Source organism: Pelorhabdus sp. sgz311002 (genome assembly GCF_056134285.1).
On the sequence record NZ_JBWBCL010000013.1, the window covers coordinates 56,293 to 98,963 of the forward strand.

A 42,671-nucleotide genomic window follows, 5' to 3' on the forward strand; every position below is an offset into this window, starting at 1 on the left:
GGTTTTATGTCAATTGTCGTTGTTGGTGCCGATTATTTGGGGAGTATCGAAAAGCGGTTGCAGTCGCTCGGAGTTACGGAAATTGTTCATATTTCGGGCAGAAAAGCTGTAACGAAGAATAAGGTGAGTCTACCGAAGTCGACTGCCTTTGTTCTGGTTATGACCGATTACGTAAATCACCGGACTGCTGAGACTGTAAAAAATATGGCTAAGTCGCAAGATATTCCGCTTGTTTTTTCGAAGCGTTCTTGGAGTGCCGTAGAAGAAAAATTGACTGCTGGCAAGCTGTTGTCAGCCGTAAAATAATGGGGTTTCTTTTAGGGGGAGTAGTTTTTAGATGGTTAAAAAATTCGCATTAATGATGGTTGTTGGAATGCAATTAGTGGGAGTAGGGACAGCTTTGGCAGCTGAAGTGAATTTTAGTGGCGATGCTTCATTGAAATATGAAAAAGATACGATGGATGGCGAGGCGGATCACTCGGGGGTAATGAGTACTGTCAAAGTCAAAATGGAAGCCGATCTTGGCAATGGTTGGAGTTTGTTTGGTCGAATTGGCGCGCAGCATGCGACTGATCCTGTTTTGGCCGATTTTAACCCAGATGCTTATAGATCTGGTAAAAAGACCGTTGTTGGTTTTGATCAGTTTGGCATAAGTTATAAGCAAGATGATTTGACTTATCGGTTTGGCCGCCAAGATGCTACCGTCGGGACAACAGCGCTTCTTTACAGTCGTTCTGATTCCAATATTGGGAAACATCAATTTGTTGACGGACTGAGTGTAACTGGGAAAACTGGCGTGGTAGATCTTTCTGTTCTTGCGGCCAGAGAAGATAATGTTACTTCAGAAAAAAATAAAATTTATGCCGTTAGAGCTGGCTTTTCGCCGGAAGAAGATTTTTCATATGGTTTGACGCTGGGCCGTTATCACTATGATGGCGGTGATACGACAAATCACTGGGCTGTTGATACGACCTATAAAGCCGGAAAACACAGTTGGACAATGGAATATACAAAGTCGAATCGTAGTGAACAAAATAAGGCATACGCAGCGAATTGGAACTATGATTTTGATGGACAGCTTGGCGCCTATGTGACAGCATTTCGCGTAGAAGCAAATGGTGACATGGGTGGACAAAGCGATTTTGATAATAATAATAAGGGAATATACTATGGCCTGACCTATAAGTTCTCTGATGTTGATGGCGTGGAAGTTGTTTATAAAGATCAGAAGACACTTGATGCCGGTGTAAATAATACAAAACTGGAAGCGACATATACGCATAGCTTCTAATTTATTTTGTCTCTATAGTGATAATGATAATCACAATCATGATTCGTATGATTTAAAATATTATATAACTTATGTAACCGAAATTGCAGATGTGTAAGGAGTGGCAGGGAGAATTCTTGTGAATTTTCCCTGCTATTTCCATTTACAAATTGAAATAATTTCATTATTTTAAAATAAGTGGTTGACAAGTTATAAAATGGAATCTATACTTGTTCATGTCAAATGATATTGATTATCGTTATCGGCTTAAGATGGTTTTATACATTGATGGAGGCGCATGGTTACGATGAAGCGAGCAGCTTGGTTTAAAATTGTGCTGGCAGCTAGTTCAACGGCAGCAATTTTCTTTGCTTTTTTGCCTTTAGGAAGGGTCCTTTTTTACAGCAATGCGAAAGCCGCGGCAGTTCAGCCACCTCATCAAAATTGGCGCGACGGTCTTTATGAGGGGTCAGCTGTCACGGAACGAGGCGAGGCCCGTTCCGTAGAAGTAATGGTTGAGTCTGGTAAAATCCACCATGTAAGATCTTTGGATCAAGGAATTGTGTCGCCTGTAGATGCGAAAGTGATGAGGGAAGTGGCTCGCTCTATGGTTGCCGCTAATTCCAGTGATATTGACGGTGTAAGCGGCGCTACCATGAGTAGTAAGACAATTATAGCGGCGGCTCAAAATGCCCTGTCCAAAGCGGAAGTTAAAGGGGAATAACGTCATGGAAGCGATACGGTTTAATCAAGCTGCTTTTATTCTTGATACGAGCCAGCCAAAGATTGCTGCTATCCCGCGCGTGGAAGCGCCGAACTTTTATGAAGACGCTGCAGTCTTTATGGACACCATTATAAGTCTTGTTTTATATGGCGGGCGAGCCAAAGAAGCTAGTGAAGCTGTTTTTGCTGTGTTTAAACGAATCGAGAAGCTATGCAGCCGCTTTGATCCGACGAGTGAAGTGTCTGAAGTCAACCAAGCCGCTGGTTATGAACCTGTACCAATTAGCAAAGAGTTGTTTCAGCTTTTGACAATGGGAAAAGATTTGTCGGCGCTGTTTGAGGGGAATTTTGATATTACGATTGGTCCTGTTAGTTCTTTGTGGCAAGTAGGGTATAAAAAGGGACAGCGTCCGGCGGCAGCGCAACTCCAGGAGGCTAGGGCGTTGGTAGATTATCGCAAGTTGCATCTTGCTAGTGGCGCTGCTTTCTTGTCAGAAATGGGAATGATGCTTGATTTGGGTGGTTTGGCCAAGGAATATGCCTTGTATGAAGCCTGCCGTATACTGTCTGACTTTGGCGTAACTGCTGGATTGATTAATGCCGGCGGTGATATTTGTACTAGCGGCGTTAAACCAGACCAAAGCCAATGGCGGGTGGGGATTGAACATCCGCGACGGCCTGGCGAGCTGATTGCTGAGGTTACTCTAGATCAATGGGACACCGTAGAAACTTCGGGCGATTATCGGCGGTTTTTTGTAGAAGCAGGCAGTCGCTACAGTCACATTTTTGATCCTACTACAGGGTTGCAGCCCGGTGGATTGGCAAGCGTGTCGCTTATTTATCGACAAGCCGATCAAAAGCTGAAACTACCGAGTTGCGCTTTTTTAGCGCTGGGAATCGAGAAAAGTCTGGTTTTCTTAGAAAACTTCCCTGGTGTCGAGGCTTTTTTTATTACACAAGAAGGCAAGACCGTAGCTACGGATGGTTTGATTCCTCATATGGATTTTTAAAGTAGGCAAGAAGGAGGATCTTATTGTGGATTTTTTACAGGAAAGTATTGCTTTATTTCATAAGGGCGGTCCCGTTATGTATGCACTGCTGTTAAGTTCCTTTTTTGTTGTTGCAGTTGGTATCGAGCGGTTTTACTATTATCGGCAGGCTTCGATCCCTTTTTCGACCTTTAAAGAAAAATTAGAACCCTTATTACAACGCAAAATGATTAGTGAAGCGCAAACTTTTTGCCAGAACGGTTCCAACGTTGTTGCGGTCGTTGCCGGAGCTGGGATTGAAGCGTTTCAACAAGGGAGAAATGCAGAAAAAGCTATGGAGAGTGCCGCTACTTTTATGGCGGCCAAACTTCGCGAACGGCTCAATTATGTAAGTACTGTTGTTACCTTAGCACCGCTGATGGGGCTTTTGGGGACTGTTGTTGGTATGATAAATTCTTTTAGTGTTTTTAATGTGGCCCAGGGTGAACCGGGAGCGATCACTGGTGGCGTTGGCGAGGCTTTAGTTGCTACAGCCAGTGGTCTTTGTATTGCCATTTTAGCTTTGATGATTTACACGTATTTTTCTCAGAGATTAGATAGCTTAGTTACTGATATAGAACAAACAGTAGCCCTTGTTATGAGTCGTTTGCCTCATGGTAGAACAGAGCGGGGGGAATTTCATGAAATTGCGTAGTTTGCGCCTAGAAGGGCAGCCGCAGCTAATGATTATTCCGATGATTGATATCATCTTTTTTCTCTTGGTGTTTTTTATGATGAGCACTTTGTATATGGTTCAGCAGCATACGATCTCGATTAATCTGCCACAGGCGGCGGCAGCCCGTATGGATCGTTCGGAAAGTACGGCAATTACTGTTTTGGCGGATGGGTCTGTTTTGTTTGAACAAGAACCTCTAAGTCTTACACTGCTGCAAAATCGCACAAAGGCGGCACTTGCTGCGACACCTGAAACGATTTTTGTATTGCGAGCCGATAAAAAAGCGGAGTATGAAAAAGTTGTGGCTGTTTTAGATGAACTGAAGGGCGCTGGAGCTCGACGGATTTCAATTGCCACAGAGCAAAAGGCGGGTATTCGGTAATGGTAAGAAGGATTCGCTGGCCTAAAGCTTGGTGTTTATCCCTAACGTTTCATGTTCTTATTTTAGGCAGTTTTTTATGCTTAGAGGCTTTTTTATTTGCTGCTCCGCCGCCGCTTCACGAAGAAACTCCCTTGGAAATAATCGATATGGGAGCAGAGCAAGAAGAAACCGCAGCTACAGTCCCTCAGACGGTGGCTGCGCCGCAGGAAACACCTCCAGAGATACCGCCAGAACCAGCAGATCAGCAAGAAGAACAGGTTGTCGATACTCTTGTCAGTGAATTAGGTAAAGAATCGATCAAGGAAAAGGCGCTGCCTGTAATTGCCGCTAATGCTGCAGGCGTGGCGGCGCCCGGAAAAAGCAAAGCGATGGGAACGCCACCAGAAGTAATTACCCGCGTCTATCCAGATCCTAAATCAGGCAAGGGGTTTAAAGGGCAAGTTGTTTTGCGCGTACAGATTCTTGAGACAGGATTGCCGGGAAATATTATTGTGTCTCGTTCTTCGAGCCGCAAGGAAATTGATGGGGCGGCTATTGCTGCCGCCAAGCTTTGGCGGTTTAAACCAGCCAAAGATCATGAAGGGAATCCTATGGTTTGTACAACCATTTTGATTATTTCTTTTGATAAGTCGCAACAAGTTCCTAATAAGCCAGAAGCATAAATTTTTTTCGTTAGATATTGAGAATGATTATTGTTATTAGTTGCGTCGTACAATATCTTTGCAACTTGTTTCTTGGCAATAGAATTTTATTTTTAAGCACTATCAAAATCATAAGAAAGATGAAAGATGAGAGAGGAGGTGAAGGAGATGCAAAAAAAATTTATGGCTGTTTTTATTTGCCTGATGTTGTTAGTTTTACAAGGCATGGGATTTGCGGCGCCTAAATGGAATGATGTGGTTACCCGTATCGAAAAGTCCATGAATCAATCCTTAGCCGTGTATGAAGCGGGCGATGTAGCAGGGGCCAAAAAGCTCGTCAATGACACATACTACGGGATCTATGAGAAAGATGGCATGGAAATGGCTGTTCGCTCTACCGTTTCGAGCAAGCGAGCTGGTCTTACGGAGTATAAATTTAGCACTGTTAAAAAATTAATGACCAATCAAGCTCCTTCCAGCGAAATTAAAAAAGAAATCACTGAAATGATTTCGATGATGCGCGAAGATGTAAAGAAGATGTCTGGCAGTAATAAAGAGCAAAGTTCCTGGGAAAGTTTTTGGCCAGCTTTTTTAATTCTGGTTCGCGAAGGCGTTGAAGCGATTTTAGTGATTGGTGCAATTTTAGCTTATCTTATTAAATCCGGTAATGGTGATAAAACACAGATTGTTTACTCTTATTCGGGAGCTGCGATCGTCGCTAGTTTTCTGACAGCAATTGCTTTCCACTCTTTAGTAGGGGCTAGCGGCGCTAATCAGGAGATTTTAGAAGGCGCAACCATGCTTGTTGCTGTAGCTGTGCTGCTTTCCGTAAGCTATTGGATGGGATCAAAGTCTGACCAGAAACAGTGGAAAGAATATATTGAAGGCAAAGTGCAAAAATCACTTACAAGTAGAAGCGCCTTTGCCCTTGGTGCGGCCTCTTTTTTAGCTGTATACCGTGAGGGCGCCGAAGTCGTTTTGTTTTATCAGGCTTTATTTAATGAAGCCGGGGATGATATGCAGATGATTTGGTTTGGGTTTGGCGCTGGCTGCTTGGCCTTAGCTGTAATTTTTGCTTTGGTTCGTTATGGTACTTTGAAAATTCCGCTTAAGCCGTTTTTTCAAGGAACCAGTATTTTTATGAGTCTGTTAGCAGTTAGTTTTGCCGGAGGCGGTATGAAAGAGCTGCAAGAAGGCGGCGTTGTTGGTGTAACGCCGATTGATGGGTTCCCCATGATTGATTTATTGGGAATATATCCTACGTGGGAAACTTTGCTGCCACAAGCCATTCTCTTACTGTTACTTGCAGCCGGTTTTATTTACCAAAAAAAGAAAATGCAGGAGGTCGTATCATGAGAAAACGGTTTTTATCAATGACTTTTTTAGCTTTATTTGCTATGGCGATGTCAGCTGCGCAATGCTTTGCTGCTGGCTTCCAGGAGTATCCGATTGGTGAAGAGCAGGAAGTACCGGAAGCAAAATTGAAAGTGGCTGTTGTTTACTTCCAGCCAGTGCCAATGGAGCCAGCTGGAATGGGTCTTACACCGGATAAATCTGATATCCATTTAGAAACAGATATTGCGGCAATTGAAGGGAATGAAACCGGTTTTGGCGTTGGCGAATGGATTCCTTATTTAACGGTGCATTATACATTGAAAAAACAGGGAACAGACCAGGTTATCGAAGGTAATTTAATGCCTATGAATGCCAGCGATGGTCCTCACTACGGCGCCAATGTAAAAATGCTTGGCGCTGGCACTTATGATGTAACGTTTACAATCGATAGCCCTGAACGTCAAAACTATATGCTCCATGTTGATAAAGAAACAGGCGTTCCTGGACATTTCTGGGACAAACCAATTACGCTTCATTGGGTCTTTGACTACGTTCCGAGAAGCTGGTAAGAAATACGGTCCGGGGCCCTGTGCCTCGGGCCTTTTCACCACTTTTACCTGTTATGAAAGGAGAATGGCATGTTACAGGCTCTTTTACAAAGCCTAATTCCCGTTTTAGAAAATGTCGTTATGGCTGCAATTCCCTTAGCATTGCTTTTAGCGCTCTCTGGACAAGAGAAAAGTCCCGTTATGAAAAAATGGCTTTGGCGGGGTGTCCTTTGGGGAATGATTGGCGCTTTATTTATTGCTACAGTCAAATTGGGTTCTCGGGCTGTCAAGCGTGAGGTTTATGAAGGGCTAGTACTTTTGGGCGGATTTTCGGCAGAGACTTTACTTTTGCTCTTATTGGGCTTTCGCTATCAAGGCAAGTATCTTCGTTTCAGTGAAAAGTTTTTGCCTTTAGTTACTTTCGCCAGTGCTCTTTTTCTTTGTTTATATCATGGCTTGGAATTTTTGCTTTTTCCGCTGAATCTTGTTGTTATAGCCGATACGCTTACTATGACTGCTATTATTTACAAGCTAAGCGGCTTTTTCCTCGCTTTTATTTTGGCCTGGATTGCTGGGGTGGCAGTGTTTAAGGCCGCGGCGGCTTTACGCACTAAGGCGCTTTTAACGGTATTCTCGATTCAATTTATTACGCTTTTGGCAGAACAGGGCGTTTTGTTGGTCCAAGTTATGATGTTGCGTCGGTTCATTCCGATTAGTCGGGAGCTTATGGCAATTATGGCTCCCCTAATTAACCATAAAGTCTGGTTTCTCTATTTATTACTGGCAATGACCGTAATTTTGCCATTTACGCTGCTCCTCCAGAAACGACCTGATAAACCGCAAGGGTCTAATCCAGCGCAATATCGTAAAATTTTAATCACGGCTCGTCATAAAAAGCGTTGGGCTGGGGCCGTGGCTATTTGTTTAGGACTCTTTTTCCTTCTTTCCACAGCAGGCATGTCTTATGCGGAAAAACAATCGGAGCTTGTTCCAGCCATTGCGGTTAAGGCTTCAGGTAGTGACGTGCAGATTGCTTTGGAGATGGTCGAAGATGGTCATTTGCACCGCTTTTCTTATCAGGCGAAAAATGGGGCTACTGTACGATTTATTGTCATTAAAAAAAGTGGTTCTGCTTATGGCATTGGTTTTGATGCTTGTGAAATCTGCGGTCCTACCGGTTATTTTGAACGAGACGGACAAGTTGTTTGCAAATTGTGTGACGTAGTAATGAATAAAGCGACAATTGGCTTTAAAGGCGGTTGTAATCCGATTCCACTGGAGTATAAAGTAGCTGACGGGAAGATTGTTGTTCCCCAAGCCGCGTTGGAAAAGGAAAAAGATCGCTTTAAATAAGGAGGATCATTATGTTTTGGCGGATGCTGCAAGGGGCTCTGTTTCGTCAGAGCCGCAAGATGGCCATGGTAGCTGTTACGATTGCACTGGGCGCTTCGCTGACCACCGCTATGCTCAGCGTAATGTTCGATGTAGGCGATAAGGTGAATAAAGAATTGAAGGCCTACGGCGCCAATATTACAGTGACGCCTCGCTCGGCTTCACTGTTGCAAGATCTTTACGGTGTTGATGCTAGCGTTAGCAGCGGAAAATATTTACAAGAAAGCGATCTTGGGAAATTAAAAACAATTTTTTGGGCAAATAATATTGTGTCTTTTGCACCGCTCCTCGAGACTAAGGCCCAGGTTGGACCGAATCAGGGTGAAGTAACGCTCATTGGTACTTGGTTTCAGCATAATTTGCTGTTGCCTACTGGTGAAACTGCAACGGCTGGCATTCAAGAACTGAAATCCTGGTGGGCGGTAGCTGGTCAATGGCCGAGCGATGGGGATCAACAGGGAGTCTTAATTGGTGCAACTCTAGCGAAGAAACTAGGCCTTAAAGTAGGCGACTCTTTTTCAGTCGCTGTAAACGGACAAGAGCAACCGCTTATCGTACGCGGTGTTTTGAATAGCGGCGGTCCAGAAGATGAGCAGATCTATGCTTCGCTTTCACTGGTGCAACAAGCGCTTCATGTGCCTGGTCGAATCGGCAAAATTGAAGTGAGCGCTATTACGACGCCGGAAAATGATTTGGCGCGCAAAGCGGCCCATGATCCGAAAAGCTTGTCCCTAAAAGAGTGGGAGACTTGGTATTGTACCGCCTATGTGAGCTCTATATCGTATCAAATTGAAGAAGCGATAGCGGGAGCGAGAGCAAAAACGGTAAGGCAAGTAGCCGAGTCGGAAGGGACGATTTTAGAGAAAACACAGTTACTTATGGTTCTTATTACTTTGCTTAGTCTAGCTGGATCGGCTCTCGGGATTTCCAATTTGCTTACGGCAAGCATGATGGAGCGGAGCCGTGAGATTGGGTTATTAAAAGCGATTGGCGCTACTGATTCAGCTGTACTTTTGCGGACTTTGGCGGAAGTCACTGTGACGGGGTTGATCGGCGGCTTTGGCGGTTATATTCTAGGGCTTGGTTTTGCCCAGATTATTGGGCGAAGTGTTTTTGGCACGGCTATTTCCGTTGATCCGATCGTGATTCCTTGGGTGATCGGCCTGGTTTTACTCGTAACTCTACTGGGCAGTTTGCCGGCTATTCGCATGCTTTTGTCGCTGCGGCCGGCTGCTGTGCTTCATGGCAGGTGAAAACATGACAAGACGCAAGATGTTTGGAATTATGATTTGGAGCGCTTTGCTACGGCGGCGCTCGCGTATGCTCATTGCTCTTTTGGCTGTGGCGATTGGCGCAACGGTCGTTTCGGGCCTTGTAACGATTTACTATGATGTACCGCGGCAAATGGGGCGAGAATTTCGTTCTTATGGCGCCAATCTTCTGTTGATTCCATCAGGCGATCAGCAGTTTATTGGCAGTGATATGGTTCAGACGGTAAGTTCTCTGCTTCCTGCGGATAAAGTAGTGGGAATAGCTCCTTATTTATATGAACGGATTAAGGTGAATGAGCAGCCCCTGATGGCTGCTGGTACGGATCTAAATTCCGTTAAGGCTGTAAGCCCTTATTGGCAGATCCGCGGCGAATGGCCGAAAGAACAGCAACAAGAAGTGCTGCTTGGTGCGGAAGTAGCGGAACTTCTCAAGGCGGAACCGGGGCAAAGCATCACTTTGGGGACAGGGGAGACAGAAAAGTCCGTCAAAGTAGCGGGCATTGTCCGTACCGGCGGCTCCGAGGAAGCCTTCGTTTTCTTACCGCTCGATCTTTTGCAGTCAATGCTACATAAAGAAGGTCAGATTAGTTTGGCTCAGGTTAGTGTTGCGGCAACAGAGCCAGAATTGAATCACTTTATCAAAGAAGCTACTGAGAAAACGCCGGAAGTAGCGCCACAGCTGGTGAAACGCGTGACTCAGTCGGAAGAGACAGTACTTGGCAAGCTGCAATCGCTAGTGTATCTTGTGACAATTGTGGTGCTTCTCTTAACTTTGATTTGCGTAGCAACGACAATGATGGCTGTCGTAACGGAACGGCGCAAAGAGATCGGGCTAAAGAAAGCATTAGGCGCTGACAACAGGACAATTGCTCTTGAATTTTTGGGCGAAGGCCTGGCGCTTGGCGCTCTGGGCGGTTTGCTTGGTACAGGGATGGGCTTTTTCTTTGCCCAGGCGGTCAGTGTGAATGTGTTTGGCCGCGTTATCTCATTTCAGCCGCTCATAGCTCTTTTAGCGCTGGCCTTATCCATTTTAGTTACAGGCGCTGCTTGTTTTATTCCTGTAAAAATGGCGACTGAAGTCGAACCAGCCATCGTATTGCGCGGTGAGTAGAAAGGAAGAAGAACGATGAGTTTATTAGAATTAAACGACGTTTCCATGATTTACGATACAGTGGCAGCGCTGCAACATATTCATCTTACAGTGGAACAAGGCGAATGGGTGGCGTTAATGGGACCGTCTGGCTCTGGCAAGACAACCCTGATGAATATTATTGGCTGTATGGATAAAGCCTCTGGCGGGTCAGTTAAATTAGATGGTCATGATTTTTCAACAGTTAGCAGTAAGGAACTTACCATGCTGCGCCGGGAAAAAATTGGTCTTGTCTTTCAACAGTTTCATCTTGTTCCCTATTTGACTGCTTTGGAAAATGTGATGGTTGCGCAATATTATCACAGTATGCCTGATGAAACAGAAGCCCTTGATGCGTTGCAGCGAGTGGGACTGCGTGAGCGGGCGCGCCATCTGCCCAGTCAGCTTTCCGGCGGTGAGCAGCAGCGTGTTTGCATCGCTCGAGCGCTCATTAATTATCCCACCCTTATTTTGGCTGATGAGCCGACGGGCAATCTTGATGAAGCCAATGAAAAGATTGTTATGGAACTGTTTCGAGAGCTCCATAGAGAAGGTCATACGATTATCATGGTAACTCATGCGCCGGAAGTAGCTGAACAGGCTGAGCGCTGCATTGTGTTGGAGCATGGCAAGATTGCTCGTACGATTCAAAACCAAGCGAAAAGTGCGAATGAAAAAAATGCTGCAAAGGCAAAAGGAGTTGAACGGAATGAATAAATGGGGCGCAGTTGTGCTTGCCGGAACTCTTTCAGCCAGCTTGTTAGCTGGTTGTGGCGATCAGCAGGCTAAGGATTCTCATGAAAATCATGCAGGTCATGAAAATCAGGGTAAACAGGCTGTAGCCGCTTATAAAGACGGTACTTACAAAGGGGTAAGCAGTCCTGACGAGCGTGGCGCTGTTGGTCAAATTACTATTACAGTGCAGCAAGGCCGGATTAGTAAGGCTGATTATGAAGGCGTTCAAAAAGACGGAAAAATCAAAGACGCTGATTATGGGAAAACAAACGGGAAAATTGAAAACCCGGAGTTTTACAAGAAAGCCCAGCAGGCTTTACAAGGTGCGCGGTCATACGGATCAAAGCTTGTAGCTGTACAGGATGTAGCTAAAGTCGACGCTGTTTCTGGCGCCACAGTTTCTTATAAACAATTTGCCGAAGCGGCGACAAAAGCGTTAGAACAGGCTCACTAAGCTTTAAAAATACATTATGTGAAAATCTGCGTCGACTTCTGTCGGCGCTTTTTTATTGACAAAGTTAACAAAATAGGCTAACCTTATCAGGTAATGATAATCATTATCAATGTCGTAGTGGGCATATATTTAAAATTATCATTACTGGTTTATTTTAGGAAGGAGGAGCGGAATGAAAGTTGTTTCGAAGGTACGACTTCTTTTTTTATTCATTTCGCTGGGCCCTTTAGTTCTTTTACTAGCCGTAACGCAAGGGCGACTTTTACAGTATCCTTTGTTTGATACAGCTGTGGCTTTAGCTGTATCTACGGCAATTTTAGTGAGCTTTTTAACTCCGGATGCGGCGGCACGGTTCTTAGTTTTAAAATCTTTGCATGAAATTCATCTCTTTTGCGAACGCGTTAAACAGGGAGATTATCTTGCTTTTTCTTTGCCAAATCAGGGGGCTTGCAAAGATGATGAAAATGAAATTCAGCTATTAATGCGGGATTTAAACTGGATGCTTCATCAGATTGAATTACGGGAGACTAAGTTAAAAGTAACGATTGGGCAGCTATCAGAAGCAAAAAGTAATTTACTAGCACAAAAAGAAGCTCTAGCAGTAACGAATCGTCGGTTAGCCGAGCTGGCTATGTCTGATTCTCTCACCGGTCTTGCCAATCGGCGGCACTTTTTTGATCATTTGGAAAGTGCCTTGTATCAAAAGAGTTGTTGCATTGATGCCGTAGCGTTATTAATTCTAGATATTGATCACTTTAAAAAAGTAAATGATGCTTTTGGTCATCAGGCTGGGGATGCTGTGTTGGTGGATTTTTCTCAACTGTTGTTGACTGGCGTTCGGCAGGGGGATCTACCAGCACGAATCGGTGGCGAAGAGTTCGCTGTTTTATTAGTTGGCACAGGACTTAGGGAGGCTCTAGGTTTAGCCGGGCGGATTCATAAAATGGTACAAAATCATTCTTTTACTGACGGCAGTGGGCGAACTATTGCTGTTACTTGTTCGATCGGGGTTTGTTGCTTTCCCCAAATGGATTTGTCTGATATACCGAAGTTATATAGTATGGCTGACCAGGCGCTTTATGCTGCCAAGGGTGCCGGACGCAATCAGATTTTTTATATAGACTTAACGCCAGAGCCCCATACAGTTCGGTTCGCTTAACGTTGACAAATTTGGCAGAGGCCATTATACTGAAAGAGGATTTGCGATAATGATTATCAATATCGGAGATAGAGAAAAAAAGTTTTATTTTCCTTCTTCTATCTTGCAGGCCGACATTCACGAAGTTGTTGATGCTTTTACTACGGCTATTGATGCGAAGCATCCCTATACAAGGGGACATTCTGATCGTGTAGCCGATTTAGCGTTGGCGATTGCCCGCCGGGCTGGTTTTTCGGAAAACTTTCAACACTTTGTTCATATTGCCGGACATCTGCATGATTTAGGGAAAATAGGTGTTCCTGATGCCATATTACTAAAGCCGGGAGCATTAACGAAAGAAGAATTTGATCAGATTAAGGCTCATGCAACGATTGGTTATGACATTCTATGCAAGGTAAAGAGCTGGGAGGCTATTGCCGACGCTGTGAGACACCATCATGAACGCTGGGATGGCGGTGGCTATCCCGATGGATTGGCGGGCAAAGCGATTCCTTTAGTTTCACGGATCATTACAGTAGCCGATAGTTACGATGCGATGACGAGTTCACGGGCTTATCGCAGTAGCTTGAATCGCAAAGAGGCTTTAGCGGAAATTTGCCGCCATAGCGGTGCTCAGTTTGATCCTTATATTGTAAAAGTTTTTTTGCAGCTTCCTGCCGCTGTTGTGCCAGAGAAGCAAGTTGAAGAATAGAGAAAAGTGAGGCGAGACTATGTTTTTGCATGAAGTAGAGTCAGGGTCACAGGCGAAAGTCAAGAAAATTATTGGAACGGGACCATTGCAACGCCGTATTTTAGATATGGGAATTACACCGGGGACCCTTGTAAAAGTACAAAAGTTAGCCCCTTTAGGTGATCCTTTAGAAGTAAAGGCAAAAGGTTTTAATTTGTCACTGCGAAAAGCTGAAGCAAGCATGATTGAAGTAGAAGCGGTTTCCTAAAAAAACTAGGGAGGATTTTATTATGCCTTTATCTTGTGTTGGGCCAGGTTGTCCTGTTCAAGTATCTGTTGTTAGTGGTGAAACAAAACTAAAAAATCAATTGCTTGGTTTTGGGATTTTACCAGGAGCTCCACTCGAAGTATTGCAGAAAAATTCATCTTCTCTAGTAGTCAAGGTGCGGGAAACCCGCCTGATGCTGCCGTTTCAGTTTGCTCACCATATTCATGTTCATTGAAGTTTATTTTTTATAGCAAAGCTGGTTTCACTAGATGAACCTAGTTAGAATCAATTCAATGAAATAGAAAGTATATCTCAAAAAAAATTCAGTTACTATAAACCAAAAGTTAGGATAGGCTAACTCATTAAAAGGAGAGAATCATGGAACGTAAACAGGTGACAATTGCTCTTGCTGGTAATCCGAATTCAGGCAAGACTACTTTATTTAACCAAATTACTGGCGCCAGACAGCATGTGGGGAATTACTCGGGAGTTACTGTCGAAAAAAAAGAAGGCTACCGCAATTTTGGCGGCTGTGAGCTGTCAATTATTGATTTACCAGGGACCTACAGCTTGACAACGTATTCGCCAGAAGAACTAGTCGCACGCAATTTTATTGTACAGGAAAAACCTGATTTAGTAGTCAATGTACTTGACGCTTCAAACTTAGAAAGAAATTTATATTTGGCGCTGCAACTGCTGGAATTAGGCCGTCCTATGATATTTGCGTTGAATATGATGGATGTAGCGAAGTCACGCGGCATTACAATTGATGGGGCCGCCTTAGCCGAGAAGTTCGGTAATATTCCTGTTGTAGCTACCGTGGGCAGCCATGGTAAGGGTGTGGAAGAACTTTTACAAGCTATGGTTACGCCGCAACAGGCGCTTGCTTTTTCTATTTCTTATGGTGAAGGAATCGAAGCGGCGCTGTCAAAGTTGCAGTCGCAAACCGCGGCTTATGAGACGGAACTTAAATTTCCCGCACGCTGGCTGGCGTTAAAACTCTTAGAAAATGACAAGGATATACAAGCAAAGATTACTACCCTCGCTGGCGGAAAAGAACTTGTAGCGCAAAGTCAACAATTGCGGCAGGAGCTTATCGCTGAATTGGGTGAAGATCCGGAAATGGCCATTGCTGCGAAACGCTATGAATTTATTTCACAAGTTTATGCCGCAGTGACTACGGTCAATAATCCTCATCAGGAAACGACATCTGATAAAATTGATAAGATTCTTACGAATCGACTCTTTGGGATTCCCATTTTTCTCGGTCTTATGTGGGTTGTTTTTAATCTTGTGTTTACGCTTGGCGCAATTCCGCAAGATGCTTTGACGGACGCAATCGGTAATTTTGGTAAATTTGTTGGCCAGTCTTTGCCTGATGGTAATTTAAAATCTTTATTAGTTGATGGGATTATTGGCGGCGTTGGTGCAGTAATTTCGTTTATTCCGCTGATCCTTATTTTGTTTTTTGCGATCTCTTTACTAGAAGATACAGGCTATATGGCGCGGGCTGCTTTTGTTATGGATAAGATTATGAATTTAGTAGGGCTCCATGGCAAATCCTTTATTCCGCTGCTGCTTGGCTTTGGCTGTGCAGTGCCGGCGATTATGGGGACCAGAACTCTGGAAAATCCTCGCGATCGTCTTGTGACAATTCTCGTCACCCCGCTCATGAGTTGCAGTGCTCGTTTGCCGATTTATAGTGTTTTAATTGCTGCTTTCTTTTCTAATGAGGTAGCTGGTAACGTACTTTTCTCAATTTACTTACTTGGTATTGTCTTGGCTTTGATCATGGCGAGAATTTTTCGTTCCGTTTTATTTCAAGGCGCCACAGAACCCTTTATCATGGAATTACCGCCTTATCACATGCCCACCTTCAAAGGTGTTTTGATCCATATGTGGGAGCGTAGCGTCCTTTATTTGAAGAAAGCCGGTACGATTATTTTAGCAGCATCTATTTTGATGTGGTTTTTAACGAATTTCCCTGATGATGTAACTTACTCTAAAGATTATGAAGCCCTGTCTGCTCAGGCTGAAGCGGCGTTTACGCAACAGGTGGAAGAAGAAATTCAGCAGCCTCTGGCTATTGCTAATTTGGAAGAGAACGAAGCTCTCAACGAACTTATTGAAAAAATTACGGCGATTCATGATGATTTTGATGAGAAAACAGCCGATTTAGACGAAGATTCTGCTGAGTATGCGGCAGTTGCGACTGAGCGAGATGCGCAGCTTGCTGAATTAGAAACGGCGAATCCAGACTTGTTTACTTATGCTTCTCACTACGTAGAACTGAAAGATGATCTCAAAGCAGAGCAAGACAAGCTAGAAGAAGAAAAGGCTTCGGAAAAAATCAGTCAAAGTTATGCTGGTATGATCGGTCATTTCTTAGAACCGATTACAGCGCCTATCGGTTTTGACTGGAAGATTAATATTGCCCTTGTATCCGGTTTTTCGGCGAAAGAGGTTGTTGTAAGTACGTTAGGGACAATTTATAGCGTTGGCGGCGATGCTGAAAAGACCGTGCCGCTACAGGAAGCTCTTAGCAAAGACCCGGCCTTTAGTCCGCTTGTGGCTTATACACTTATGGTATTTTCCCTCGTTTACTCGCCGTGCCTGGCAGCGATTGCTACAATTAAGCGGGAAACGAACTCGTGGAAGTGGGCGATTTTTGGCTCCGCCTACTCTACAGTGTTAGCTTGGTTTGTAGCCTTTATCGTCTATCAGACAGGCCTATTTTTTGGCATCGGTTTATAAGAGTTCAGTGAATAATTAGTCGAATCGTTGTGCAAAGGAAAGTGCCGTCAGATGAGAATCTGGCGGTTTTTTCTTTGCTTATTGACAGCAAGTGATGTGATGCCATATGATATACATATGAACATATATTCATGTGTTGGAGAGTGAAACAATGAGAAGTATATTAGAAGATCATAGTATCGAACAAGAGTCGTTAGAAGCGACTCCCGTCTTGCAAAATAGTAGCAGTGGTGACTTATGTGAAACGCTGTGTTTTCACCCCGAAACAATTTGCTTGGCTAGGGCGGAATTGTTAGCTGAGGGCAAAGTGCAGCAGCTTGCTGAAATCTTTAAGATTCTTGGCGATCCGACGCGGATTCGGATTGTCCATCTCTTATCAAAGCAGGAACTCTGTGTGTGTGATATTGCAGCAACGCTGCAACTAGGACAGTCAGCTGTATCGCATCAACTGCGTATCCTGCGAGGCGCTCGCGTCGTAAAATATCGTAAGGCTGGTAAAGAGGCTTGGTACAGCCTCGATGATGGTCATGTTATGGCGCTCTTATGTCAGGGGCTCGATCATATCAACCATTTGTGATAAGGGGGAAGGTTATGGAAAAGGCGTTTGTAATTGAAGGACTTGATTGCGCGGATTGCGCGGCCCATCTTGGCGAGTTAGTTGGAAAAATACCTGGTGTTGCTTTGGCAAAAGTAAATTTTACGGCAAGTAAGCTGCAAGTGATTTATGATGAAAATAGAGTCACTGTGGCGGCGATTGATAAAGTGGTTCGTACGATGGGCTATCAAATGATTGATAGCCAGGCCGCGAAGCCCAACGAAAAAACTATAACAAGCTGGTTTAAAAATCGCAAATTTTTTATCGTTGCTGCTTCTGGCATAGCCCTTTTGCTGGCAAACCTCTTGGAATGGGTAGGTCAGATTTCTTTGGCTGAGGCCTTTTATCTTGGGACTATGGTAATTGGCGGCTATCCTGTGGCAAAAAGCGGTTTTTATAGTCTAAAGCAGCGTAGTCTTGATACGAATTTTCTCATGCTGCTGGCGGCGATTGGTGCGGGAGCGATCGGTCAGTGGAGTGAAGGCGCTACGGTGGTCTTTTTATTCTCGCTAGGGAATTTACTGCAAGCCTATACGTTGTATAAGACCCGTTCTTCTGTGAACGCGCTTTTAGATTTGACGCCAGCGGAAGCGCTGGTACAGCGCGATGGTCAGGAAATTCGTCTTCCCGTCGAAGTGATTGAGATTGGTGATCATGTGCTAGTCAAGCCAGGGGAACGAATTGCCTTAGATGGCCGCATTGTAAGCGGCGCCACATCGGTGAATCAATCGCCGATTACTGGCGAGTCTTTGCCTGTCGATAAAACCATTGGTGACACTGTATATGCTGGTACGATCAATGGTGAGGGCGCTTTTACCATGACAGTGACCCAGTTGGCTTCCGAGTCGACTGTAGCCAAGATTCAGCAACGCGTTGAAGCGGCTCAGGCGCAAAAAGCGCCGATTCAGCAGCTTGTGGATCGCTTTGCCGCTTACTATACGCCAGTCGTTATAGCCGGGGCTGTCCTGATGATGACAGTGCCGCCGTTCCTGTTTAGCGAGCCGTTTCAACCTTGGTTTTATCGGGCGTTGGTGCTGCTCGTCATTTCCTGTCCCTGCGCTCTCGTAATTTCTACGCCTGTGTCGATCGTCGCTGCCTTAGGAAATGCCTCGCGGCATGGTATTTTAGTGAAAGGCGGTAATTATTTAGAGGCCGCTGGCATGGTGAAATCGATTGCTTTTGATAAAACGGGCACACTTACAACTGGAAAACTTACAGTTACTGATATACTTCCCAGTGAGAATACGAAAACAGCGGAATTATTACAGGTTGCTGCCGCTTTAGAGCGGTGGTCAGAGCACCCCATTGCGAAGGCGATTATGGTAGAAGCCAAGCGGCTCGATACTTTAGAAACGGCACTAGAAGCGAAGGATTTTCAAGCTTTGCCTGGGCGAGGGGCTAGGGCCGAACTGGCTGACGGTACCCTTTTATACGGTGGCAATCGTCGTCTCTTTATGGAACGGAACTTGCCGCTGACCTTAGCAAGCGAAGCGGCTACTGACTTAGAAGAAATGGGGAAAACAGTTGTTTATTTTGGTTCAGACAAAGAGTTCTATGGCGTAATTGCTTTAGCAGATCAAGTGCGAGAGCAAAGCAAAGCCACCGTTGCTTCGCTGCAGTCGTTAGGGATTGATTCCATCACGATGCTTACGGGCGATAATAGGTTAGTCGCAAAAACAGTAGCTGATTCACTAGGACTTCAGCAGTATTATAGTGAGTTACTACCCGAAGATAAAGTTACGGCGTTAAACAGTATTATCGCGCAGCAAGGGCAAACTCTGATGGTCGGCGATGGGATCAATGATGCGCCTGCTTTAGCCACGGCGCAAATCGGCGTAGCTATGGGCGCTGCTGGATCTGATGCTGCGATTGAAGTCGCTGATATTGCCTTACTCTCTGATGATCTTAGTAAACTTCCTTATTTAATCAGACTCAGCCGCCAGACTATGGCGATTATTAAACAAAACATTGTCTTTTCGATTGGCCTTAAAGGACTATTCGTAGTGGGAACTTTTTTCGGCATCGTCAATTTATGGCTGGCTATCTTCGCTGATATGGGCGCTTCACTCTTAGTTACACTGAATGGGATGCGACTTTTGCGAGAGCAAAAATCAAGACTTCCTTAAATGTAAATATAAAATATAAAGAGCATTTACGCTTGGCCTAAGGCTTAGCCGTAAATGCTCTTTGTTTTCATAACAATGCGTTAATTGGGACTCTTATTATCAGGTCCGATAATGTTTCATATCGGCACTAAAGTTGCGAATGACTGCTTTAAACTCAGTGATCTTTTCAAGCATGTCGCGTAGCTTTTCATCGTAGATATGCACAGCAGAACTCATTTCCTGACTGGCTGCCGAGTTTTCCTCGGAAATCGCGGCGAGCGATTCGATTTTATCAGATACACGGTTCAGTCCTTCCATTTCTGCTTCCAGTTTATCAATCATATCGACAATGTTGTTAGCAACTAAATGAATATTTTCCACATGGCTGTTGTTCACATTGACAACATTGCCAAGCTGTTTGCTTTCTGTGTCGAGAATATCGAATTCCTTTTCGATGGAGAGGACGACTTCGCCGATCGTGCCTGTTAATATTTTTAGATCGCTAGAGATTTGTTCCGAGTGTTCGTGGGATTGTTCGGCTAATTTTCGCACTTCTTCGGCGACGACAGCAAAGCCGCGGCCCTGTTCACCAGCCCGGGCTGCTTCAATGGCGGCATTGAGAGCCAAGAGATTCGTTTGTCCGGCAATTGCCGCAACCATATTTGTGATTGCTGAGATATTGGTAGCCTGAGCCTGGAGATCTTCGGCGGCATTTTTTACTTTGGCAAAATGGACTAAGCTCGCGCCGATTTTCTCGCTGGAAGCTTGCACATCAGTGAACCCTTTATTGATTTCGGCAACGGCTGTTTCTAAACGTTGCTTATTTAAGGTTTGCTGAGTCATGACATCTTTCAGCGTATCAAGATTGCCTGTCAAGATTTCTACAGCGCTTTCTGTTTCTTGGGCTTGGCTGGAAGCCGCAGCAGCTACATCTTGCACTACATTCGTAATGCCTTGGGAGGTATCGCTCATGCGGTCGGCAAGACCGTTAAAATCATCGGCAAATTTGCCCATTTCATCAGTAATGCCTTTAAAGCCCACAAAGTCACCTTTTAGCAGTTGTTTATAGCGGCGAATCATGGCAAAAATAGTTTCCAATTCATCAGAGGACTTGATTTTTTCTTCGGGAATATAGTTGCGTTCCTGCAAGTTTTGTAAGTCTTGTTTTATGGCCGATAACGGCGCCAGCAGTAACTGGGAAGCGCCGAAGGCGGAAAAGCCGCTGACGAGAGCAAGCCACAGCGGAGCGTTTAGACCAGCCAGTGATAAAAGACCGCAAAGAACGAGAGTTACAAAACCTGTAGCAAGGCCAGCTTTGGCCGCAAGCGATTTGAAGATACCAAAGGCGAGAAGCTGGTTAAAGAAATAGCTTTTAGTATAGGAAATCGGTTTATCAAAAGTCAGTTTTAGCTTTAAAGAATCACTGGTCTGTTCCACTTTTTCAATTTGAATTTTTTCTTTAAAATGCTCGGCTGATCCGGCTAACAGGCCGCGGAAATAACCGAACATAGCTCGCTTCGAACGATAACTAATAATGGCTTCACGCTCTGAGATAGGATTAATTAATAGTTCCGGTGGATGGGCGCCGGCAATCCGTTTTACAATGACGACATGAATGTCGTAAATAGAACGAAGGAAAGAGTATAGATTTTCTTTTTGGAAGAAGGCGGGGTAGAAGCGAAAGAACGTTTTGATATTATCTTTGCCAATTTCAAGCCAAATATCATCAGCACTTTTTCCCGCATGCTGCGCAATAAAATTTACGAATTTTCCCGGTTTATCATCAGGAATATCTTCAGTCATGAGAAAAATTTTATCGCGCGGCCAGCCGACGGATTCCATGGCTTGACCCGTCAGATCGTTGCCCCATAGTTTCTTTGCTGTATCCATCCAAGTACTTACTACTGTCGCTTTCATGTATATTGTTCACTCCGATCTGCATTGAAAAGATTTCTCTTTGGCATACTATTCGCCGGAAGCTTTTGTTTTCCTGTTAAATTTCGCCTTTTTTCGCCGGAAAGATACCAAAAGGCTAAAAAGTATCGTAAAATAGAAGTCTGAAGTTTTCAGAGGATAATTTTTAGACGAGGTGAATAATTTGCGCCTGAGAAAGCAAGCTTGGATTGTCGAAGCAATTCAGGAATATAGTGACTTAATTGTAAATTTGAATGAATCTGTGAGTGCCGACGATTGGAATCAGATTTTCGGCAAATCTGGTGAGATTTATGTGGAAGTGGGCACAGGGAAAGGCCGTTTTATTACGGAAATGGCGGCGCTTCATCCTGATAAGCTCTATGTGGGCGTCGAAGCTCAGCACGATATTATTTATTTTGCCGCGCGCAAGGCGAGAGAAAAAGGGTTAAAGAATGTGCGGTTTTTATTAATGGATGGAAAATTACTTACGGAACTCTTTGCACCGGGATCCATAGCCGGACTTTTTATTAATTTTTGCGATCCCTGGCCGAAAAAACGCCACAGCAAACGACGGTTGACTCATCGCAGTTTTTTTCCTGTTTACAGCGGCCTGTTGCAACTGGGCGCGCCGCTCTGTTTTAAGACCGACAACCGCGATCTCTTTGCTTTTTCTTTAAATGAGTTTGCCGACTGCAATTTAAAATTAAAGCATATTTCTCTCGATCTCCATAAGGAAGAGTGGGATGAAAATGTAGAAACAGAGTATGAAGCAAAATTTAGTGCCTTGGGACAGCCAATTTATCGCTGTGAGGTCTATTTTTCCTGAACATTCTGTGCTATTTTTGCATAAACCTATAGTAGTTGAAAGTACTGCAATAGGGGAGTGTTAGTATGCCGCGTCCGCCTTTTGCCAAAACGGCAGTGCCGCTGTCGCCGCCTACAGGCGATCAGGTACGGTTTTGGCTGCACATTTTAGAAGAACATGCTTTGTTTATTCGTGCCGGTCTGGCGGGAGTGCAGTCCGCCTTGGCTGAAAAAGCGCAGGCTTTTTATCAGGAACTTCGCGCTCTGCGCCGTCGTGCTGATGAATTGCGGCGTCCGGTTGAAGTGGTCGATCAGGCATTACCTGTAATGATGAATTTTTATCAGTTTCAGCGGCAGCTTCTCAACCGGATGATTACCTGCGAACTCTTAAGCCATTTGTATCCCTTGCAAATCGATCACTTGCTGCGGGAAAATGCTTATGCTGTAGGTCTATTTGAAAAGATCAGAGACAATCGGCCGCTCCTACAGGCGACAAAAGCGCAAGAAAATCTTTTCTGGGTTCGCATTATGGAGGATCATACGCAGTTTATGGGAGCTTTGGTGGATCCGTCAGAGCGCAATGTGATTGATACGGCGCGAAGTTTTACGAAGGAGTTTGATGAAATTTATTTGCAGGGCCGCGATTTTGTGTCCATGCTGGATCGGCGGCACCAAGATATTCCGGCTTTTTTGCGTTATCTAGCTGATACGCGACGGGCGACGCTGCGACTCAGGGATTTTAAAAAATTGGCAGAAGAACTTATTGCGCAGTGTCGACTACTGGGAATTTTGCCACGAGAATTGGCGGATCATTTGCGACGGGAAGCGGAGCATTATTTGAGTGTTCTGGCCATGTTAGAGAAAGCTTGTTTGTCTTCACAGCAAATGGTTGAGCCGGAGCTTTATCCGTTTACGCCTGAAATGACTTTGTCGCCAGAGCTGCTTGGATTGCAGGCGGAAAGCGATGCAGAAGCTGTTGCTGAGAATGAGGAACCTATGCCCTGTTATAGCGGACTTGATACAGCGAATCGACCGAAATGGGCTCATCAGTACCAACAAAATAGCGGTGAATGGGAAGAAGTTGTGCCGCGAGAAGAACCAGAGCCAGCGGCAAGCGAACGGGATGAAGCGACAGAAGCAGCTCCCGTGCTTATCACAGAACTATCGCAAGAGTTACACAAAGAGTTAGCGGAAGATACCATTGAACCCTTAGGGGAAGACCTTGAAGAAGACTCGAAGAAAAACGAAGCAAAGCCAAAGATGAAATGGTCACATCAATGGCCGCGCCCCTTAGTGAAGAAAATAAAACAGTAAAAAAGTCCTGGGCTAAAAGCAGCTCAGGACTTTTTCCTCTAGCGGTTTAGAGCAGGAAGATTTTCTGAAGAAGTAGAAGTGAAGAGGTAGAAGTGAAAGTGTAGTAAAAACCAAGAGGAGTTTATGATTGTGAGAAGTATACCGCAGTTTTGGCGAAATCCCGTGGAGGCGCTGCTTGTTGTTACCATGTTACTTGTTTTGTTTGGTATGGTGAATGTTTTTAGCGCCAGTTTTGTAGCGGCTGGGCAGCAATTTCATGATAGTTATTTTTATGTAAAGCGTCATTTGATGGTTTTAGGGATTGGTTTAATTAGTCTTATTTTTTGTGCTAAAATTGACTATCGGCGGTGGCGCGGTCGTCCCCTTAATTATCTAATGCTAGGAACGCTACTCGTACTGATTCTTGTGCCGATTATGGGGCTGGACGCAAATGGGGCGAAACGTTGGATTCGTCTAGCGGGCATTAATTTTCAGCCTTCCGAGGTGGCGAAACTGACAGCGGTGCTCTTATCAGCCGCCTATTTAGGGCCGCGCATTGATCGTCATCGCCATATTACCTTGTTTTCTCAGCCCATTTATGTTTCTTTGCTAATGGGGGTTATGGTATTAAAGCAGCCCGACATGGGGACAGCTGTGGTCATAGCGGGAATCAGTCTGTTTTTGTATGTTATAGCCGGAATTCCTCGCCAGCAGATACTAGGCTTATTTGTGTCTTTTTGCGTTGCTTGTGTCTATCTTGTGTTTGCCGCAGCCTATCGAGCCGAGCGAATTGCGGCGTGGCTTGATCCTTGGGCCTATCAGCAAGGGATTGGCTATCAGACGGTACAGTCGTTACTAGCCATTGGGTCAGGCGGCTTTTTTGGTACTGGTTTTGGGATGGGTTCAAGTAAATTTTACTATCTGCCAGAAGCTCACACCGATTTTGCTTTTGCGATTCTCGCTCAGGAAATGGGCTTTGTTGGCGCCGTCTGTGTTATTTTTTTACTTCTGGTTATTGGGATTTATGGGGTGCGGATTGCCCTCAAAGCGCCTGATGGCTTTGGTACGATACTCGGACTTGGTTTAACATCGCTCATTGTTGGGCAGGCTGTTGCTAATATTGCTATGGTCTGCGGTGTCATTCCTGTCACTGGGGTGCCGCTGCCCTTTATCAGCTATGGCGGCACATCCTTGTTAGTGAATATGACGGCTATCGGTATGCTCATGAGCATTGGCCGCTATGGCGGCGCGGAACGACCCAGTTTATCGGAAGTTGTCCCCTTAGAGCGACCGCGGCTTAAGTTAGTACGACGTCGCATTGAAGAATAAAAACGGCAGGGAAATACCTGTATTTCGTGGAATAAAAATAGGTAAGTAAAGTTTTATGAAATCATGGGAAGTGTGAATTGATGCGTATCCAGACGGCCTCGCTTAAAGGGCGGATTGCCCTGACTGTAACTGTTTTCTTAGTTGTGATTGCAGGCTTAATTGGCCGGATTGCCTGGATTCAGTTTGTTGATGGTAAACAATACAGTGAAAAAATGAAAAATCAACTTCAGGAGAATTTAAAGCTGCAGTCGCCGCGAGGCACAATTTTTGACCGCAATGGCAAAGAGCTTGCTGTCAGCAGTCTGAATAAATCCTTATATGCCAATCCTAGTGAATTTAACGGTGATCCTGATACGGTCGCAGCGGAGCTGGCGCCAATCGTCAATGAGAAACCCGAAGAGATCGTTGATGTTTTAAAGTCCGGTAAATTCTTTGTGTATATACATCGAACATTAGAGCCAGAGCAATATAAGCAGGTAAAAGCGTATATTGAGCAGCATAAGCTGAAAGGGCTTTATTTTGTTGATGAAAGTAAGCGCTATTATCCCAATGATCGCTTGGCTGCGCAGGTGCTCGGTTTTGTTGGCACTGATGACGTTGGGCTTGATGGGCTTGAAATGAGCCTTGACAGTACGATCAAAGGAAAAAATATGCAACAGCTTGTCGATACGGACAACTACGGTATCCCTATTTTCAACTCCGTTTTCACCTTTACACCAGCGAAACAAGTAAAGAACGTATCCCTAACGATTGATAGTAATATTCAGTTTATTGTGGAGCAATGTCTTGACCGTGGGATTGCTATGACTAACGCTAGAGCGGCTACTGTTCTCGTTATGAATCCCAAAACGGGCGAGATTTTAGCTATGGCCAGTCGACCAACCTTTGATCCGAATCATTTTGATAAGGCTACGGCTGCGGCTTGGCGAAATCGTGCGTTATCTATTGTCTATGAACCGGGATCTACCTTTAAATCGGTGGTAGCTGCCGCCGCGCTGCAAGAAGGGCTCGTATATCCTGATGAACGGTTTACCGATCAAGGTTATGTAGAGGTGTCAGGACGGAAAATACAAAATGCCGATGAAGAACGATTAAATAATACGTCCTTTACCGATATTATTAAAAAATCCTTAAATACAGGCTTTGTCAAAGTGGGTATGCGTATTGGCGCTACGCGACTCATGGACTATACCCGTAATTTTGGTTTTGGCAAGCCCACAGGAATTGAGTTGCCAGGCGAAGAACAGGGCATTTTATTTAATCCGGCCGACATGAGACCGTCAGATCTGGCTACCATGTCGATTGGGCAAAGTATTGCTGTCACGCCGCTGCAACTGATTACTGCAGTATCGGCTATTGCCAATGACGGTTTGTTGTTAAAACCTCATATTATTAAAGCGATTTATAACCCTGATGGTTCGACTGTGGCAACAAAATTGCCTGATCCGGCGCGTCAGGTCATTACGCCGGAAACAGCCCATACGTTGGTATCGCTTTTGGAAAAGGTAGTGTCTGAAGGCGGCGGGGTGAAAGCCCAGGTAAAAGGATATCACTTTGCCGGTAAGACGGGTACGGCTCAGCGATTAAATGAAAAAAATGGCGGCTATGAAGAAGGCCATTACATTTCTTCTTTTGTTGGCTTTGGCCCAGTAGAAGACCCCGCTCTATCGGTTCTCGTTGTACTTGATGACACGGGGGGCGACTCTTATTATGGCGGGCAAATTGCTGCACCTGTCTTTAGCGACATTATGACGCAGCTTATGCGTTATTTGGAAATCAGACCAATTGGCGGCAATGTACTGCCCCAAGTGCCGCCGACTCAAACAGCGGCAGCGCCGAAAGATTCACAAGGTTCCTTGCCGCCAGTACCGCCAGGTAAGATTCTGGTGCCTTCGGTAGCCGGTAAGACCATTCGTGAAGCCGGTCAGATTTTGGCAAATAGCGGCCTTTGCTTTATTCCTGTTGGCTCTGGCACTGCCGTCAATCAAAACATAGCACCGAATCGGGTTGTTGAGCCTGGGGTGGAAGTTGTCGTTATCTTTGAATAAGTAAAGGACGGCCTCAGCCGTCCTTGCGATCAGACCCTTTTGTTAGCTTTAGCTGTTAGGATCCATCTTTGCGGTAAGCGAACCTGTATTTGCCTCTGACGAGCCGCCCATGCTGGCTTCGTACTGTGCAATCATTCTTCTGACCATATGGCCGCCGACGCGGCCGCAGTCAGCGGAGGTCATGGTAGCCCAGCCCTGGTTTTTAACATTATCGGCAATCCCAAGTTCTGTGGCCACTTCCATTTTCATACGGTCCAGAGCATTTTCGGCCGACGGTGTAACCGGTTTATTGCTTCTTGCCATTGTAGTTCACCTCCTTTTGTGTTACTACTTCTATTATCGGGATTTGGCGCTTGAATTATGCTTGGTGTGGCTTGTCAAATAGTTGCACAAATGTCAGTAAAATCAGAGAGGGATATTATGCATGAAATGGCCATCGCCGAAGGAATTTTAGATCTTGTAAAAGACATGCAGGCGAAATACGAGTTTCGGATTGTTCGTGAAGTCCATTTGCTTGTTGGCGAAATGGCTGGTGTGGAGGCTGATTCTCTTTTTTTCTGTTTTGAAGCCGTAACAGCAGGGACTTTTTGCAGTGGCGCCAAATTATTTATTCAAAAGACGCCTTTGATTGGTTCTTGCTGTGAGTGCGGCAAAGAATTTCCTATAGAGAACTATAAGTTCCTTTGTCCAAGTTGCGAGTCAAGAGCTGTAACGATTCTGTCAGGGAGAGAGCTTAAGGTAGATCATTTGGAGGTGGATTGACATGGAAGTCAAGGTTATGGAAAACATTCTCGATAAAAATGACCGTATAGCTAGGTCGTTGCAGCAGATTTTTGCGGAAAAAGGTGTTTTTGCGCTAAATTTACTAGGATCTCCTGGTGCTGGCAAAACAACGCTTCTCGAAAAAACGTTAGCTTCGCTTAAAGATAAGTTACGTGTAGCTGTTATTGAAGGCGATTTATTTACGGCGAAGGATGCCGATCGCATTGGCGCTTTGGGTATACCAGTCATCCAAATTAATACAGGCGGCGGCTGTCATCTCGATGCAGCTATGGTCGAAAAAGCGCTTGCCAAACTGCCCTTAGATGACATTGATTTATTAATTATTGAAAATGTAGGAAATCTTGTCTGTCCTGCGGAATTCTTTATTGGTGAAGATGCGAAAGCAACATTGTTGAGTGTTACCGAAGGGGAAGATAAGCCGCTGAAATATCCGTTGATTTTTAAGGAAGCCTCTGTGGTTTTGATTAATAAAACAGATTTACTGCCCTACCTCCCCTTTGATCTTGCGGCAGCGAAAGAAGATATTACCACCTTAAATCCGACCGTTTGTCTGTTAGAGATTTCTTGTCAGAGCGGCGATGGTCTTGCCGCTTGGGGACAGTGGCTTTTGGATCAAGTACAGAAAAAACGGACGGCGAGGTCTTGTTAAATGGAGCGACTGCGGGAACTGGAAGTCGAGATTGAGCGTTTGCGGCGAGAACTTCATGTTCTGGTTCAATCTGAGCGAAGCCTCGCGTTAAGCTGTGAAGAAGTTACGCAGATGAGCCATTTGCTTGATCAGATTATTGTAGAATACGAAAAGCGAAAGACCAGGCAAAGAGCACAGTTTTGCCAGAAAGATGGAGGGATATTATGAGTGGAGATCAAGATTGGGAAAGCTTTAAACAAAAACTATTTGCAAAATCAAGTATTAATTTAAATGACTATAAGCCGGCGCAGATGCAGCGCCGGATTGGTAACCTCATGACTCGAAACGGTGTAACCAGTTATATGGCCTTTTTTGAACTCATTAACCGTGATGAGAAAATGTACAAGGATTTTATCGACTTTTTGACGATTAACGTTACGGAATTCTTCCGGACCCCTGAAAAGTTTGTTGAGTTAGAATCGACGGTTTTCCCGGAAATGCTTCGTTCTACGCCGAAGTTGAGTATTTGGAGTGCTGGCTGTTCTACTGGCGCTGAGCCTTATTCGATTGCCATGATTTTAGATGAACTTACGCCAAATACGCGTCATCGCATTGTGGCAACAGATCTTGACGTGGAAATGTTGGCCAAAGCGAAGCAAGGCCAATATGTTAATAATGAACTGAAAAACGTTTCGCCAGCCCGGATGAAAAAGTATTTCAAGCCTGTTGAAGGCGGCGCCGTTGTCAATGACGATATTAAAAACCGTATCGAATTTAAAAAGCATAATCTGCTGCTTGATCGCTTTGATACTGGCTTTGACTTGATTCTTTGCCGCAATGTAGTTATCTACTTTACAGAAGAAGCCAAAGATGGTTTATACCGCCGTTTCTTTGAGGCGCTTAAATCAAAGGGCGTTCTATTTGTTGGCGGTACGGAAGCTATTTTGAATTTCCGCGATATTGGTTTTCAGCACTATTTACCGTTCTTTTATCGGAAACCTTGAGTTACACTCCGAAATAATGACGAAGCTAGCTACGCTTATGCGAGCTACGCTAGGGTTACAAGCCGCAGTTTGACAGCAGGCGATACGTTTTAAGTAGCTGTGTCAAAAAGGCTTGTTCCAGGGAATCCTCCCGCACATCTTTTGCCGCGATGAGGTCCACGCTTTTCACGGCTTGCTGATCTTGAAAGAATACGATTTCACCAAGTTTTTGCCCCCGGTATACGGGGGCTTTTACTATTTCCGGCAAATGGTATTCGACTGTGGCATTCTTTTTATTTTTAGCGGCAATGACGAGGGCGGCGTCTTCGGCAGCCAGTGCATCAACGGCAGAGTCCAGTCCTTTTTCTATTAAAACAGGCGCAATAACATCACCGGAAGCGGCCACATCTATTAGGGAAAATTGTGAGAACCCATAATTTAATAAAGCCGCCGCATCATGCCAGCGGGCGCTGTCGTGGAGTACTACGGCAATCAGTTGCTGGTTGTCTTTCGTAGCGCTGGCAACAAGACATGGGCCTGCCCGTCCTGTTGTTCCTGTTTTTACGCCATCGGCTTCTGGCAGCATCCACAGCAGTTTATTCGTATTGCGTAGATTGCGGTCTGCTTCTTGACCGCGGCGGTCCGTCCAATCAATCTGCGTTTCTTTTAAACGTACAATGGCGGCAAAGGTCTGATTCATTAAAGCATACTGGGTGATGCGTGCTAAATCATAAGCCGATACGTAATGATCAGCGTGAGAGAGTCCGTGGGGATTCATAAAATGACTGCTGGCGGCGCCGAGTTCTAGCGCCCGTTGATTCATCAATGCCGCAAAGGCCTCCGTAGAGCCTGCTAAGTGTTGGGCAATTGCGACAGCCGCGTCATTGCCTGAGCGAAGTAAGAGGCCTGTAAGAAGTTCCCTCATGGTAATTTTTTGTCCGGCATAAAGCTGCATAGTAGAGCCTGGCGTAGCCGCTGCTGCGGGGCTTACTGTTACAACTTCGTCAAGGCGCCCGCTTTCGATCGCGAGTAGAGCTGTTAGAATTTTGGTCGTGCTAGCCGGAGCTTGGCGTTTCGTACTATTTTTTTCGTATAAGACCTGACCGGTTCGGCCGTCTAGTAAAATCGCGGCCTCTGCTTTGATGAGCGGTGCTCCTTGGCAGGAAGCTGCTGGGTAGAGCAAAAGCCATGAAAGGAATACTAACAGACAAAAATATAAAACCTTTTTATACATAGGATACCTCCTGCTTGCATAAAGTTTGGTGGGGGTGGAAAGGGTGAAAAGGTGTATTTGGAAAACGCGCCGCACTGCTTTTTGGAGTGCCCTTGTTTTTGCTGTGATTGTATCGTTAGGCGCGGCGACTGACAAGCTGCAGGAAGAACAAAAAATGGTTCGCAGTGTTGCTACAACTCATCAAGTCGTTGCGCTGACTTTTGATGATGGTCCGAATCGCAAGGTAACGCCAGAAATTTTAAAAATCCTGCGGGAAAAAGGAGTTCATGCCACGTTGTTTTTGTTAGGGGTTAATGCCAAGGAACAGCCAGAGTTAGTGAAACAAGCCATTGCCGATGGCCATGAGCTAGGAAATCACGCATTTACTCATACCCTTTTAAGCAAACTTTCGGCTGATGCGATTGGGGAAGAACTTGACCAAACTGCTGCTGTAGTTAGACAGGAAACGGCCGTCGAGCCTGTATTATTCCGCCCGCCAGGCGGAGTAGCCAATAAAGCGGTGCTGGCTGCGGCTAAAGCAAGAGGCTATACGACGGTCACCTGGTCGGTTGACCCCGAAGATTGGCGTTGTCCGCCAGCAGAAAATATAGTGGAACGAGTCGTTTCGAAGGTAAAGCCTGGTTCTATTGTTCTCTTGCATGACGGACAATATCCGCTTTCGACGCCGGAGGCTTTGCCAACGCTTATTGATACGCTGCGTAGGGAAGGTTATCAGTTTGTCACAGTTAGTGATCTTTTACAATATGAAGAAGTTAGTCCTTGAGGAAAAGACGAAAGAATTTTTTTGCAATAAGATCTTGACAAAAAAGCTGTTTTTTTTATATACTCATAACAACAATTGAAATGAAAATTTCGATGAACAGGAAGAGTACACAAGACCAGAAGAGTTCAGCGAGCCAATGGTAGTGAGAGTTTGGCGTCCGATCAGTCTGTCGAATGGGCCTGTGAGAAGCAGTCCGAGTCACCTTGTTGGTGAGGTAGGCGCTGCCGGAAACTTCTACCGTTACCTAGAAGCCAGTATCGGATTTGATTGTCCCGTACTTGGTAGAGCCGGATGACTATATGTCATCAATCAGGGTGGCACCGCGAGTTAACCTCTCGTCCCTATTGTTAGGAGACGTGGGGTTTTTTATTTATCATTTTTAGGGAGGATGAACGAAAATGAATGAAAAAGAGCTGAAAAAGGAACCGATATTTACGAATTTTGATCAAAGCGAAGGAAATCGTTTCCGGTGGATTGCTGTGACGGCGCTTCTCTTAGCCATTGGCGCTATTTTACATTTCGTTGTTCCTAGTGTGGCGGGAATTTCGCCGAATTTTATGATCGCTATGTATGCTATTGCCATTAACTTGACAAGGCCGACGCTGTTACAATCTGGCGGCATTGGTTTAGTGGCAGGTTTGATTAATATACCCACTTCCAAATCGGCGTTTCCTTTTGCCAATATCCCGAGTGAACTTGCTGGCGCGCTTTGCTGTGCCATACTGGTTCATCTCTTTACAACAGCCGGAACAAAACGGTTTGCTTTTTTACCGGGCGTATCAGCCGGGCTCAGTACGATCGCCAGCGGTGCGATCTTTACCTTAATTTTAAAGTTCGTGTTAGCGCTTCCTTGGGCCGTATATTTATATGGCATGCTACCTGTCGTTATCGCTGTTGCCGCGATTAATCTTGTGATTACGCAGCTCCTCTATTATCCGGCTGAAAAGCTCTTTCATCGTCAGGAGGAATCCCTTTGATCCGTTTTGAACATTTTTCCTACGGCTATGGACCGAAGAATTTGGCGCTGCAAGATATTGCGGTTGAGCTTGCCAGCGGCACATTGACAGTGGTGACAGGCTTGAGCGGCTGTGGCAAAAGCACGTTTTGCCGCAGTCTTTGCGGCCTAGTTCCTCACTTTTTCGGAGGGCGGGCGGCTGGCGACATTTATTTAAATGAAACTTCTATCGTGAAAAGTACGCTACAAGAAATTTCGCCGCAGGTGGCGATTGTCTTGGAAGACTATGAAAGCCAGCTCTTTAGCCTAACTGTTTGGGAAGAAATGACTTTTCATAATACACTGCCTGTAGCTGCCGCCAAGGAAAAAGTAGAAACCTATTTAGCGGCTGTGGGGCTTGCTGGTTTCGCCGATCGAGAAATTGCCGCTCTGTCAGGCGGACAGAAACAGCGACTGGCGATTGCGGCAGCGCTGATCCGGGAACCGCAGTTTTTTGTATTTGATGAACCAGCGGCGGCCTTGGATCCCGAAGGGAAAAAACAGCTTTATAAACTGCTCCGTCGTTTAGCTGACGACGGGATGACGGTTGTGGCGGCAGAACAGGATCCACGCGATTTATTGCTACTGGCCGATCAGCTCTTAGTCTTGGAAGCAGGCAAACTTCGCTTTGCCGGAACGCCGCGCTCTTTGGCGCCGACTTTAGAAACCGATAGCCTTTATCAGCGGTTTTTGCCTGATTTGTGGCAGCTCAGAAGCCGAATTGGCGATGCGTCGCTGCCTTACTGGCAGACAGAGGAAGAAGCTAGTAAGGATCTACTTTGCTATTTGCAAGCTGTAAAGGGGGAAAAACGGTGCTGACTGTAGCCGATCTACTCTTTCATTATAAAAGCATAGATTTTCAACTAGGGCCGCTGAACTTTTCGCTGGAGGCTGGTCAGTTCACCGTTCTTGCCGGTAAAAACGGCAGCGGCAAAACGACGACGACTCGACTGATTATGTCACTGGAAAAGCCTGATGGCGGCGAAATCTTATTTCAGGGAGAAAATATTACTTTCGCGAAAACGGCTGACAAGGCGCGCCATATTGGTTATGTATTTCAAAATCCTGATCTGATTTTCTATCAGAATACGGCTTGGGATGAAGTAAGCTATGGGCCGCGGCAGCTTAAGTTTTCACCTGATAAAGTCAAAGCAGTGACAGAGGCTGCTTTTGCCGCCCTGGAACTTACCGGCAAAGAGCAGCAAAATCCCAAACTGATGACAAAGGGTGAGAAACAGCGCCTAGCCATCGCCTGCGCCGTTGCCCTGCAGCCTGATTTGTTGATTTTAGATGAACCGACTTGCGGTCAAGATATGATATTTCGTACTCACTTGATGGAACTTCTTAAAAACTTTTGCCGTCAGGGGAAAGCGGTTCTTGTCATTACCCATGATCGGATGGTTTTGGAAAAGTATGCCGATCGCGTCATTGTGATTCAAGGCGGCGGTCTTGTTTTTGACGGTGAGCCACTAGAGCTGTTCCGCCATAATCAAGCTTTAGAATGGGGAATGACACTGCCGGTAGCTGCTGTGTTATCACAGCAACTGCAAGAGTTTGGCGTAGTAAGAACGGCTAGCTTAGAAGAACTAGCCCAAAGTATACGAGCGATAAGGGGGAATCCATGATGGAACCACGCATCATTACAAAATTTTGTCTGACTTTGGCGATGACAGTTTGGGCGATTGTGTTAACCGATCCTCTTTATTTAGGCGGACTGGTTTTGGCCGAGCTTGTACTGCTTGCTGCTGTTGGGCTATTCGGTGATGGCAAGAAAGTATTGGGTTCTTTATTCCTCTTTGCGTTATTTCTCGGCGCATTGCAGCTTCTGTGCGGCGCTTCTTATGCATTAGCTTTGTTGTCGGGACTGCGTATGCTGGCGATGACCTTTATCTTTGTTTATTTATTAAAGACAACAACAAGCAGTGAATTTCATCAACTCTTTACAGAAACCTTTCGGTTGGCGCCAGAATATGCTTTTATGCTCACTTCGGTTTTTCGGTTTATTCCCGATTTTGTCAAGGAAAGCAAACAGGTACGGGAGGCTCAGTCCTGTCGGGGTTATCAGGAAAAGAGTTCCGTTCTGGCTCGTCTAGCTGCTTATGGCGCTTTAATTGGGCCACTCGTACTGCGCGCAATCAGTCGATCGGAAAATATGGCTATGGCGCTAGCACTACGCGGCTTTGCCGCGAAAAAAACGGAAAAGGGACCCGTGCTTCATCGTATTGATTACGGCTTTTTTTCAGGGATTGTTCTGGCTTCTGCACTGATCTTTTATGTTCATTAAAATAGATAAGGCTGCTATATTATAAAAATGAAGTTTTAGCAAACCAGCTGTTTGGATATTTTTCTAAGCGGCTGGTTTTGTTTTCTTACCCGCTTGGAGTTGTTTTTGGCCCATTAGTAAAAAAAAAGTAGCAAAAAGACATGGGTACATGTATACTTGAATAAAAAGTGTAAAGTTTTACCTTGTTATATGAGGTCAAATGTTGCAGAAGAGGGTGAGGCGCCGCAGAGTTTAGAGAGAGACTATTTGATGGATTTTTTTATTTTGGTGAGGGGGCATAAATTATGGATCTTTCTTCAGCACATATTATTGGAATTGTGATCGCTTTTGTACTTATAGCCGGAGCCGGTCTTTATGCTGGTAGTAAAGTAAAATCAACGGCTGACTTTTCTACAGGCGGCCGCAAAGCAGGCTGGTCGCTTGTAACTGGGACGTTATTAGGTACGTTTGTCGGCGGCGCATCGACAATTGGGACAGCGCAGCTGGCCTTTCAGTATGGCTTTTCCGCTTGGTGGTATACGATCGGCGGCGGCATTGGCTTGGTTATTTTGGGACTTGGCTTAACTAAGAAGTTTTATGCCAGTTCTGCTGAAACGATTCCACAGTATCTTGTTAAAACATATGGTGATAAGATTGGCCCGATTTCTAGTATTTTTACGTCTGTAGGCATCTTTTTTAACTTGGTGGCTCAAGTTTTATCTTTTGTAGCATTAATGGGTGCGATGTTTCATATGAATCCCGTCATATCATCAAGTATCGGTGTAGTCATTGCCTTGGCCTATGTACTTTTTGGCGGGATATGGGGAACTGGCTATGCTGGTTTGGCGAAACTGTTTCTCGTATATGCTTCTATGATTATGTGCGGGATTGCCGCCTACTTTTTTATGGGCGGCGTTAGTGGCTATGCGAATGCGTTTCCAGCATATCCTTGGTTTTCCTTCTTCGGTCGTGGCATCGAAAAAGATACGGCTGCTGTCTTTTCGGTCATTGTCGGGATTTTATCGACTCAGACCTATATGCAGGCTGTAGTATCAGCGAAGAATTTGCGAGAATCACAAAAGGGCGCAATTATGGCTGCTATTTTGGCGCCGCCTATCGGCATTGGTGGTATTTTAGTCGGCTTATTTATGAAAGCAAACTTCCCGAATACACCTTCGGCTGAAGTATTTCCTGCTTTTATTATGCATTATCTGCCACCTTTGGCTGCCGGTATTATCTTAGGTACGTTACTTATTACGGTTGTCGGTACTTGGGCTGGTTTGACCTTAGGTGTTACGACGATGTTTACCCGCGACATCTACCAAAAGTTCTTCCGGATCAATGCCAGCGGCAAAGAAACGTTGCTGGTACAGCGTCTTTTGATTGTAGTTGTTTGTGTAATTACGGCTGTAATTGCCAACGGTAATGCGGGATCGCTCATTTTAGGCTGGACCTACTTATCGCAAGGCCTGCGCGGTTGCGCTGCTTTGTTTCCGCTACTTGGCGCGATGCTGTTGCCGCGATTTGTTTCTCCTACGGCCGGTGTTGTTGCTGCAATACTAGGGCCTTTGGCTAATATTATTTGGTTTATGATGTATCCAAAGGGAATTGATCCGCTTTATCCAGGCTTAATTGTAAGCTTTATCGCTCTTGTCGGCTTAAGCTTAGTAACGAAGAAACAGACGAACGAAGAATAATAAAAAAAGGCAGGGCACTGTGATATCTATCACAGTGCCCTGCCTTTTTTATTTGTATACTTAAGGCAGTGAAAGATAAGAAACCGCTATAGGAGGAATGAATTTATGTTTTGTTATCAATGTGAACAGACGGCCCAGGGGAAAGGCTGTGAATCCTTCGGTGTCTGTGGTAAGAACCCTGAAACAGCTGGTCTGCAGGATGTGCTCCTTTACGGTGCTCAGGCAATTGCCGTGTACGCTCATGCCGCTAGAAAATTAGGCGTTGTTGATCATGAAATAGATCTTTTTGTTGTTCATGCTTTATTTACGACTGTAACGAATGTGAATTTTGATCCGCTTCGTTTGCAAGGACTGCTGCAAGAAGCCTATCGTTTAAAAGAGAAGGCAAAGGCTCTTTATGAAGATGCTTGTGCCAAAGCGGGTGTAAATCAAGACAAATTGGCTGCTGCAGCTAATTTTACTTATGACAGTACTTTAGCCGGCGATACCGTTGCTTATATTGCGGATCGCACGAAGAATTTTGGCGCCGATGTTTCTGGCCTCATGGAAATGATTTTTTCCGGTCTCAAAGGAGTGGCGGCTTATGCCGATCATGCTCAGGTATTAGGACAGGAAGATGAAACTGTATATGGATTCTTCCACGAAGCCTTAAGCTTTTTAGCGAAAGATGCCTTTACTGTTGACGAGCTTGTGGCTATGGCCTTTAAAGTCGGCGAAGTGAATTTAACAGTAATGGCTCTGTTAGATGCTGCTAATACCGGCGCATATGGCGATCCAGTACCGACAGCTGTACGGGTAACTCCAGTAAAAGGCAAAGCGATTCTTGTATCAGGTCATGATCTCAAAGATCTGGAAGAATTGTTGAAACAGACGGAAGGTACGGGAATTAACATTTATACTCATGGCGAAATGTTGCCAGCTCATGGTTATCCCGGATTGAAAAAATATGCTCATCTTGTTGGAAATTATGGCGGAGCATGGCAGGATCAGCAAAAGGAATTTGACGCATTCCCTGGCGCAATTCTGATGACAACCAACTGCATTCAAAAACCGGCTGATAGCTATAAGAGCCGCATCTTTACCTGTGGTCTCGTGGCTTGGCCTGATGTTGTCCATATTTCTGACCGCAATTTTGCGCCAGTTATTGCCGCTGCACAGGCTGCAGAAGGCTTTGCTGTTGATCAGGATGAAAAAACAATTCTCGTTGGGTTTGGTCATAACAGTGTGCTTGGCGCCGCTGACAAAGTGATTGAGCTTGTTCAGCAAGGCAAAATTCGTCACTTCTTCCTCGTAGGCGGTTGTGATGGCGCCAAGAGCGGACGTAACTACTATACGGATCTTGCTACGGCAATTCCTGATGACTGCTTGATTTTAACCTTAGCCTGTGGTAAATATCGCTTTAATAAACTGGATTTTGGTACGATCGAAGGCTTGCCGCGTCTCTTAGACATTGGTCAGTGCAATGATGCTTATTCCGCAATTCGCATTGCAGTTGCCTTGGCGGAAGCGTTTAAAACGGATGTGAACAGCTTGCCGCTTTCCTTGATCCTGTCTTGGTATGAACAGAAAGCTGTAGCAATTTTACTGACACTGCTTCACTTAGGCATCAAGAATATTCGTCTTGGCCCAAGCCTCCCAGCTTTTGTAACACCGGCTGTGTTGCAAGTGCTGCAAGACAACTTCAACTTGATGGCGATTACGACGCCAGAAGAAGATTTAAAAGCCATTCTTGGTTAAAATGTTTGGTTAAAATAATAAAAGCGTCTAGAGTCCTTTGTTTTTAAGGATTCTAGACGCTTTTTGTTTTAAATAATGTTTTGCTAAAAAGGATTCAACAGGAACTGAACATATCTTACAAAATAAGCTTAGTTTAGAGCTTTTAGGATATGGTATCAGGGAAGGTACTAAACTTATCTGTCAAACTGACAGAGTAAATGTTGAAACATAGACTATTAAATAGTATAATATACTAAAATTTGCTAATATAAATGACAGAGATTTAGTGATACGCGATCATGTTTTATCGTTTTAGCGGGAAACTCTTTTTAGATACCTTCAACGTATAGTTTATAAGCCGTGGGACTGGCAAATAAAATTGGGTGGTCTGTGGTGTAGACTTTTACCTTGCAGTGTATTTTTGGTTCTTATCGCGACCATTTTGATCCGGTCCTTGGGAGCAAAGTTAAACAGTGTGGTATAGCTGAAGCTGTTTGGTGAGACGCTTGCAACTTAGATTGTTGCGGGCGTTTTTTTGTTTACATATATACAATTTGAAAAGGATTAGAGGAGGGTGAGGGTTCGACTAAGAACCCAGGGAGACATGAAACTAAAAACAAAGATTACTGCTTTTTTTCTATTTGTTGCGCTTGTGGCGACACTCGGTTTTGCCTATACGATTTGGAACGTAGCGGCAACGGCCGATAGCATTGTATTATTGAAGGAGCGCGATATTCCTCGTCAAATGAAGAATCAGGAAGTGGCGCAAAACGCGATAAAGATGGTGGCGCAGTTACGAGGTTATGCATTAACTAATAATCAAGGCGTATTAGAAGACTATCGGCGATTAGCCAAAGAGAACGATGTCTTAGAAGATGAATTAATTGCGATGTCTTCTACTCCGGAAGGCAAAAAAATGGCGGCAGAGATCAAAACCCTTGATAATCAATACTCTGCGGCTGCTGATAAAGCTCTTGTCTTGATACAACAAGGCAAGAAAGAAGAGCTGACTCAGCTTATGGCAACAGATTTGGCGCCGCGTGCGGCCGCGCTATTTGCCAAGATAAAGGAGTCGCAAGACTATCGGAGTAAGCAGATTGTAAGCGTAATGGAAAAAGATGTGAGTGAGGCGGAACATACAAAATATGTCGCTTTGATCTGTGCGGCATTTACTCTTGTTTTAGCCATACTCGTAGGTCTTTATGCTGCTCATAATATCGTGCAGCCTATTTTAGCTGTAGTTGCTTTTAGCAAGGAGTTAGCAGCAGGGGATTTTCGCGATAAGCCTCGTAAAGTAACGCGGCGCGACGAGCTTGGCGAGATGGCCAATGCGTTGGCTGATATGCGTACGCAAGTCCGTCAACTTTTACAAAAAATTAGTCAATCGGCACAGCAGGTAGCTGCTTCTTCCGAAGAATTGACGGCAAGTTCAAATCAGTCAGCCCAAGCAGCAACACAAGTGGCAGTAGCCATTACGAATGTAGCTGATGGGGCAGCGAAACAGCTGACGGCGGCTCATGAGACAACTTCTGTCGTACAAAATATGTCGGCAGGTATGGAGCAGATTTCTGGCAATGTCAATCAAGCTTCCGGTGCGGCAGCCGATGTTGCTGTTAAGGCGCAGCGAGGGAATGAGCAGGCCTTAAAGACGGTTGATCAAATTAAGCGAATTGAAGCGACTGTAGGTATGTCAGAGCAGTTAGTTACCGAACTCGGCGAGCGGTCTAAAGACATTGGGCAAATCGTTGACACAATTTCTACTTTAGCGGGGCAGACGAATCTTTTAGCGCTTAATGCGGCGATTGAAGCGGCTAGAGCCGGTGAACAAGGCAAAGGCTTTGCTGTTGTAGCAGAAGAAGTTAGAAAGCTAGCAGAACAATCGCAAGAAGCTTCTAAAAAGATTAGTAGCTTGATTCAGGAAATACAAAGTGATACAGACAAGGCTGTTATTGCCATGCAGCAAGGGAGTAGCGAAGTACGCGCGGGCGCCGTTGCCGTGAATGAATCAGGCGAGGCCTTTGCCGATATCGCCGCGCTTGTGGCGAATGTCTCAAAGCAGGTTCAAGAGATTTCGTCTTCTATGGAATATCTGGCTGGTGGAAGTAGGAAAATAGTTGTTTCTGTAGAACAAATTGATATATTGAGTAAACATTCATCAAGTGAAACTCAGAATGTTTCGGCAGCCACAGAAGAGCAGTCTGCTTCCATGGAGGAGATCGCCTCAGCGAGCCAGGTCTTAGCGGATCTAGCCCAAGAGCTGCAAACCGCTGTTGTGTATTTTAAATTATAAAATCTAATCGGTAGTCTCATGGTATTAGCCGTTTATTAGCTGAAAGGGGTAGCTTTGTCTTGGCAGATGCTTATGTAGCACGGCAGCCAATATTTGATGTCAAATTAAATGTTGTTGGCTATGAATTGTTATTTCGGCATAAATTTGTTGATCAGTACGATGGCTTGGATGGGGATTGTTCGACAAATAGTGTGATTGTAAATTCTTTTTTACTGATGGGCATTGAACGATTAACAAAAGGGAAAAAGGCTTTTATTAATTTTACTGCTAATTCGATAAAAAATAATACTCCCGGGATGTTGCCGAAAGAATTAATTGCCGTAGAGATTCTAGAAGATGTCTTTCCTGACGAAGCAATCATTAAGGTCTGTAGACAACTAAAAAAAGATGGCTATTTATTAGTATTAGATGATTTTGTTCTTTTAGACAAGTTCGCACCGCTGATTCCGTTGATTGATATTATTAAAGTGGATTTTTGTAATACGACTGAACAGGAAAGAGTTGCCATTGTTCAGCGATTAAAGAATTATCCCGTCAAGTTTTTGGCAGAGAAGGTTGAATCACAAGAGGCGTTTTACTGGGCGTTACAGCAGGGTTACTCTTACTTTCAAGGCTATTTTTTTGGTAAACCTGTGATTGCATCTCATAAGGAAATTCCTGAATATAAAGGGAACTATCTGCGAATTCTGCAAGAACTGAATCAGCCTGAATTGAATTTAAATCAAATTGGGAAAATTATACAAAAGGATCTTTCGTTATCTTATAAATTATTAAAATTTATTAATTCGCCTATTTTTGGTTTTGGGCTACGAATTTGTTCTTTACAGCAAGCCTTGGTGCTTTTGGGTGAACAAGAGCTGAAAAAATGGATATCACTGATTGCTTTAAAAAATATTGCGACTGATAAGCCGAATGAACTCATCGTACAATCACTGATTAGAGCGGAATTCTGTAAGCGATTAGCCTTGCGTAAACTACCCAAAGCCTTTGCAGAACATACCTTTCTCATGGGAATGTTTTCTTACCTTGATGTACTGCTGGAACGGCCTTTGCCGGAAATATTGAATGAGCTTCATTTAGCGGAAGAACTCAAACAGGCTTTACTAGAGACTCCTAATCATAATAATGAATTTTCATTATTGTATAATTTAGTGATAAGCTATGAAAAAGGGGATTGGGAGACCTGCTTTTATTGTATTGGAAAAATGGGTATGGCTGAACATGATGTAATAGAGGCGTATAAAGCGGCTGTTATTTGGGCCGATAATATAGTTACTGGTGCCTGAAAATAATGAAAGCAGTAAATGATTAAGAAATTGGAGGGCTTTATGGACAATCAAAAAGGGATTTTATTAGAATCGGGTACAAATGAGTTTGAAATTATTGAGTTTTCTATTGGTAATCGTTCCTATGGTATCAATGTAGCAAAAGTAAGAGAAATTATTAATATCGTCCCTGTTACGGAGTTGCCTCAGGTCCATTCCCTTGTTGATGGCATTTTTACTTTGCGCGGTAAAATTATGCCTTTATTAAATTTGGCGAGATCCTTACATGGGGATGACCAAGCTGCTAATCCGAAAATCATTGTTGCTGAAATGAATGGGTACTTTGTAGGGTTTAAAGTAGATGATGTGTCTAGAATTCATCGCATTTCATGGAGTCAAATGGAACCTGCTCCCACTGTATCTGACTCGGCGCAGATTATTGGTGTTGTAAAGCTAGAAAGCCGTTTAGTTCTTCTATTGGATTTTGAAAAAATATTATCAGAAGTAAATCCTGAAATCGTTAGAAAACTAACTGCTGTGCCTGTTTCAACGGAAGAATTAATCAATTTGCGCAAGAAAAAGACGGTGTTGATTGCCGAAGATTCACATATGCTAAGAGAATTATTACTGCAAACCTTAACTACTGCCGGTTATAATACGATTTCCGCGGAAAATGGTCAGGTCGCGTGGGAAAAGATGAAGAATTTAGTAACCAGCGACGAATCAATTACGCAGCAGATCCAAATGCTTATTACCGATATAGAAATGCCCCAAATGGATGGCCATCACTTAATGAAAAAAGTAAAGGAGGATAAAGCTTTGCAGGAACTGCCAATCATTGTATTTTCTTCATTAATCAATGATGCTATGCGCAAAAAAGGTGAGGCTTTAGGCGCCTGTGCTCAAATCACGAAACCAGAAATTGAACAGTTAATTGGCGTAGTAGATAAGATTATGTTTGAATAGGAAAAGCTTTGTGCCGAGGAAATGATACAAGCCAGGGCGATGTTAAACGTAGCGAAGTTAGTCTAGAAAAGAGAATTGTTACTACAAGTTCTCTTTTCTAGGGCTTTCGTTTAAATTTTCTCCGTCTATTGCCAGAGCTTATCGTTGGTGGCTTTTTACAATCGGTTATGATTGACAAGAGATTCTTATTTTGTTATACTGTTTAATGTGTTTGAAAGTTGGAGAGGTGTCCGAGTGGTTTAAGGAGCTGGTCTTGAAAACCAGTGATCCTGCAAGGGACCGTGGGTTCGAATCCCACCCTCTCCGCCATATATGGAGTGGTACTCAAGTGGCTGAAGAGGACGGTTTGCTAAATCGTTAGAGGTCGTGAGGCCTGCCAGGGTTCAAATCCCTGCCACTCCGCCATATAGAAACAAGTACTGCCTACTGCTTAGTAGGCAGTTTTTTTGTATAAAGAAAACCACGCGATAGTCGCGTGGTTCCAGAGAGCTTAAGCGGTGAGCCCTAACGTGGTAATCTGTAAATAAGCCTGCCAGCTTAAAATACAGATTACCCATTAGGAGATG

The 42,671-nt window shown here is 44.6% G+C and carries 42 protein-coding genes, 2 tRNA genes and 1 other annotated feature; of the genes, 41 read left to right on the forward strand and 3 right to left on the reverse strand.

Annotated elements, in window-relative coordinates:
* The first annotated feature begins 6 nt into the window (after positions 1-6).
* The 21 genes from AC0NJP_RS15955 (at position 7) to AC0NJP_RS16055 (ending at position 19,156) form a co-directional block, all read left to right on the forward strand.
* Positions 7-306 (forward strand): DUF2325 domain-containing protein, encoded by a 300-nt coding sequence (locus AC0NJP_RS15955; protein ID WP_474700407.1) that lies wholly within the window; start codon positions 7-9, stop codon positions 304-306.
* Positions 307-337: 31 nt separating this feature from the next.
* On the forward strand, positions 338-1,291 hold the full coding sequence (locus AC0NJP_RS15960; RefSeq protein ID WP_474040881.1) for a hypothetical protein: 954 nt from the start codon (positions 338-340) through the stop codon (positions 1,289-1,291).
* 286 nt (positions 1,292-1,577) lie between these two features.
* Entirely contained in the window at positions 1,578-1,994 is a 417-nt protein-coding gene (locus tag AC0NJP_RS15965) for an FMN-binding protein (RefSeq protein ID WP_474040880.1), read from the forward strand.
* 4 nt (positions 1,995-1,998) lie between these two features.
* Positions 1,999-3,003, forward strand: coding sequence for an FAD:protein FMN transferase (locus tag AC0NJP_RS15970; RefSeq protein WP_474700408.1), 1,005 nt, complete (start codon positions 1,999-2,001; stop codon positions 3,001-3,003).
* A 25-nt stretch (positions 3,004-3,028) separates the two neighbouring features.
* Positions 3,029-3,676, forward strand: a complete 648-nt coding sequence (locus AC0NJP_RS15975) for a MotA/TolQ/ExbB proton channel family protein (protein ID WP_474700409.1) — start codon at positions 3,029-3,031, stop codon at positions 3,674-3,676.
* A complete protein-coding gene (locus AC0NJP_RS15980; RefSeq protein ID WP_474700410.1) occupies positions 3,663-4,079 on the forward strand; it encodes an ExbD/TolR family protein in 417 nt (138 codons plus the stop codon). Before AC0NJP_RS15975 ends, AC0NJP_RS15980 begins: the two co-directional genes overlap by 14 nt.
* Complete coding sequence (locus tag AC0NJP_RS15985; RefSeq protein WP_474700411.1) at positions 4,079-4,741, forward strand: energy transducer TonB; 663 nt, start codon at positions 4,079-4,081, stop codon at positions 4,739-4,741. Before AC0NJP_RS15980 ends, AC0NJP_RS15985 begins: the two co-directional genes overlap by 1 nt.
* Before the next feature lie 147 nt (positions 4,742-4,888).
* The gene (locus AC0NJP_RS15990) at positions 4,889-6,076 is read left to right on the forward strand and encodes an FTR1 family iron permease (RefSeq protein WP_474700412.1); all 1,188 of its coding nucleotides are present in this window, start codon (positions 4,889-4,891) and stop codon (positions 6,074-6,076) included.
* On the forward strand, positions 6,073-6,624 hold the full coding sequence (locus AC0NJP_RS15995) for an iron transporter (RefSeq protein WP_474700413.1): 552 nt from the start codon (positions 6,073-6,075) through the stop codon (positions 6,622-6,624). The genes AC0NJP_RS15990 and AC0NJP_RS15995 overlap by 4 nt, the downstream gene beginning before the upstream one ends.
* A 69-nt stretch (positions 6,625-6,693) precedes the next feature.
* Positions 6,694-7,956 (forward strand): Fe-S-containing protein, encoded by a 1,263-nt coding sequence (locus tag AC0NJP_RS16000; protein WP_474700414.1) that lies wholly within the window; start codon positions 6,694-6,696, stop codon positions 7,954-7,956.
* Positions 7,957-7,967: 11 nt separating this feature from the next.
* Positions 7,968-9,248 (forward strand): ABC transporter permease, encoded by a 1,281-nt coding sequence (locus AC0NJP_RS16005; protein WP_474700415.1) that lies wholly within the window; start codon positions 7,968-7,970, stop codon positions 9,246-9,248.
* A 4-nt stretch (positions 9,249-9,252) separates the two neighbouring features.
* The gene (locus AC0NJP_RS16010; protein ID WP_474700416.1) at positions 9,253-10,377 is read left to right on the forward strand and encodes an ABC transporter permease; all 1,125 of its coding nucleotides are present in this window, start codon (positions 9,253-9,255) and stop codon (positions 10,375-10,377) included.
* Positions 10,378-10,392: 15 nt separating this feature from the next.
* Complete coding sequence (locus AC0NJP_RS16015; RefSeq protein WP_474700417.1) at positions 10,393-11,112, forward strand: ABC transporter ATP-binding protein; 720 nt, start codon at positions 10,393-10,395, stop codon at positions 11,110-11,112.
* Positions 11,105-11,584 (forward strand): FMN-binding protein, encoded by a 480-nt coding sequence (locus tag AC0NJP_RS16020; RefSeq protein ID WP_474700418.1) that lies wholly within the window; start codon positions 11,105-11,107, stop codon positions 11,582-11,584. Before AC0NJP_RS16015 ends, AC0NJP_RS16020 begins: the two co-directional genes overlap by 8 nt.
* 172 nt (positions 11,585-11,756) lie before the next feature.
* Positions 11,757-12,743 (forward strand): GGDEF domain-containing protein, encoded by a 987-nt coding sequence (locus AC0NJP_RS16025; RefSeq protein ID WP_474700419.1) that lies wholly within the window; start codon positions 11,757-11,759, stop codon positions 12,741-12,743.
* 49 nt (positions 12,744-12,792) lie between these two features.
* Positions 12,793-13,434 carry an HD-GYP domain-containing protein gene (locus AC0NJP_RS16030; RefSeq protein WP_474700420.1) on the forward strand — a complete coding sequence of 214 codons (642 nt, stop codon included), beginning with the start codon at positions 12,793-12,795 and terminating at the stop codon, positions 13,432-13,434.
* Positions 13,435-13,453: 19 nt separating this feature from the next.
* Positions 13,454-13,681: a FeoA family protein gene (locus tag AC0NJP_RS16035; protein ID WP_474040866.1), complete on the forward strand. Its 228-nt coding sequence runs from the start codon at positions 13,454-13,456 to the stop codon at positions 13,679-13,681.
* A gap of 22 nt (positions 13,682-13,703) precedes the next feature.
* Complete coding sequence (locus AC0NJP_RS16040; protein WP_474040865.1) at positions 13,704-13,916, forward strand: FeoA family protein; 213 nt, start codon at positions 13,704-13,706, stop codon at positions 13,914-13,916.
* 143 nt (positions 13,917-14,059) lie between these two features.
* On the forward strand, positions 14,060-16,435 hold the full coding sequence (gene feoB, locus AC0NJP_RS16045) for a ferrous iron transport protein B (protein ID WP_474700421.1): 2,376 nt from the start codon (positions 14,060-14,062) through the stop codon (positions 16,433-16,435).
* A gap of 211 nt (positions 16,436-16,646) precedes the next feature.
* Positions 16,647-17,012 carry an ArsR/SmtB family transcription factor gene (locus AC0NJP_RS16050; RefSeq protein ID WP_474040944.1) on the forward strand — a complete coding sequence of 122 codons (366 nt, stop codon included), beginning with the start codon at positions 16,647-16,649 and terminating at the stop codon, positions 17,010-17,012.
* A 14-nt stretch (positions 17,013-17,026) separates the two neighbouring features.
* The gene (locus AC0NJP_RS16055) at positions 17,027-19,156 is read left to right on the forward strand and encodes a heavy metal translocating P-type ATPase (RefSeq protein ID WP_474700422.1); all 2,130 of its coding nucleotides are present in this window, start codon (positions 17,027-17,029) and stop codon (positions 19,154-19,156) included.
* Between the two features lie 99 nt (positions 19,157-19,255).
* Here AC0NJP_RS16055 and AC0NJP_RS16060 read toward each other — a convergent pair whose 3' ends face one another.
* Complete coding sequence (locus tag AC0NJP_RS16060) at positions 19,256-21,052, reverse strand: heme NO-binding domain-containing protein (protein ID WP_474700423.1); 1,797 nt, start codon at positions 21,050-21,052, stop codon at positions 19,256-19,258.
* 172 nt (positions 21,053-21,224) lie between these two features.
* Between AC0NJP_RS16060 and trmB the strand changes: the two genes are divergently transcribed.
* The 4 genes from trmB (at position 21,225) to AC0NJP_RS16080 (ending at position 26,523) form a co-directional block, all read left to right on the forward strand.
* Positions 21,225-21,875 carry a tRNA (guanosine(46)-N7)-methyltransferase TrmB gene (trmB, locus tag AC0NJP_RS16065; protein ID WP_474700424.1) on the forward strand — a complete coding sequence of 217 codons (651 nt, stop codon included), beginning with the start codon at positions 21,225-21,227 and terminating at the stop codon, positions 21,873-21,875.
* Positions 21,876-21,940: 65 nt separating this feature from the next.
* Entirely contained in the window at positions 21,941-23,167 is a 1,227-nt protein-coding gene (locus AC0NJP_RS16070; protein WP_474700425.1) for a DUF2935 domain-containing protein, read from the forward strand.
* 123 nt (positions 23,168-23,290) lie between these two features.
* Positions 23,291-24,475, forward strand: coding sequence for a putative lipid II flippase FtsW (ftsW, locus tag AC0NJP_RS16075; RefSeq protein ID WP_474700426.1), 1,185 nt, complete (start codon positions 23,291-23,293; stop codon positions 24,473-24,475).
* 80 nt (positions 24,476-24,555) lie between these two features.
* Positions 24,556-26,523: a penicillin-binding transpeptidase domain-containing protein gene (locus tag AC0NJP_RS16080; RefSeq protein ID WP_474700427.1), complete on the forward strand. Its 1,968-nt coding sequence runs from the start codon at positions 24,556-24,558 to the stop codon at positions 26,521-26,523.
* 48 nt (positions 26,524-26,571) lie between these two features.
* On the opposite strand, the gene AC0NJP_RS16085 is transcribed toward AC0NJP_RS16080, so the two are convergent.
* Complete coding sequence (locus tag AC0NJP_RS16085) at positions 26,572-26,826, reverse strand: small, acid-soluble spore protein, alpha/beta type (RefSeq protein WP_474040858.1); 255 nt, start codon at positions 26,824-26,826, stop codon at positions 26,572-26,574.
* A gap of 117 nt (positions 26,827-26,943) precedes the next feature.
* Between AC0NJP_RS16085 and hypA the strand changes: the two genes are divergently transcribed.
* From hypA to AC0NJP_RS16105, 4 genes are read left to right on the forward strand one after another with little or no spacing between them, the layout of a single operon-like run.
* Positions 26,944-27,285 carry a hydrogenase maturation nickel metallochaperone HypA gene (gene hypA, locus AC0NJP_RS16090; protein ID WP_474040857.1) on the forward strand — a complete coding sequence of 114 codons (342 nt, stop codon included), beginning with the start codon at positions 26,944-26,946 and terminating at the stop codon, positions 27,283-27,285.
* A gap of 1 nt (position 27,286) precedes the next feature.
* Positions 27,287-27,955: a hydrogenase nickel incorporation protein HypB gene (hypB, locus tag AC0NJP_RS16095; protein ID WP_474700428.1), complete on the forward strand. Its 669-nt coding sequence runs from the start codon at positions 27,287-27,289 to the stop codon at positions 27,953-27,955.
* Positions 27,956-28,162: an aspartyl-phosphate phosphatase Spo0E family protein gene (locus AC0NJP_RS16100; protein WP_474040855.1), complete on the forward strand. Its 207-nt coding sequence runs from the start codon at positions 27,956-27,958 to the stop codon at positions 28,160-28,162.
* Positions 28,159-28,938 carry a CheR family methyltransferase gene (locus tag AC0NJP_RS16105; RefSeq protein ID WP_474040854.1) on the forward strand — a complete coding sequence of 260 codons (780 nt, stop codon included), beginning with the start codon at positions 28,159-28,161 and terminating at the stop codon, positions 28,936-28,938. Before AC0NJP_RS16100 ends, AC0NJP_RS16105 begins: the two co-directional genes overlap by 4 nt.
* A gap of 55 nt (positions 28,939-28,993) precedes the next feature.
* On the opposite strand, the gene AC0NJP_RS16110 is transcribed toward AC0NJP_RS16105, so the two are convergent.
* Positions 28,994-30,151 (reverse strand): D-alanyl-D-alanine carboxypeptidase family protein, encoded by a 1,158-nt coding sequence (locus tag AC0NJP_RS16110; protein WP_474700429.1) that lies wholly within the window; start codon positions 30,149-30,151, stop codon positions 28,994-28,996.
* Between the two features lie 43 nt (positions 30,152-30,194).
* On the opposite strand from AC0NJP_RS16110, the gene AC0NJP_RS16115 reads away from it, so the two are divergent.
* The 12 genes from AC0NJP_RS16115 to AC0NJP_RS16170 all read left to right on the forward strand — a co-directional run bounded on the left by AC0NJP_RS16115 (position 30,195) and on the right by AC0NJP_RS16170 (position 42,510).
* Positions 30,195-30,914: a polysaccharide deacetylase family protein gene (locus tag AC0NJP_RS16115; RefSeq protein ID WP_474700430.1), complete on the forward strand. Its 720-nt coding sequence runs from the start codon at positions 30,195-30,197 to the stop codon at positions 30,912-30,914.
* An 83-nt stretch (positions 30,915-30,997) separates the two neighbouring features.
* Positions 30,998-31,260, forward strand: a binding site (T-box leader).
* 52 nt (positions 31,261-31,312) lie between these two features.
* Positions 31,313-31,891: a tryptophan transporter gene (locus AC0NJP_RS16120; protein ID WP_474700431.1), complete on the forward strand. Its 579-nt coding sequence runs from the start codon at positions 31,313-31,315 to the stop codon at positions 31,889-31,891.
* Positions 31,888-32,727: an energy-coupling factor ABC transporter ATP-binding protein gene (locus tag AC0NJP_RS16125; protein ID WP_474700432.1), complete on the forward strand. Its 840-nt coding sequence runs from the start codon at positions 31,888-31,890 to the stop codon at positions 32,725-32,727. The genes AC0NJP_RS16120 and AC0NJP_RS16125 overlap by 4 nt, the downstream gene beginning before the upstream one ends.
* Positions 32,721-33,533, forward strand: a complete 813-nt coding sequence (locus AC0NJP_RS16130) for an energy-coupling factor ABC transporter ATP-binding protein (protein WP_474700433.1) — start codon at positions 32,721-32,723, stop codon at positions 33,531-33,533. The genes AC0NJP_RS16125 and AC0NJP_RS16130 overlap by 7 nt, the downstream gene beginning before the upstream one ends.
* Positions 33,530-34,192, forward strand: coding sequence for an energy-coupling factor transporter transmembrane component T (locus tag AC0NJP_RS16135; RefSeq protein WP_474700434.1), 663 nt, complete (start codon positions 33,530-33,532; stop codon positions 34,190-34,192). The genes AC0NJP_RS16130 and AC0NJP_RS16135 overlap by 4 nt, the downstream gene beginning before the upstream one ends.
* Positions 34,193-34,476: 284 nt before the next feature.
* Complete coding sequence (locus AC0NJP_RS16140; protein ID WP_474700435.1) at positions 34,477-35,868, forward strand: sodium:solute symporter family protein; 1,392 nt, start codon at positions 34,477-34,479, stop codon at positions 35,866-35,868.
* A gap of 105 nt (positions 35,869-35,973) precedes the next feature.
* On the forward strand, positions 35,974-37,605 hold the full coding sequence (hcp, locus tag AC0NJP_RS16145; RefSeq protein WP_474700436.1) for a hydroxylamine reductase: 1,632 nt from the start codon (positions 35,974-35,976) through the stop codon (positions 37,603-37,605).
* Positions 37,606-38,188: 583 nt separating this feature from the next.
* Positions 38,189-39,874 carry a methyl-accepting chemotaxis protein gene (locus tag AC0NJP_RS16150; RefSeq protein ID WP_474700437.1) on the forward strand — a complete coding sequence of 562 codons (1,686 nt, stop codon included), beginning with the start codon at positions 38,189-38,191 and terminating at the stop codon, positions 39,872-39,874.
* A 59-nt stretch (positions 39,875-39,933) separates the two neighbouring features.
* Complete coding sequence (locus tag AC0NJP_RS16155; RefSeq protein ID WP_474700438.1) at positions 39,934-41,160, forward strand: EAL and HDOD domain-containing protein; 1,227 nt, start codon at positions 39,934-39,936, stop codon at positions 41,158-41,160.
* Positions 41,161-41,202: 42 nt separating this feature from the next.
* A complete protein-coding gene (locus AC0NJP_RS16160; RefSeq protein WP_474700439.1) occupies positions 41,203-42,105 on the forward strand; it encodes a chemotaxis protein in 903 nt (300 codons plus the stop codon).
* Between the two features lie 220 nt (positions 42,106-42,325).
* Positions 42,326-42,414: transfer RNA gene (locus tag AC0NJP_RS16165), tRNA-Ser, on the forward strand.
* A 5-nt stretch (positions 42,415-42,419) separates the two neighbouring features.
* Positions 42,420-42,510, forward strand: a tRNA-Ser gene (locus AC0NJP_RS16170).
* Positions 42,511-42,671 lie beyond the last annotated feature (161 nt).

Coding starts and splice junctions, on each gene's coding strand:
- AC0NJP_RS15955 (WP_474700407.1), top strand. CDS start 7: ATGTCAATTGTCGTTGTTGGTGCCGATTATTTGGGGAGTATCGAAAAG.
- AC0NJP_RS15960 (WP_474040881.1), top strand. CDS start 338: ATGGTTAAAAAATTCGCATTAATGATGGTTGTTGGAATGCAATTAGTG.
- AC0NJP_RS15965 (WP_474040880.1), top strand. CDS start 1,578: ATGAAGCGAGCAGCTTGGTTTAAAATTGTGCTGGCAGCTAGTTCAACG.
- AC0NJP_RS15970 (WP_474700408.1), top strand. CDS start 1,999: ATGGAAGCGATACGGTTTAATCAAGCTGCTTTTATTCTTGATACGAGC.
- AC0NJP_RS15980 (WP_474700410.1), top strand. CDS start 3,663: ATGAAATTGCGTAGTTTGCGCCTAGAAGGGCAGCCGCAGCTAATGATT.
- AC0NJP_RS15985 (WP_474700411.1), top strand. CDS start 4,079: ATGGTAAGAAGGATTCGCTGGCCTAAAGCTTGGTGTTTATCCCTAACG.
- AC0NJP_RS15990 (WP_474700412.1), top strand. CDS start 4,889: ATGCAAAAAAAATTTATGGCTGTTTTTATTTGCCTGATGTTGTTAGTT.
- AC0NJP_RS15995 (WP_474700413.1), top strand. CDS start 6,073: ATGAGAAAACGGTTTTTATCAATGACTTTTTTAGCTTTATTTGCTATG.
- AC0NJP_RS16000 (WP_474700414.1), top strand. CDS start 6,694: ATGTTACAGGCTCTTTTACAAAGCCTAATTCCCGTTTTAGAAAATGTC.
- AC0NJP_RS16005 (WP_474700415.1), top strand. CDS start 7,968: ATGTTTTGGCGGATGCTGCAAGGGGCTCTGTTTCGTCAGAGCCGCAAG.
- AC0NJP_RS16010 (WP_474700416.1), top strand. CDS start 9,253: ATGACAAGACGCAAGATGTTTGGAATTATGATTTGGAGCGCTTTGCTA.
- AC0NJP_RS16015 (WP_474700417.1), top strand. CDS start 10,393: ATGAGTTTATTAGAATTAAACGACGTTTCCATGATTTACGATACAGTG.
- AC0NJP_RS16020 (WP_474700418.1), top strand. CDS start 11,105: ATGAATAAATGGGGCGCAGTTGTGCTTGCCGGAACTCTTTCAGCCAGC.
- AC0NJP_RS16025 (WP_474700419.1), top strand. CDS start 11,757: ATGAAAGTTGTTTCGAAGGTACGACTTCTTTTTTTATTCATTTCGCTG.
- AC0NJP_RS16030 (WP_474700420.1), top strand. CDS start 12,793: ATGATTATCAATATCGGAGATAGAGAAAAAAAGTTTTATTTTCCTTCT.
- AC0NJP_RS16035 (WP_474040866.1), top strand. CDS start 13,454: ATGTTTTTGCATGAAGTAGAGTCAGGGTCACAGGCGAAAGTCAAGAAA.
- AC0NJP_RS16040 (WP_474040865.1), top strand. CDS start 13,704: ATGCCTTTATCTTGTGTTGGGCCAGGTTGTCCTGTTCAAGTATCTGTT.
- feoB (WP_474700421.1), top strand. CDS start 14,060: ATGGAACGTAAACAGGTGACAATTGCTCTTGCTGGTAATCCGAATTCA.
- AC0NJP_RS16055 (WP_474700422.1), top strand. CDS start 17,027: ATGGAAAAGGCGTTTGTAATTGAAGGACTTGATTGCGCGGATTGCGCG.
- AC0NJP_RS16060 (WP_474700423.1), bottom strand. CDS start 21,052: ATGAAAGCGACAGTAGTAAGTACTTGGATGGATACAGCAAAGAAACTA.
- AC0NJP_RS16070 (WP_474700425.1), top strand. CDS start 21,941: ATGCCGCGTCCGCCTTTTGCCAAAACGGCAGTGCCGCTGTCGCCGCCT.
- ftsW (WP_474700426.1), top strand. CDS start 23,291: ATGATTGTGAGAAGTATACCGCAGTTTTGGCGAAATCCCGTGGAGGCG.
- AC0NJP_RS16080 (WP_474700427.1), top strand. CDS start 24,556: ATGCGTATCCAGACGGCCTCGCTTAAAGGGCGGATTGCCCTGACTGTA.
- AC0NJP_RS16085 (WP_474040858.1), bottom strand. CDS start 26,826: ATGGCAAGAAGCAATAAACCGGTTACACCGTCGGCCGAAAATGCTCTG.
- hypA (WP_474040857.1), top strand. CDS start 26,944: ATGCATGAAATGGCCATCGCCGAAGGAATTTTAGATCTTGTAAAAGAC.
- hypB (WP_474700428.1), top strand. CDS start 27,287: ATGGAAGTCAAGGTTATGGAAAACATTCTCGATAAAAATGACCGTATA.
- AC0NJP_RS16100 (WP_474040855.1), top strand. CDS start 27,956: ATGGAGCGACTGCGGGAACTGGAAGTCGAGATTGAGCGTTTGCGGCGA.
- AC0NJP_RS16105 (WP_474040854.1), top strand. CDS start 28,159: ATGAGTGGAGATCAAGATTGGGAAAGCTTTAAACAAAAACTATTTGCA.
- AC0NJP_RS16110 (WP_474700429.1), bottom strand. CDS start 30,151: ATGTATAAAAAGGTTTTATATTTTTGTCTGTTAGTATTCCTTTCATGG.
- AC0NJP_RS16120 (WP_474700431.1), top strand. CDS start 31,313: ATGAATGAAAAAGAGCTGAAAAAGGAACCGATATTTACGAATTTTGAT.
- AC0NJP_RS16135 (WP_474700434.1), top strand. CDS start 33,530: ATGATGGAACCACGCATCATTACAAAATTTTGTCTGACTTTGGCGATG.
- AC0NJP_RS16140 (WP_474700435.1), top strand. CDS start 34,477: ATGGATCTTTCTTCAGCACATATTATTGGAATTGTGATCGCTTTTGTA.
- hcp (WP_474700436.1), top strand. CDS start 35,974: ATGTTTTGTTATCAATGTGAACAGACGGCCCAGGGGAAAGGCTGTGAA.
- AC0NJP_RS16150 (WP_474700437.1), top strand. CDS start 38,189: ATGAAACTAAAAACAAAGATTACTGCTTTTTTTCTATTTGTTGCGCTT.
- AC0NJP_RS16160 (WP_474700439.1), top strand. CDS start 41,203: ATGGACAATCAAAAAGGGATTTTATTAGAATCGGGTACAAATGAGTTT.